Genomic DNA, 57,058 nt, shown 5'->3' with positions numbered 1-57,058 from the left:
TTGTGATTAGGAGGAAAAGATTCGGATCAGGTTGGAATATTCGCGCTGCATCTGTCCACTCGATTCCGTTATCAGGAAGAAAGGGTACGGATCAGGTTGGAATAGTCCTCCTTGATGTCGTGACTCTCCTCCTTCAGCTGCTCGATCTTGCGGCAGGCATGAAGAACGGTAGTGTGGTCACGACCACCAAAGGCATCACCTATCTCCGGCAAACTGTGGTTGGTCAGCTCCTTGGCCAGTGCCATCGCCAGTTGGCGCGGACGGGCAACAGAGCGGGAACGACGCTTGGAGAGAAGATCCGCCAGCTTGATCTTGTAGTACTCCGCCACCGTCTTCTGGATGTTGTCGATGGTGACCAGCTTCTCCTGCAGTGCCAACAGGTCGCGCAGCGCTTCGCGCACGAAATCAATATTGATGGCACGGCCGGTGAAGTTGGCGTTGGCGATCACCCGGTTGAGGGCGCCTTCCAGTTCACGGACGTTGGATCGCAGACGTTTGGCAATGAAGAAGGCCACTTCGTCCGGCAGATGGATCTGGTTCTCGTCTGCCTTGCGCATCAGGATCGCGACACGGGTCTCCAGCTCCGGCGGTTCGATCGCCACGGTCAGGCCCCAGCCGAAGCGGGACTTGAGGCGATCCTCGACACCGTTGATCTCCTTCGGATAGCGATCCGAGGTCAGGATGATCTGCTGGTTACCTTCCAGCAAGGCATTGAAGGTATGGAAGAACTCCTCCTGGGAGCGCTCCTTGTTGGCGAAGAACTGGATGTCATCGATGAGCAGGGCATCGACGCTGCGGTAGTAACGCTTGAACTCTTCAATGGCGTTGTTTTGCAGCGCTTTCACCATGTCCTGAACAAACCGCTCGGAGTGCATATAGATGACTTTGGCATCTTTTTTACTCTCCTTGATGGCATTGCCAACGGCGTGCAGCAGGTGGGTTTTACCAAGGCCGGTGCCGCCATAGAGGAACAGCGGGTTGTAAGCACCACCCGGATTGTCCGCTACCTGACGGGCAGCCGCACGCGCCAACTGGTTGGACTTACCCTCGACGAAATTCTCGAAGGTATAGTTCACGTTGGTGTTGCTCTTGTGGTTCGGCTCGGGCTTGGCTTCAGCCTTGCTTTCCCAGCTCTTCTGCAAGTTATTCACAGGCGCGGCACCCTGTACCGGCGCTCTGGCGACAGCAACAGGATGGGGACGATTGCCTATATCAAAACGCAGGGCGGGGCCGTCGACCCCGCAGAGTTCGTTGATGATGCCGTTAACCCGGATGAGATACTTGTCTCGTACCCAGTCCAGAACAAAGCGATTCGGTGCATACAGGGTCAGAGTATTGTCACTCAACTCCGCTTGAAGCGGCCGGATCCACATGCTGAATTCTGCCGAGGGCAACTCATCTTGCAGCCGGTTAAGGCACTGCTGCCATAGCGAAGCAGTCACTCTAAACTCCTGTCGATTGATTAACTAAAGACCGGCTATTCTACGTTTTTAGCCGCCGGATCTCCAGCCATCGCCCGGTGGATCCAGCAAATAAGATCCTTGACTTTCAAGGATCCAGCGCCTTTGGATCGGATTTCATCCCCAAAGTTACCCACAGCTTGATCCACCGTCCGGATTGGTCGATCCCGTGCTTCTCTCCTGTTATTTCATATAACCAAATGTCATTTATTTTTTAAATTTTATTCCAATAACATCAGGGCCAAACCAGTTATTACAACTACAAATACAAGACATTGAGAGAGAGAAACACCATGAAAACATCCATCAAACTGATTTCCGGCGCAGCCATCCTGCTCGCCACCCTGTCCGGTCAGGCCATCGCCCAGGAGACCATCAAGGTCGGCATGTCTGGCAAATATTTCCCGTTCACCTTCGTCAAGCAGGACAAGCTGCAGGGCTTTGAAGTGGATATGTGGAACCAGATCGGCGAGCGTACCGGCTACAAGGTCGAATTCGTGACTGCCAGCTTCTCCGGCCTGTTCGGCATGCTGGAAACTGGCCGCATCGATACTATCTCCAACCAGATCACCATCACCGACGAGCGCAAGGCTAAGTACGACTTCTCCCAGCCTTACGTCTATGACGGCGCCCAGATCGTAGTACGCAAGGGCAACAGCACCATTCATGGCATCAAGGATCTGGAAGGCAAGAAGGTGGCCGTGAACCTGGGTTCCAACTTCGAAGAGCTGCTGCGCAAGAACGACCCGAACAAGAAGATCGATATCCGCACCTATGACTCCGCCTTCGAGCAGGATGTCGCCCTGGGTCGCATCGACGCCTTCGTGATGGACCGCGTCTCCACCGCCCAGCTGATCAAGGAGTCCAAGCTGCCGCTGCAACAGGCTGGCGCACCGTTCGAGACTATCGAGAACGCCCTGCCCTTCCTGAAGACCCCGGAGAAGCAGGCGCTGCTGAAGAAGGTCGACGAGGCCCTGACTGCCATGCGCAAGGATGGCTCCCTGCGTCAGATCTCCGAGAAATGGTTCGCTTCCGACATCACCGACAAATAAATGATGGAATTTGACCTCGAATACACGCTGGGGCTGTTTCCCATCCTGCTCAAATATCTGGGCACCACGATGGAGATGGCCCTGTGGGGATTCGCGTTGGCACTCGTACTCTCGCTGGCACTGGCGATAGTACGGGTCTTTCGCATCCCCGTGATCCACTGGCTGGCGATGCTCTATATCTCGTTCTTTCGGGGTACACCGCTGCTCGTCCAGCTGTTTCTGCTCTATTACGGGCTGCCACAACTGTTCCACGTATTTTCCGGGATGGATGCCTTTACCGCCGCCATCATAGGTCTGACCCTCCACTTTGCCGCCTACATGGCCGAGTCGATCAGAGCGTCGATCCTGGGTATCCACAAGAGCCAGATGGAGGCGGCGCTCAGTATCGGCATGAGCCGTTATCAGGCGATGCAGCGGATCATCCTGCCGCAGGCGGCCCGTATCGCCACCCCGTCGCTGATGAACTACTTCATCGACATGATCAAAAGCACCTCGCTGGCGTTCACCCTGGGAGTGGCCGAGATCATGGGCAAAGCGCAGATGGAAGCCTCCTCCTCCTTCAAGTTCTTCGAGAGCTTTATGGCGGTGGCGCTGATCTACTGGGTAGTGGTGATCTTCTTTACCCGCTTGCAGCATCTGCTGGAAATTCGTCTTAACCGTGCCTATTAAAGGAGGGCTCTCATGATCAAGCTAACCGGCCTCTCCAAGGCATATCACGGCAATCAGGTGCTCAACGGCATCGATCTGGAGGTCAAAAAGGGGGAAATTGTCGTCATCATCGGCCCCTCCGGCACCGGCAAGTCGACCCTGTTGCGCTGCCTGAACCTGCTGGAGACCCCGGATGCGGGCACCCTGGCCATCGACGATCTCAAGCTGAATCTGGCCAAGGCCAGCGAACAGCAGGCGATCGAGCTGCGCAAGCGGGCCTCCTTCGTGTTCCAGAACTACGCCCTGTTTGCCAACAAGACGGCGCTCGACAACATCGCCGAAGGGCTGATCACCGTCTGGAAGCAGCCAAAAGCGGAGGCCCGCGCCACAGCGCTCGGCATCCTCAAGGACATTGGCCTCGCCGACAAGCAGGATGCCTATCCGGCCTCCCTCTCCGGCGGCCAGCAGCAGCGGGTCGGCATTGGCCGCGCCATGGCGGCACACTCCAAGGTGATCCTGTTTGACGAGCCCACCTCGGCCCTCGATCCCGAGTGGGTCGACGAGGTTTTGGGACTGATGAAAGAGTTGGCCCGCCAGCACCAGACCATGGTGGTGGTGACTCATGAGATTGAATTTGCTCGTGATGTTGCCGATCGGGTGATCTTCATGGAAGGAGGACGGATCGTCGAGCAGGGCCCGCCGGATCAGATATTGGTCGATCCCAAGGATCCCCGTACCCGGGAGTTCTTGCGGAAAGTCCTTAAATAGCTCTCTCTTTGGCGGCCTGGCCGCCTTTTTTATTGAGGGATCCCTTGTTTAACCCCGGGTTGCCAGTATAATCCGGAGCCCTTGATCCTCTGGATCCTCACGCTCGGCAGTGGCCTTTTCAAGACCACGGCAGGATGAGAGGGAACGGCGGATTGACTAAAAGCCGAACTCTGTTTAGAATTCGGCCTCTTTTGCTAGTCGTCACACGCTATAGCTGGCGCGTCGGCTAAGTGTGACAATCAAAACTGTACAGAAATACGGAATCGAATCATGAAACGTACTTTTCAACCGTCCAACCTGAAGCGCAAGCGCTCTCACGGTTTCCGCGCCCGCATGGCAACTGCCAACGGTCGTAAAGTTCTGGCCGCTCGTCGTGCCAAGGGTCGTGCCCGCCTGGTAGTCTAATGCCTACCCAGCACACCTTCTCTCGGGAGTTACGTCTGTTAACTCCCGAACACTTCAAACGCGTTTTCGCCGAGCCTGTCCGGGCCGCCTCTCCGCAGATTACCCTTCTCGCTTCTCCCAATTCGCTCGAACACCCTCGTCTTGGTCTCGCTGTGCCCAAAAAAGCACTCAAGCGTGCCGTTTGGCGTAATCGTGTCAAACGGGTGGTTCGGGAAAGTTTCCGCCTCAAACAACATCAGCTGCCCGCTATCGACATCGTGGTGATCGCCAAGGCCGGTGTGAAAGAGATGGATAACGAGGAACTGTTCAAGTTACTGGAAAAGCTATGGCGCACCCTGTCACGCCGTTGCAATGGGTAGCTATCAAACTGATACGCCTGTATCAGCTAATCATTAGCCCTCTGCTCGGGCCGCGCTGCCGTTTTACCCCAACTTGTTCCCAATTTGCGATAGAAGCCATCCGACTTCACGGTTTCATAAAAGGCGTTTGGTTAGCCAGCAAACGTCTATTAAAATGCCATCCCTTATCCGAGGGTGGTTATGACCCGGTTCCGCAACCAAAGCGAAGAAACTGAAAACTATGGAATCACAACGCAATCTACTCCTGATCGGTTTGCTGTTCGTGAGCTTTCTGCTCTGGCAACAGTGGGAGTCCGACAAGGCTCCGAAGCCGGCCCCGACTACCGTGGCCCAAACCGAACATTTCGTACCTGAAGCCGGTCAGACCGGTGATATTCCTCAGGTTTCCGAGCAAGCCAATGCGACTGCCGCACGCAAGCTGATCACCGTCTCCTCTGACGTGCTCAAGCTGACCCTGGATACCCAGGGTGGCGACATCGTGTCTGCCGAACTGCTGTCTCACAAACTGGAAGAGGGCAAGGACCAACCGTTCGTGCTGCTGACCAGCAAGCCTGAGCACCTCTATATCGCCCAGAGCGGTCTGGTGGGTCGCAATGGTCCGGACAGTCAGGCCGAAGGTCGTCCTACCTATGAAGCCGCCCAGACCAGCTATCAGCTGGCCGATGGTCAGGATCAAGTCGTCGTTCCGATGACCTGGACCGACAGCAAGGGCGTGGTCTTCACCAAGGAGTTCATCCTCAAGCGTGGCGACTATGCCGTTGGCGTTGATTACAAGATCGACAACAAATCTGCCGAGCCGGTTCAGGTGCAGTTCTATGGTCAGCTGAAGCAGACCGTAGCCACACCGAAGGATCAGGAAGGTCATGCCATGGTAGCCAGCGCTTACCGTGGTGGTGCCTTCTCCACTGAAGATACCCGCTACAAGAAGTACACCTTCGACGAGATGAAGGATGCCGACCTGAACAAGACCACCAAGGGTGGTTGGGTCGCCATGCTGCAACACTACTTCGTTTCTGCCTGGGCTCCGAATGCCAACGATACCAACAGCTTCTACAGCCGCGTGATCCCTGGCAAAGGCCAGGCCATCATCGGTTACAAGGCGCCGATGGTTGACGTGGCTGCCGGTCAACAGGCCGAAGTGACCAGCAAACTGTGGGTTGGCCCCAAGCTGCAAGACCAGATGGCCAAGGTGGCTAACCATCTCGACCTGACCGTCGACTACGGCTGGCTGTGGTTCATCGCCCAACCGCTGCACTGGCTGCTGACCGTGTTCCACGGTTTCGTCCAGAACTGGGGTCTGGCCATCATCATGCTGACCCTGCTGGTACGCGGCATCATGTTCCCGCTGACCAAGGCCCAGTACACCTCCATGGCCAAGATGCGCATGCTGCAACCCAAGATTGCGGCCCTGCGCGAGCGCTTCGGCGATGACCGCCAGAAGATGTCTCAGGGCATGATGGAGCTGTACAAGAAGGAGAAGGTCAACCCGCTGGGTGGCTGCCTGCCGATCCTGGTTCAGATGCCGATCTTCATCGCCCTTTACTGGGCACTGATGGAGTCCGTTGAACTGCGTCACGCGCCGTTTGCCCTGTGGATCACTGACCTGTCAGTCAAGGACCCCTTCTTCGTGCTGCCAATCCTCATGGGTGCCTCCATGTGGTATCTGCAGAAGATGAGCCCGACCACCGTAACCGACCCGATGCAGCAGAAAGTGATGCAGTTCATGCCGATCATCTTCACTTTCATGTTCCTCTGGTTCCCGGCTGGCCTGACTCTCTACTGGCTGGTGAGCAACGTCATCTCCATCATCCAGCAGACCATCATCTATCGTCAGCTGGAGAAGAAAGGACTGCATTCACGCAGCTAATCTTCCCGTGATGACAAAAGAGGCGGCCTTCGGGCCGCCTTTTTTATTACAATGTCTCCCACTACGTTTTCCTATCAGCGAACAAACGAGCCAAGCAAGATGACAACAGATACGATCGTGGCCCAGGCCACCGCGCCAGGCCGTGGTGGCGTCGGCATAGTCCGGGTCTCCGGCCCCGCCGCCGAACAGGTCGCCGAGATAGTGCTCGGCAAGCTCCCTCGGGTGCGCTACGCCGAATATCTGCCGTTCAAGGATGAGCAAGGCCAGGTACTGGATCAGGGCATCGCCCTGCTGTTCAAAGCCCCCAACAGCTTCACCGGCGAGGATGTGCTGGAGCTGCAGGGCCACGGCGGCCCCGTCATCATGGACATGCTGATCCGCCGCATTCTGAAAATCGATGGCATCCGCACTGCCCGCCCCGGCGAGTTCAGCGAGCGCGCCTTCATCAACGACAAGCTGGATCTGGCCCAGGCCGAAGCTATCGCTGACCTTATCGAAGCCTCCAGCGAACAGGCCGCCCGCAGCGCCATGCACTCCCTGCAGGGGCAGTTCTCCAGCAAAATCCAGCAACTGGTGGAGAGCCTGATCCGGCTGCGCATCTATGTGGAAGCGGCCATCGACTTCCCGGACGAGGAGATCGACTTCCTCTCCGACGGCAAGGTGGCGGGCGACCTCTACAGCATCATGTCCGAGCTGGACGACGTGCGCGGGGAAGCCAAACAGGGCGCCCTGCTGCGGGAAGGGATGAAGGTGGTGATCGCCGGTCGTCCCAACGCCGGCAAATCGAGCCTGCTAAATGCCCTGGCGGGCCGTGAGTCGGCCATCGTCACCGAGATTGCCGGTACCACCCGCGACGTGCTGCGCGAGCATATCCATCTCGATGGCATGCCGCTGCACATCATCGACACCGCCGGTCTGCGCGACACTCAGGACAAGGTGGAGCAGATCGGTATCGAGCGCGCCTGGGCCGAGATCGAACAGGCCGATCGGGTGCTGTTTATGGTGGATGGCACCACCACGGATGCGGTTGACCCGCGAGAGATCTGGCCGGAATTTGTTGATCGGTTGCCAAAAAACATCGGCCTCACCGTCATTCGCAACAAGGCCGACCTGACCGGCGAGGATCTGGCACCGAGCCAGGAGCTGGGCCACGCCGTCTACCGTATCTCCGCCAAGACCGAGCTGGGGCTGCCTGCCCTGCGCGAGCACCTGAAAGCCTGCATGGGCTTCCAGGGCAACACCGAAGGGGGCTTTATGGCCCGCCGCCGCCATCTGGATGCGCTGGAGCGCGCCGCCGAGCGCCTGCTGGTGGCCAAAGAGCAACTGGAAGTGTTCGTGGCTGGCGAGCTGGTGGCCGAAGAGTTGCGCCTCGCACAGGAGTCCCTCTCCGAGATCACCGGTGAATTCAGCTCCGACGATCTGCTGGGCCGTATCTTCTCCAGCTTCTGCATCGGCAAGTAACTCTCCGCACAGCAGGCAACAAAAAGCCCGGGTTCATCCCGGGCTTTTTGTTGTGCGTTTTTTGTCCGCCAACCTAGAGGCGACGCAGGCACCACATGAAGTAAGCGCCCCCTAACAGGGTGGAGACCAGTCCGACCGGCACCTCCTGCGGGAAGAGGATCTGCTGGCCGACCCAGTCCGCCGATACCATCAACAGGGCACCGGAAGCGGCGGCCCCAAGCAGGTGCCAGCGAGCCCGCACCAGACCCATCAGCTTGGCCATATGTGGCGCCAGAAGACCGACGAATGAGAGCGGCCCGACCACCAGGGTGGCGCTGGCAGTGAGCACAGCCACCAGCAGCAGGATGGCGAGCTGGGCACGGTTGAGGCGAATACCGAGTGCAGTGGCTACCGCCGCCCCCATCGGCATCAGATCGAGCCAGCGGCTCACCAACAGGCAACCAGCCAGCATTAACAGCGCCAGCCCCACCAACCCATAGGCCACCGGCAGGGTGACGTAGTAGGTGGAGCCGGACATCCAGGAGAGCAGTTGCTGCACCCGCAGGTCACCGTTGGCCAGCGCGATGGCCTGCAGCGGTTCAAACAGTGCCGTGATGGCAATACCTGAGAGCAGGATCCGCTCCGGCTGGAAGCCGTGCTTGCGATTGACCACCACCAGCAGCAACAGGCAGCCGAAGGCACCGAGCAGGCCACCGGCCAGCATCAGCGGCAAAGGCAACGCGGGCAGCAGCAGCGCCGTGGCAATCACCCCCATAAAGGTGCCGCCGCTCACCCCCAGCAGCTCCGGGCTCGCCATAGGATTGTTGCTGACCCGCTGCAACAGGGTGCCCGCCAGCGCCAGCAGCACGCCAGCCGCCCCCGCCGCCAGAGAGCGCGGCAGCCGCCACTCCAGCTGGGCCTGCCAGCGGAGCCAGCTCGGCCAACTCCAGCCCGTCATTCCCTGCCCAACCAGCAGGGAGGCGACCACGGCCAGCAGCAACCCGACCAGCAACAGGCCGATAAGGCGAGCCGGTGCCGGATGGCGGGCCACCAGCAGGGCGGCGTTAGCCTTAGGCGTACCCGACTTGATGCCAAGGCGCGGGATCAGCCAGAGCAGCAGCGGCGCCCCCAGCAGGGCGGTCATGGCGCCGGTGGGGATCAAGACTGGCCAGAAGCGGCTCAGGCTCTGCAGTAGCAGATCGGTCGCTGCCAGCAGCAGGGCGCCGAGGATCGGTGCCCACAACAGCTGCTGGCCGAGCTGGCGGATCCCGAGCAGCCGCACCATGGCGGGTGCGGCCAGCCCGATAAAGCCGATCAGCCCCACCACGCTCACCACGCAAGCGGTGACAAACACCGCCAGTCCAAGTCCGGCAAAACGCAGATGCTGAAGGGAGACCCCCAGACTGCGGGCGCTGGCATCATCCAGCTCCAGCACTGCCAGCGGGCGTACCAGCACAACGGCCAGCGCAGCGGCTACCAGCAGGCGGGGTAACAGGTAACTCACCCCGCTCCAGCTGTTCTGCACTAGCGAGCCACTGCCCCACACCAGCAAGCCTTTCAGCTCCTCCTGAAAGAACAGCAAGAGCCCCATGCTGATGGCCGCCAGATAGAGGTTGATCACCAGCCCGGCAAAGACGATGACCACCGGATTGAGCTGGCGACGCCAGGCCAGAGCAAACACCAGTGCCATCGCGAGGCTGCCACCGGCCATGGCGATCCACTCCCGCCCCAACAGCAACCAGGAGGGGGCAAACAGGGTCACCATCATCAGCGCCAGCTGGGCGCCGGAGGCAACCCCAAGAGTGGTGGGTGACGCGAGTGGATTGCGCAGCACCTGCTGCATCAGGGTACCTGCCAGCCCGAGCGCCGCCCCAGCCAGCAGGGTGACCACCAAACGGGGCAGCCAGCTGAAATGCACCACTGCTTGGCTGACGTCATCCAGATTGGGGGCGAAGATACTCTGCCACCAGATCGCACCGGGCAGCTGGCGAGCCAGCTCCCAATACGCGAGCGAGAGGGTCAACCCCAGCAGGATCGAGACCGGTCGCAGCAGCGGCGATGTGAGCAGTCGCTTCATCGGCTCGCCCCCATACGCTCGGCATCTTGCAGCAATGCATCACTGAGCAGACCGGCGAAACGGCGAGCGGCAAGTACGCCGCCAAAACTCCAGACCGCAGGCAGATGCAGCACAGGTGCCTGCCGAACCAGCGGCAGATGCTGCCACAGCCCAGGCTCCTGCAGCCGTTCACTCACCCCTACCGGGATGGGATCGACCACCACCAGCCGCGCGGTTGGCAAGGTCATAAACTGCTCGATGCTGACCACCGAGAAACCCCAGTCATTGGTCTGCTCCTGCCAGCCATTGCGCAGCCCAAGCCGCGTCATCACCGCATCGAACAGGCTGTGGCGACCAAACACCCGCACATGGCGCTCATCGATAAACTGCACCACCAGCAGGGGCGACAGATCCGCAGGCAATCTGGCCTGCATACTGGCGAGATCCCGATCCAGCCCGGCCAGCAGCCGTTCGCCCTCGGCGGTTTTGCCCACCATACGGGCGAGGGTCAGGGTCACCTCGTGCAACCGCTGCCACAGATCGGTTTGCCCATCATAGAGGGCGATGGTGCTCACCGGCGCGATGCGGGAAAGAGTTGGCGCCAGCGGGGCCGCCAGCGGCGAGATGAGGATGCGATCGGGTTTGAGCTCCGTCAGCAGCTCACGGTTGGGCTGGGTGCGCAGGCCGATATCCACCACCCCGGCGGGTAGCCGTGGCTCGCCAACCCATGCCTGATAGGGGCCAACATCCCCCACCGCCAGCGGCGTCACCCCGAGCGCCAGCAGGGTTTCGGCTATGGTCCAGTCGACAGTGGCGATACGGGGTAGCGATGCAGAGGCGATCGGGGATGTGTCGGCCTGCGCCGCTAGTGGCAGCAGCAGGCTAATAAGGCAGGGTGCCATCTTCTTCAATAAACGGTTCAAGAGAGCCCCCCGGTCAGACGATGGCGATGGGATGAGCATGAGCCGGGTGGCGAATGACCTCCATCGGAATGCCATAGATAGCGTGCAGGGTCTCGCTGGTCATGAGCCCCTCAGGTTCACCGTGGGTAAGCAGGCGGCCGGAGTGGAGCGCCACCAGCCGATCACAGAAGCGGGAGGCCATATTGATGTCGTGAATGACGATGATGACCCCAAGGTTTAGCTGACGGCTCAACTGCTTGACGAGCGTCAGCACCTCCACCTGATGGGCCACATCCAGCGCGGCCAGCGGCTCGTCCAGCAGGATAAAACGGCTCTCCTGGGCCAGCAGCATCGCCAGCCAGACCCGCCCCCGCTCGCCGCCGGAGAGGGTATCCACCAGCCGATCGGCAAAGCGTTCGGTATGGGTAAGGGCGATGGCCCGATCGACCTGGCGGTGATCCTCCGCCCCCATCCGGCCCAGCAGGCCGCGCCAGGGATAGCGGCCCATCTCCACCAGCTCCCGCCCGAGCAGATTCTCAGCGCTCGGCAGATGCTGGGGCAGATAGGCCACCTGACGGGCGAACTCCCGGTTGCCCCATTCGGGTAGCGGCTTGCCATCGAACAGGATCTCTCCATCACTCAAGGGTTGCTGGCGTGCCAGCAGCTTGAGCAGGGTCGATTTGCCCGAACCATTGTGGCCGATGAGGCCATAGACCTGTCCCTGCTCAAAACGCAGGTCGGTGGGGTGCAGCAGCGTGCGGTCATTGACCGTGAAGCTGGCTGATTTCATCTCGAACATAAGCAATTCCTGTGCTGGCTTGCCGCCAGTCTCATCGGTGCCGGTATCAAGCCGGCACCTCGCAATCCAGATGGGCGATCGCATCGCGGCTCACTGCGGCGCGGCGCGCCCCGGTCAGCTCAGTGAGCTGGCCCTGGCGCATCTCCAGCAGGCGATCTGCCAGCGGGAAGTAGTGATCGTCGTGACTGATGGCAATCACTGTCTTGCCCATCTCCTTGAGGCGCGGCAACAGCACCTGATAGAAGATGCGGCGGAACTGGGGATCCTGATCCGCAGCCCACTCGTCAAACAGCATCACCTCGCGCTGCTCGGCCAGCGCCAGCAGCAGGGCGACCCGCTTGCGCTGCCCTTGGGAGAGATCGATATCGGCGATAAAGCCATCCTTGATGGTGAGCTTGCTGCCCATCTGCAACCGCTCCAGCCACTCGGCCACCAGCTCATCCTTGGGTTCCGGCCCCAGCAGGTGCTGGAACAGGTGATAGTCGGTGAAGATGGCGGAGAAGAGCGCCAGATAGCCGTTGCGATCGGTGACGGGTTCACCATCCAACAGGATGCGGCCCGATACCGGTTGATAGAGGCCGATCAGCAGCATGGCCAGGGTCGACTTGCCGGAGCCATTGCCACCGATGATGAAGATCTGCTCCCCCTTTTCGATGACCAGATCGATGGGGCCGACGGCAAAACCGCCCTCCCCCTGATAGTGAAAGCTCACCTGCTCCAACTCGATACGCTGCCAGGGGCGGATGGCGGGCGGCAGCGGGAAGTCCGCATCCGGCTCGGCCAGATTGAGGGCGGCTATCTTGTCGAACGCCACCTGAGCGGCAAGCAGGGTCGGCAGGGCGCCAATCCCCTGCAACAGCGGGGTGCGCAGGAACAGCAGGGTCAGGGCGAAGGTGGCGGCCACATTGGTGTTGGCCCAGCCAAGGCCGTTGGCCAGAAAGAAGACCAGACCGATGGCCCCCAGCATCATGATATTCGACCAGTTCACCGCGCTCAGGTGATAGGTGTCGGCGCGAATGATCTGCTGGCGGTAGTCACGGGCATTTTGCTCATAGAGCTGGTGGTAAACGAAGTGAGCCCGCTCGAGGTTGAGCGCCAGCTCCTTGCTGCCGGCGATGATGGCCTGATAGTTCTGATAGAGCCGATCTTCGGCCTGACGCATGTGGGAGAGATGGCGATAAACACGGTTCACCAGCAACCAGCCCACCACCATGGTGACGGTGACCCAGAGCGCGGTCACCCCGAGCAGGGCCGGAGAGAGCCAGCCGAGATAGAGGGCAGAACCCAGCGTGAGCACCAGCCCCTGCACCAGCTCAGGCAGGCGCACGAAGGCGATGGTGATCTGGCCGATATCGCTGGAGAGGGAGGCCAGCAGCGGCCCCTGACCAATCTGGCGGATGCGGGCGACATCGGTATCCAGCAGTTGCTTGAGCAGACGGCCGCGCAACCGGTAGACAAAATGGTGACCGAGAGTGGTCAGGGCCAGCTGAGATCCGAGTGTGATCACCAGCAGCAACACAATCAGGCCGACCAGCTGACCGAGGATCGGCAGCGGATCACCTATAGATTCGATAAGAGACAGATTGATAAAGGCAATGACGCCAATCCCGCTGACTGCACTGAGCAGACTGAGCAGGGTAATGGCGATGAAGGGCCAACGATATTGGCGATAAACCAGAGAAAAGAGTTCCATAACGGACCGGTATTCCAGAGAGATCAGAACAACTGCGGGTGAAAAGAAGGGCGGGAATCTGGTTCCCACCCGACTTCGATTACCAGCGGTAGTTGATGCTGCCCACTACGCTGCGCGGCTCGCCGTAGTAGCAGTAGTAGTCACAACTGGCCACGTAGGTTTCACCCAGCAGGTTGTTGACGTTGAGCTGGGCACGCCAGTTCTTGGCAAAGTCATACCCGATCATCGCATCCCAGACGGTATGGGCCGGCACCTCGGCAGAGCCGTAGATGGGGGTATAGTCCGCATTCACGGCGCCAATACCCACGCTGGAACCGGTATAACGTACACCGGTACCCAGCTCCAGACCCGAAGCCACCCCTTGCTGCACCTTGTAGTTGCCCCAGAAGGAGGCTTGGTGGCGAGGGATCAGGCTGGCACGGCGATCGCCACTGCCGGTGTCGTTGGTTTTGGCATCTGTGTAGGTATAAGCAGCGGTCAGACGCAGCGCATCTGTCACCTGCACGCTCCCTTCCAGCTCAACCCCCTGAGAGGTCACTTCACCCGCCTGGGTCTGCTGGCCGGAACCGGTAGAGACCAGCGAGTTGGTCTGAGCCAGATCGAACAGCGCCAGATTGATGTAACCGTCGAGGAAGGCAGGCGCATACTTCACGCCGGTCTCGTAGAGCTTGCCCTTGAGCGGCTTGTAGGAACTCTTGGTGTTGGGATCGATCCCCGGCAGCACCTCGAACGACTCGGCATAGGCAAAGTAGGGAGAGAGGCCGTTGTCAGCCAGATACATCAGGCTGCCCGAGAGGGATAGCTCGTGATCGTACTGGCGCTCGTCCTTGCTGGTATTGGTGTTGTGGGTCTCCACATAGTCAAAACGGCCACCGGCAGTCAACAACCAGCGATCGTCCCAGCGGATCTGGTGCTGGGCATAGAGGCCGCTCTGGCCCTTGCTGCTCTTCTGGTGAGTAGCAGTCGACTCATCAAAACCGGGGAAGCCGCTGTAATCCGGGTTCATGGTATTGATGGAGCCCATACCGTAGTTGTCGGCCTCGACCCCTTCATTGACATGACGCTGCAGATCAACTCCCAGCAACAAGGTCTGCTCGGTGCTGTCGGTGTTCCAGTAGCCCACCATCTGGTTATCCATGGTGGCACTCTTGGTATTGCCATCACGGTAAACCAGGCCACGACTGGCAGTTGTGCCTTCATAGGTCGGGAAGATATAGGTCTGGCGCAGCAGCAGATCGTTGTAGTTGAAGCGTACGTTCTGCTTGAACTCCCAGGTCTGGTTGAGCTGGTGGGCCAGCTCGTAACCGGTGGAGATCTGGGTATTGCGGTTGCGATCGTAATCCGGCTGGCTCAGGTTGGTGGAGGGATCAATCTGGCCACCTGACGTATTCAGGGTGCCATAGACCGGGAAGAAGCCGTTGGTCGGGACCCCTTCGTCGTGCAGAAAACTGGCCAGCAGGGTCAGGCTGGTACGATCCGAAAGATCGAAGGTGACGCTCGGCGCCAGATAAACCCGATCGTTGTAGGTGCCGGTAAGCACGCCATCACGCTCTTTATAAAGAGCAACCATGCGGTAGCGGCTGTTGTCGGAGAGCGCGTCAGAGACGTCCACCCCGACCTGACGATGATCCCGGCTGCCAAGCTGCAGATCCACCTGCCCTTGCGGCGTGGCGGTCGGCCGCTTGCTGATGGCATTGATCACCCCACCCGGAGGTGCCTCACCGTAAAGGATCGAGGCTGGCCCCTTCAGCACTTCCACACTCTCCAGACCGAACGGTTCCGGCGTCCAGACGTAGTAGCCGGTGCCAAACAACCGGTTGCCATCCAGATAAGAGGCGGCATCGAAGCCACGCACCTTGAACCAGTCAGTGTTGTTGTCTGAGCCATAGAGGCCGGTCAATACGCCGGAACGGTAGCGAATCGCTTCATCCAGCTGCAACACGGCGTGCTGATCCAGTTCCTCGCGATTAACCACGGAGACGGCGCGAGGGGTCTCGGCCATCGGCACTTCCACCTTCATGGCCGTACCTGTCACCACCATGGTTTCGCTGGCTTTGGGCAGCTCAGCGGTGGTTTGTTCGGCCATCAGCGGCAGGGAGACGAGCAAACCGGAGAGCGAAAGCACGCCGAAGGCGCCCTTCTTGCCGGGTCCTGTAGTGTATTTTTGCGCAATCATATAAAGTCTCGTTTATCAATGAGTTATGTTGTTTTAATTGTTATTTTTGGTCGTTTGTCACGACATCACCCTGTTCCATGGGCGAATAAAGCAGCGCAATCCTACTACAGGAGCCGTGATCGAATCGATTCAATAATTGCTAATCATTTGCATCTACATTGTTATCTGACTGCATCGTTGGCAGAATTCCGCGGGAGATGGGAGCCATCAGGAGAGCTATGAGCGGAGAAGAAAATGGAGAGGAATATAAAGAAGCAGAAAAAAGATCGGCAGGATGGATCCGGTGGCATTATCTGACTGGATCCATTATCCCCAAGCTTTATCCATATTTATCCACACCCTTTGGCGGTAGAATCCGGCTTTCCGTTTCTTTGTCTGAAATCAGGATCCATTCCATGGCCAAACTCAATCTCGTCGTCGGCTCCATGCTGGGCGCCGCCGAATATGTCGCAGACCACGTCGCCAACCTGCTGGAACAGGCTGGCCACCAGACCCGGATCCACAACCCGGCCAAGCTGGCAGAGGTGCTGGATGATGCGGGATCCATCCTGCTGGTGGTCACTTCCACCCATGGTGCCGGGGATGTGCCCGATAACCTGCAACCCTTCGCCAAGGATCTTGCCGAGCAGAATCCGGATCTTAATTCATTGAAATATGGCGTGATCGCCCTTGGCGACAGCAGTTATGACACCTTTTGCCAAGGTGGCAAGACGCTGGATCGGCTGCTGGCCGAGTGCGGTGCCAGCCGGATCGGCGAGCGGCTCGACATCGATGTGACCCAACACGAGATCCCCGAAGATGCCGCAGAAGTGTGGATCCGCGACTGGATGACGATGATCGCCTGATCAGCGTACGGGAGATCCTGAAGAAAAGCTTGATCTCCCCCACTTATCCCCAGATCGACTATCCACCATGTTATTAACAGATTGATCCGGGGGAGTTGTTCTACAAGGTTACCCACAACGCCCAGGGGTAATGTGCATAACTACGGTGTAAAGCTCTGCAAAACCTATAGTTATCCATGTATTAGATCCAGACCGACAGACCTCTGTGTATAAAAGTCCTGGTTATCCCCTCGTTCACCGGGCCAGGATCCAAGCTTTTCCACAAGCTAGGATCGTCCTTAAATTAATGATCTTTATGATCAAAAAGTGCTTATCAACAGAAAGGGCGGATCCTAATAAGAGATCCAGTAAAAGATCGATCTAAAGATCCTTAAGATCTAATTAGTGGATCCTCCCTTCATACTGAACGTTAAGTAGACGTTCCCCTCAGGACGCGAAACAGATAGAATGTTCCGCCCTTTAGCCTAGGCAAATAAAGATCTTCAGGCGTGCAGATCAAGGTGATCCCAATGCAATACCATGAACAATTTGATGTGATCGTCGTCGGTGGCGGTCATGCCGGAACCGAAGCAGCAACAGCGGCAGCCCGTATGGGCATGAACACCCTGTTGCTGACCCACAATATCGATACGCTGGGACACATGTCCTGTAATCCGGCGATCGGCGGGATCGGCAAGGGACACCTGGTCAGGGAAGTTGACGCACTCGGCGGGATCATGGCGCGTGCCATCGATCTTGGCGGGATCCAGTTCCGCACCCTCAACTCCTCCAAGGGCCCGGCAGTACGAGCCACTCGTGCCCAGGCGGATCGCCTGCTCTACAAGGCTGTCGTTCGCCAGATGCTGGAGAACTACCCGAACCTGAAGATCTTCCAGCAGGCTTGTGACGATCTGATCATGGATGGGGATCGTGTTGCCGGTGTGGTCACCCAGAGCGGGATCCGCATCAGCGGCAAGACTGTGGTGCTGACGGTCGGTACCTTCCTGAATGGTTTGATCCACATCGGGATGGAAAACTACAAGGGCGGTCGTGCCGGGGATCCTCCCTCGATCGCTCTGGCCCAGCGCCTGCGTGAACTGCCGCTGCGCATCGATCGTCTCAAGACTGGCACCCCGCCGCGCATCGATGCTCGCAGCGTCGATTTCTCTGTGATGCAGGCCCAGCACGGCGACGATCCGCGCCCCGTCTTCTCGTTTATCGGCGATGCCAGCCAGCATCCCCGTCAGGTGCCCTGCTACGTCACCCACACCAACGAGCGTACCCACGAGGTGATCCGCAATAACCTGGATCGCAGCCCCATGTATGCCGGGGTGATCGAGGGGATCGGCCCGCGCTACTGCCCGTCGATCGAAGACAAGATCACCCGTTTCGCCGACAAGACGGCGCACCAGATCTTCGTCGAGCCGGAAGGCCTGACCACCCACGAACTCTATCCGAACGGGATCTCTACCAGCCTGCCGTTTGACGTGCAGGTGCAGATCGTCCGTTCTGTGCGCGGCTTCGAGAACGCCCACATCACCCGCCCCGGCTATGCCATCGAATATGATTTCTTCGATCCGCGGGATCTTAAGGCCAACATGGAGAGCAAGTGCATTCCAAACTTGTTCTTTGCTGGCCAGATCAACGGTACGACCGGTTATGAAGAGGCGGCGGCACAAGGCCTGATGGCCGGTCTGAACGCCGCGCTGCGTGCCCAGGACAAGGATCCCTGGAACCCGCGTCGGGATCAGGCCTACATGGGCGTGATGATGGACGATCTCTCCACCCTGGGGACCCGCGAGCCTTACCGCATGTTCACCAGCCGCGCCGAATACCGCCTGCTGCTGCGGGAAGACAACGCCGATATCCGTCTGACCGCCATCGGTCGCGAGCTGGGTCTGGTGGATGACGAGCGCTGGGGCAAATTCAACGCCAAGATGGAACAGGTCGAGCTGGAGCGTCAGCGCATGCGTTCAACCTGGATCCACCCGCAACATCCGTCACTGGAAGCGGTCAACGCCCTGGTCAACACCCCGCTGACCCGCGAACAGAGTCTGGAAGAGCTGCTGCGTCGTCCCGAGGTGACCTATGATGCGCTGATGGCCATCGAGGGTGTCGGCCCTTCCGTGACCGATCCTGCTGCGGCCGAACAGGTTGAGATCCAGATCAAGTACGCCGGTTACATCGAGCGTCAGCACGATGAAGTGGAAAAGCAGCTGCGCAACGAGAACACCCTGCTGCCGCTGGATCTGGACTATCGCGAGGTGAACGGCCTCTCCAACGAGGTGAAAGCCAAGCTGAACGATGCCAAGCCGCAGACCATTGGTCAGGCTTCCCGCATCTCCGGCATCACCCCGGCGGCCATCTCCATCCTGCTGGTTCACCTGAAAAAACACGGCCTGCTGCGTAAAACCGCCTGAGGAATCCCATGTTGGAAAGATTGAACGGCCTGCTCAAGCAGGCCGAAATTGTTATCACCGATACCCAAAAGAGCCAACTGGTGCAGTTGGTCGAGTTGCTGCACAAGTGGAACAAGGCTTACAATCTCACCTCGGTGCGAGATCCGGACGCCATGCTGGTCAAGCATATCCTCGATAGCCTGGTGGTAAGCCCCCACTTGCACGGTGAGCGCTTCATCGACGTGGGGACCGGTCCCGGCCTGCCGGGATTGCCGCTGGCGATCATCAATCCGGACAAGCAGTTCGTTCTGCTAGACAGTCTGGGCAAACGGATCAACTTCATCCGCCAGGTCATTCTGGAGCTGGGGTTGACCAATGTGACGCCGATCAAATCCCGGGTGGAAGAGTATCAACCCGAAGTCGGGTTTGATGGTGTACTCAGCAGAGCGTTCGCTTCGCTAGAGGACATGCTGAGCTGGTGTCACCACCTGCCGTCAGAACAGGGCAGCTTCCTCGCGCTCAAGGGACAATATCCCGCAGAGGAGCTGGCCCAGTTGCCTGCCAATATCCGTCTGGTAGCCTGTCATGAGCTGCGGGTGCCGGAGCTGGAAGGCGAACGTCATCTGCTGGAATTCAAACATATCCAGCCCGAATAGGGTCGCAGTTTCATTTAGGGGATCGTGTGGGAAAAGTCATCGCCATAGCCAACCAGAAGGGTGGAGTAGGTAAAACCACCACCTGTGTGAATCTGGCCGCCTCCATGGCTGCCACCCGGCGCAAGGTGCTGGTGATCGATCTGGATCCGCAGGGCAATGCCACCATGGGCAGCGGTGTCGACAAGTATGACGTCGAGCGCACCGCCTATGAGCTGCTGATCGAGGATGCCCCCATCAGCGAAGTGATCATCCCCGAAACCACCGGGGGGTATCACCTGATCGCCGCCAACGCCGACGTGACCGCGGCCGAAATCCGTCTGATGGAATTTTTCGCCCGCGAAATCCGCCTGCGCAATGCGCTGGCTTCGGTGCGGGACAAATACGACTACGTCTTCATCGACTGCCCGCCCTCTCTCAACATGCTGACCGTGAACGCCATGGCCGCCGCCGACTCCGTGTTGGTGCCCATGCAATGCGAATATTACGCGCTGGAGGGGCTCACCGCCCTGGTCGACACCATCAGCAAGCTGGCCGCCGTGGTCAATCCGGAGCTCAAGATCGAAGGGGTGCTGCGCACCATGTTCGATCACCGCAACCGGCTGGCCAATGATGTGTCCGATCAGCTAAAACAGCACTTTGGTGACAAAGTCTACCGCACCATCATTCCCCGCAACGTTAGACTGGCTGAAGCCCCGAGTTTCGGTGCCCCGGCCATGCACTATGACAAATCATCGGTGGGCGCCAAGGCCTACCTGGCACTGGCTGGCGAGATCCTGCGCCGCCAGGAGCAGGAACGTCAGGCGACCATCGCAGACCGAGAGAGCATATGACTCCGAAAAAACGTGGACTGGGCAAGGGGCTGGATGCCCTGCTCAGTACCAGCACGGCTGCCCGCCAGAAACAGGTGATGAGCGATCAACGTACTGAAGAGGCCATGGCCCCCACCAATCAGGGCGAGCTGCGCAAGCTGCCGGTGGAGTGGTTGCAGTCCGGCAAGTACCAGCCCCGCAAGGATATGTCCCAGGATGCACTGGAAGAGCTTGCCAACTCCATCCGCGCTCAGGGGGTGATCCAGCCCATCGTGGTACGCCCTCTCGGCGAACAATCCTTCGAAATAATTGCCGGTGAGCGGCGCTGGCGCGCGTCCCAGCTGGCGCGGCTCGAGGTGGTGCCCTGCATCGTCAAGGATGTACCCGACGAGGCTGCCGTTGCCATCGCGCTGATTGAGAACATCCAGCGGGAAGACCTCAATGCCATCGAAGAGGCGGTCGCTTTACAAAGACTACTGACCGAATTCGAACTCACCCACCAGCAGGTGGCCGAGGCGGTGGGCAAGTCCCGCACCACGGTGACCAACCTGCTGCGTCTCAACCAGCTCAACGACGACGTGAAGCGTTTCGTCGAGCATGGCGACCTCGACATGGGTCATGCCCGAGCCCTGCTGGCCCTGAGCGGTCAGGCTCAGTCCGAACTGGCCAAGCTGGTTGCCCAGAAAGGGCTGACTGTACGCGATACCGAGAAGCTGGTGCAAAAAGCGCTTGAACCGGCAAAAGCCAGGGTCGAACCGGCCCGTGATCCGCAGATCGGCTACCTGGAGCGCCAACTGGCAGAAAAAATTGGCAATCAGGTGCAACTTCAGCCTGGCAAGCGGGATAGCGGAAAGTTAGTAATAAGTTACGAGAATTTATCCGATTTGGACCGTATATTGGGCTATTTTGGCGTGTCAGAATCGTGATTCTTACGCTTTTTGTAGTAATAAAACATCCATTCCTTTTGATATGGCCATAACCTTGATTTGCCGCGGAAAGCCGCAAAAATTAAGGATTTTTGTCATATTGCAATAGCGGCCCTCAAGGGTATAATTTGACCGGCTTTAAGAGCTGTTAACATGGGGTCTTCGGATCCCGATTTTTTACAGTTCTGTAATGTTCAGGGGTAGGTTGGTGAAGCAGAAAATAGCCTTGGAAGGTTTTACGCTAGCCTGGGTTATGCTCGTTTGTCAGCTCATCCTGATCCTGGCGATGAGTGCTGTCTGGTTTTATCAGATTAGTGCCAGCGCCGGTTATTCCGCCCTTTACGGAGGGGGGATGTACTGGGTTCCTCAAGCCTTGTTTACTGTCTGGGTGCTGCGCCGCAAGGTGACAACCGAGAGTGTGGGCCTGGTTTTGCGGGACTTTTATGGTGGGGCTGGGATTAAGCTCGTTTCGACAGCAGGTCTGTTTGCTCTGTTGTTTGGTGCGAAAGTCGAGGTCGTTACCGTCTCGTTTTTCGCCACTTATATCCTCGCCCTCGTTGTACAGTGGATAGTCTCATTCACGCTTAACAACCACTATTAGGAAAACTCATGTCTGCAACCGGAGAAGTCCTGACTCCTCAGGGATATATCTCCCACCACCTGACCCACCTTCAAGTCGGGTCCGGGTTCTGGACGGTGAATATCGACTCAATGGTATTCTCCGTCGTGCTAGGCGCCCTGTTTATCCTGCTGTTCCGCAAAGTAGCCGTTAACGCTACCAGCGGGGTGCCGGGTAAGCTGCAGTGCTTTGTGGAGATGCTGGTCGAGTTTGTGAATGGTAACGTCAAAGACATCTTTCATGGTCGCAACAAGGTCATCGCACCTTTGGGGTTGACTGTGTTTGTCTGGATCTTCCTGATGAACCTGATGGATCTGATCCCCGTTGACTTTATCCCTCACGCTGCACAATTGATGGGTATTCCCTATCTGCGTGTGGTTCCCTCTGCTGACGTTAACATCACCATGTCCATGGCTTTGGGCGTGTTCTTCTTGATCCTGTATTACAGCATCAAGGTCAAGGGTATCGGCGGGTTTGTGAAGGAGCTGACGCTTCAGCCTTTCAACCACCCGGCGGCCATCCCGGTTAACCTCATCCTGGAAACTGTTACGCTGGTATCCAAACCGGTCTCTCTGGGTCTTCGACTGTTCGGCAACATGTATGCTGGCGAACTGATCTTTATCCTGATTGCGGGTTTGCTACCCTGGTGGTCACAGTGGATCCTGTCCGTGCCTTGGGCAATTTTCCACATCTTGATCATCACTTTGCAGGCATTCATCTTCATGGTTCTGACCATCGTCTATCTGTCGATGGCACAGGAAGACCATGGTTGATGCGACTCAAATAATCCTTTTTATACAATCAATTACATCTAAATAAATGGAGATCCTCATGGAAAACTTGAACATGGACCTGCTGTACATCGCTGCTGCAATGATGATGGGTCTGGCTGCTATCGGCGCTTCCATCGGTATCGGTATTCTGGGTGGCAAGTTCCTGGAAGGTGCTGCTCGTCAACCTGATCTGATCCCTGTTCTGCGTACCCAGTTCTTCATCGTAATGGGTCTGGTGGATGCGATCCCGATGATCGCCGTTGGTCTGGGTCTGTATGTGATGTTTGCGGTTGCTGGCTAAGTCGTTACGACATCTCCAGGCATAACCCATTAACTAACTAAAGAGGACATCGGCTGTGAATATCAACGCCACCCTCCTCGGCCAAGCAATTGCTTTTTTCTTCTTCGTTGTGTTTTGCATGAAGTATGTATGGCCGCCGCTGATGGCTGCCATCGAAGCCCGTCAGAAAGCTATTGCTGACGGTCTCTCTTCTGCCGAACGAGCCAAGAAAGATCTGGATTTGGCCAAGGCCAACGCCGTCGATCAGCTGAAAGAAGCCAAGCTGCAGGCTGCTGAAATCATTGAACAGGCCAACAAACGCAAGGCCCAGATCATTGATGAGGCAACTGTCGGTGCTCAGGCTGAGCGGGAAAAAATCCTGGCTCAAGGCCGTGCCGAGATTGAAGCTGAACGTCATCGTGCCAAAGAGGAACTGCGCAAGCAGGTTGCTGCTCTTGCCATTGCGGGTGCAGAGAAGATCCTGGCGCGCCAAATCGACCAGGCTGCCAACAGCGACATCGTCGACAAACTGGTAGCTGAACTGTAACGGGAACGGGGCTATGTCTGAACTGACTACAATCGCTCGCCCCTACGCCAAGGCTGCTTTCGAGTTTGCCGTTGAGCACAAGGCGGTTGATCAGTGGCTGGGGATGCTCAGCTTCGCTGCGGAAGTAGTGAAGAACGAGACCATCCACTCCCTGGTTAACGGCTCTGTGGCTGCCGACGAGCTGGCAAAACTGTTTGTCAGCATCTGCGGGGAGCAACTCGACGAGCATGGCCAGAACCTGATCCGGGTAATGGCAGAGAATGGTCGCTTGGGTGTGCTGCCGGCGGTCGTTGCCGAATTTGTGGTGTTCAAGTCTGAACTGGACAAAGAAGTTCAGGCTGACGTTATTTCGGCGATTGCACTGACCGACCAGCAGAAAGCCAATATTCAGGCTTCTCTGGAACAACGTCTCGCGCGCAAAGTGAAGCTGAATTGCAGCATCGACGCGTCCTTGATGGCCGGGGTGCTCATCAAGGCCGGTGATCTGGTTATCGACGGAACTGTCCGCGGCAAGCTGGATCGCATGGCTGACGCGCTGCAATCTTGATTGGGGTATTAGAGCATGCAACTGAATTCCACTGAAATCGCCGAGCTGATCAAGCAGCGCATTGCGCAGTTTGATGTAAAGAGCGAAGCGCGTAACGAAGGTACCATCGTCTCCGTGAGTGACGGTATCATTCGTATCCACGGCCTGGCCGATGCCATGCAGGGTGAGATGATCGAGCTGCCGGGCAACCGCTACGCTCTGGCATTGAACCTGGAGCGTGACTCCGTTGGTGCCGTAGTGATGGGTCCCTATGCCGATCTGGCCGAAGGGATGAAAGTAAAAGGTACTGGCCGCATTCTGGAAGTGCCGGTCGGTCGTGGTCTGCTGGGCCGGGTGGTCAACACCCTGGGTCAGCCTATCGACGGTAAAGGTCCGGTCGAGCACGATGGCTTCTCTCCGGTAGAAGTGATTGCCCCGGGCGTTATCGAGCGTAAGTCTGTTGACCAGCCTGTCCAGACCGGTCTGAAAGCCATCGACTCCATGATCCCTATCGGTCGTGGCCAGCGTGAGCTGATCATCGGTGACCGCCAGGTAGGTAAAACTGCCATTGCGATCGACACCATCATCAACCAGAAAGACTCCGGCATTAAGTGTGTCTACGTTGCGATTGGCCAGAAGGCCTCCACCATCGCCAACGTGGTGCGCAAGCTGGAAGAGCACGGTGCCCTGGCCAACACCATAGTAGTGGTTGCCTCTGCTTCCGAAGCGGCTGCCCTGCAATACCTGGCTCCGTATTCAGGTTGCTCCATGGGTGAGTACTTCCGTGACCGCGGTGAAGATGCCCTGATCATTTATGATGACCTGTCCAAGCAGGCCGTTGCATATCGTCAGATCTCCCTGCTGCTGCGCCGTCCGCCAGGACGTGAAGCATTCCCGGGCGACGTATTCTATCTGCACTCCCGTCTGCTGGAGCGTGCAGCTCGCGTCAACGCCGAGTACGTAGAGAAGTTCACCAAGGGTGAAGTGAAGGGCAAAACCGGTTCTCTGACCGCGCTGCCGATCATCGAAACCCAGGCGGGCGACGTATCCGCGTTCGTTCCGACCAACGTGATCTCCATCACCGATGGTCAGATCTTCCTGACTTCCCAGTCTTTCAACGCCGGTATTCGTCCTGCGGTTGATCCGGGTATCTCCGTATCCCGTGTGGGTGGTGCCGCCCAGACCAAGATCGTCAAGAAGCTGTCCGGTGGTATCCGTACCGCGCTGGCCCAGTATCGCGAACTTGCTGCCTTTGCCCAGTTCTCTTCCGACCTGGACGATGCAACTCGCAAGCAGCTGGACCACGGTCAGAAAGTGACCGAACTGATGAAACAGAAGCAGTACTCTCCGATGAGCGTGGCTCACCAGTCTCTGGTGCTGTTCGCCGCGGAAAAAGGCTATCTCTCTGATGTCGAGTTGAGCAAGATCCTCGACTTCGAAGCCGCTCTGCTCTCTTTCGCCGATACCCAGCATGCTGAGCTGATGGCTGAAATCAATGCCAAGGCTGACTACAACGACGCGATCGTTGGCAAGCTGACTGCGTTGCTGGATGACTTCAAGGCAACCCAGACCTGGTAAGCGAGTGTGGCAGCACAAGCTGCCACCTGATGGAGAGAAGAGATGGCCGGCGCAAAAGAGATACGTAACAAGATCGGGAGTGTTAAAAACACTCAAAAGATCACCAGCGCTATGGAAATGGTGGCAGCAAGCAAAATGCGCCGTGCGCAGGATCGCATGTCTGCCAGCCGTCCGTACGCTGAAACCATGCGCAAGGTGATCGGCCATATCGCTCAGGGGAACCTGGAATACAAGCACCCCTACCTCATCGAACGTGAGGTCAAGCGAGTGGGTTACATCGTCGTCTCCACCGACCGTGGCCTGTGTGGTGGTCTGAACATCAACCTGTTCAAGGCTGCCCTCAATGATATGAAGCAATGGAGCGCGAAAGGTGCCAAGGTTGACCTGGCTCTGATCGGCAACAAAGCCTCCAACTTCTTTGAACGGCACGGCGCCAAGGTGAAAGCTCACGTCGCAGGACTGGGCGATAACCCGAGCGTCAATGACCTGATTGGTTCAGTCAAGGTCATGCTGAAGGCTTACGACAACGGTGAGATTGACAAGCTGTATCTGGTGTACAACAAGTTCGTCAACACCATGGTGCAGCAACCACGGGTCGATCAACTGCTGCCTTTGCCCGTAACTGAAGACAGCAAGCTCGCCAAGAAACACCACTGGGATTACCTCTATGAGCCGGATCCCAAGAAGCTGCTGGATACCCTGCTGGTTCGCTATGTCGAATCTCAGGTCTACCAGGGTGTAGTGGAAAACTTGGCCAGTGAACAGGCAGCCCGAATGGTTGCCATGCAAGCCGCGACTGACAACGCCGGTAACCTGATTAACGATCTGCAACTGGTATACAACAAGGCCCGTCAGGCCAGTATTACCCAGGAGCTGACAGAGATCGTATCCGGTGCTGCTGCGGTGTAAGGCAAGGGTTATCAAAGGTTTAGAGGATTTGACATGAGTAACGGTTTCATCGTCCAAATCATCGGCGCTGTAGTGGACATCGAGTTCCCGCAGAATGCCGTGCCCCAGGTGTACGATGCACTGAAGGTCGTTAGCGAAGGTCAAGGCCAGGGTCTGGTGCTGGAAGTTCAGCAACAGATCGGTGGCGGCGTCGTTCGTTGCATCACCATGGGTTCCTCCGACGGTCTGCGTCGTGGGTTGGAAGTAATGAATAGCGGTAAATCCATCCAGGTTCCGGTCGGTACTGCGACACTGGGTCGGATCATGAACGTACTGGGCGAGCCAATCGACGAGAAAGGCCCGATCGGTGAAGAAGAGAGCTGGTCAATCCACCGTGAAGCCCCCAGCTACGAAGATCAGTCCAACAGCACCGAGCTGCTGGAGACCGGCATCAAGGTTATCGACCTGGTATGTCCGTTCGCCAAGGGTGGTAAGGTTGGTCTGTTCGGTGGTGCCGGTGTAGGCAAAACCGTAAACATGATGGAGCTGATCCGTAACATCGCGATCGAACACAGTGGTTACTCTGTATTCGCCGGTGTAGGTGAGCGTACCCGTGAGGGTAACGACTTCTACCACGAGATGATGGAGTCCAACGTACTGGACAAAGTATCTCTGGTTTACGGTCAGATGAACGAGCCGCCCGGAAACCGTCTGCGCGTAGCGTTGACCGGCCTGACCATGGCCGAGAAGTTCCGTGACGAAGGTCGTGACGTGCTGTTCTTCGTGGACAACATCTACCGTTACACCCTGGCCGGTACCGAAGTATCCGCACTGCTGGGCCGTATGCCTTCCGCAGTAGGTTACCAGCCGACCCTGGCCGAGGAGATGGGTGTTCTGCAAGAACGTATCACCTCCACCAAGACCGGTTCCATCACATCCGTACAGGCCGTTTACGTTCCTGCGGATGACTTGACTGACCCGTCTCCGGCGACCACCTTCGCCCACCTGGATGCGACCGTCGTACTGTCCCGTCAGATCGCGGCACTGGGTATCTACCCGGCCGTTGACCCGCTGGACTCTACCTCTCGTCAGCTGGATCCGCTGGTGGTTGGCAAGGAGCACTACGAGACCGCTCGTGGCGTTCAGACCGTACTGCAGCGCTACAAAGAGCTGAAGGACATCATCGCCATCCTGGGTATGGATGAACTGTCAGAAGAAGACAAACTGACCGTAGCCCGTGCCCGTAAGATCGAGCGTTTCCTGTCCCAGCCGTTCTTCGTTGCAGAAGTGTTTACCGGTTCTCCGGGTAAATACGTGCCGTTGAAAGAGACCATCCGTGGTTTCCAGGGCATCCTGAAAGGCGAGTATGACGATCTGCCCGAGCAGGCGTTCTACATGGTTGGCGGTATCGACGAAGTCGTCGAGAAATCCAAGAAACTGTAAGCCTCGACAGGAGGGCCCATGGCAGAGATGATCTCCTTTCACCTGGACGTGGTGAGCGCCGAAGGAAAACTGTTTTCCGGTCGCGTGCAATCCGCTCAGGTATCAGGCTCCGAAGGTGAGTTGGGTCTCCGCCACGGTCATGCTCCGTTGCTGACTGCCATCAAGCCGGGCCTGGTCCGCTTGGTGAAGCAGAATGGAACTGAAGAGGTGCTGTACATCTCCGGCGGTATGCTGGAAGTACAACCTGAATCCGTGACCGTGCTGGCGGACACCGCGATTCGTGCTGACGACTTGGATGAGGCGAAAGCCCAGGAAGCCAAGCGCGCAGCCGAAGAGCGGATCCACAGCTCCCATGGTGATATCGACTACGCCCAGGCCGCCACAGAGCTGGCCAAGGCGATGGCTCAACTGCGAGTCATCGATATCGTCAAAAAGAATTACCGCTAATAACGGTGATGTAAAAAGCGACCTTCGGGTCGCTTTTTTTTTACCCGTTGGATAGACTCCGCCGAGTATTTTTCATGTTCCAAAGGCCAATTTATGTCCCTCAACGTCGTGATCCTGGCTGCGGGTAAAGGTACCCGTATGCGCTCTTCCCTGCCCAAGGTACTGCACCCGGTAGCCAACAAACCCATGGTTTCCCATGTGATCGATACCGCTCGTCATGTCGGTGCCGAGCAGCTGCATCTGGTCTATGGCCACGGTGCCGAGCTGCTGAAAGAGCGGATCGTGGCGGATGATGTGAACTGGGTGCTGCAAGCTCAGCAGCTGGGAACTGGTCATGCCGTCGCCCAGGCCATCCCGTTCTGGAAGGATGAAGACGATGTGCTGGTGCTCTACGGCGATACCCCGCTGATCCAGCCCGAGACCCTGCAGCGCTTGCTCGCCGCCAAGGCTGAAAACGGGATGGCACTGCTGACCGTGGTGCTGGACAACCCCACCGGCTATGGCCGCATCGTCCGTGAAAATGGTCAGGTAGTCGGTATCGTCGAGCAGAAGGATGCCAATGCCGAACAGCTGGCCATTCGTGAGGTGAACACCGGCGTGCTGGTGGCCAATGGGGGCCAGTTGCGTCAATGGTTGTCTCGTCTCGACAACAAAAACGCCCAGGGCGAGTTCTATCTGACCGATGTGATCGCCATGGCTCACGGCGATAATTGCCCGATTGCCGCCGTTCATCCGGAGCGTGCCGCCGAGGTGGAAGGGGCCAATAATCGGGTGCAATTGGCTCAGCTTGAGCGCAGCTATCAGCAGATGCAGGCCGAGAAACTGATGATTGCAGGTGCAACCATGATCGACCCCGCACGCTTTGATTTGCGTGGGGTTTTGGAAATTGGTGAAGAGGTTGTTATTGATGCAAACGTCATCATTGAGGGCAAGGTGACTCTCGGCAATCACGTTCGTATCGGAGCCGGTTGCGTACTGAAAGATTGTGTCATTGGCGATCACACCGAGGTGAAACCCTACTCGGTTATCGAGGGTGCACAGGTGGCAGATCAGTGCTCAGTGGGTCCGTTTACCCGCTTGCGTCCGGGGGCGGTTCTGGAGCAGGATGCGCACGTTGGCAACTTCGTCGAGATGAAGAAGGCCCGTCTGGGGGTTGGTTCCAAGTGCGGTCATCTGACCTATCTGGGTGATGCCGAGATCGGAGCCGGGGTGAATATCGGTGCCGGTACCATCACCTGCAACTACGACGGGGTCAACAAATTCCAGACCATCATCGAGGACGATGTGTTCGTCGGTTCTGATACCCAACTGGTAGCGCCTGTTCGCATCGGCAAGGGGGCCACCCTGGGTGCCGGCTCTACTATTACCAAGGACGTGGGTGAAAATGAACTCGTGATTACCCGGGTACCCCAGCGTCACATCAAGAACTGGGCTCGTCCGGTCAAGAAAACTGATAAGTGATATCAGTATGAAGGCGACCCATGAACAAGCGAATCATCAAGCTCGCAGACGCGAGCCACCGTCTGTTTTCCCGCTTTGTCGATCTGGTGGGAATTTCAGTCTCAATGGTGCTGCTCGCACGGCACTTTGGCTTGTTTCATGGGTTGGACGAGATGTCTCTGGTCACGCTGGGCATGGTGGTCTTCTTTCTGGTCTCCCAGAATACCGGGCTCTATTGCAGCCGGGTTCGTAAACATCTGGCGCAGTCTCTGCTGCGCCTCATCTTCTCCTGGTTGGTAACTGCTACCCTGCTCTACCTGCTGGTCTATCTGGTTCCCATCTTTAAACCCTACCACCCCTTCCCGCTGGAGCTGGCGGTGCTCTGGCTTGCCATGGCCTGCCTCATTTCCACCGGCTATCGGGTGTTGTACCGACTGGTGACCCTCTGGTTCAGCGATGCCTCCTGCTGTCGGCGTGTGGCCATCATTGGCGTAACTCCGGCCGGACTGGCGCTGGAAAAATCCCTGTGGGAGAGCCCGCGTCACGATATTCAGATGCTCGGATTTTTCGATGCCCGTAGCGAAGAGCGCTTCGGTTACCCGACTCGCAGTCCTCTGTTGGGTGATGTCGACGAGCTGCTCGAGCTGGCACGCAAAGGGCTGGTCGACGAAATCTATCTGGCGCTGCCTCTGACCGCCCGGGAGCGTATCAATCACTACCTCTACGAACTCTCCGACACCACGGTTAATACCTATCTGGTTCCCGATTTCTATGAGTACGGCCTGACCGTATCCCACATCGATCGGGTGGGCGATATCTATACCTTCAGCTTTTTCGATTCCCCGTTTGAAGGTGGCGCCGCCCTGCTCAAACGCATTGAAGATCTGGTGCTGGGTTCACTCATCCTGCTGCTCATCTCTCCGGTTATGGCGCTGGTGGCTCTCGGGGTGCGTCTCTCTTCCCCTGGACCCGTGCTCTTCAAGCAGGATCGCTACGGCCTGGGGGGGAAACGGATCCAGGTCTGGAAATTCCGCTCCATGCGCGTCATGGAGAATGATGCCGTGGTGACTCAGGCAACCAGAGGCGATCCCAGAGTGACGCCATTCGGTGCGTTTTTGCGTCGCACCTCGCTGGATGAGCTGCCGCAGTTTTTCAATGTGATTCAGGGCACCATGTCGATCGTGGGGCCACGTCCCCATGCCGTGGCGCACAACGAGCAGTACCGCTCACTGGTGGAGCGGTACATGCTGCGCCACAAGGTCAAACCGGGGATTACCGGGCTGGCCCAGATAAATGGATTTCGTGGTGAAACCGACACCCTCGACAAGATGGAGATGCGGGTCAAGTTCGATCTCAAGTACATCCAGTACTGGTCGCTCGGACTGGATTTCAAAGTCATTTTCCTGACTGTATTCAAGGGGTTTGTCGGTGCATCCGCTTACTAGCCTCGTTTGCGTCGGACTGCTGCTCTCCCCCTCTCTTTCAGTCCGTGCCGAGGTCACTCCCGTATCCCATCAGGGGCCGCTGGGTCTGGAGGTCCAGACCGAGATGGAGAGTCGTTATGGTCACGACAGCAACCTGCTGTGGCTGCGTGACAGTGGTCAGGCGATTGGCTCCGATTTCATCGGAATCACCCCGGAATTTCGCATGGTGGGCAAACGCGGCCTGGATCGCTATCAGTTCAGCTATCTGGGTGATTATCGTCGCTATGGCAGCAGCCATGCGGATGACTATGCCGATCACCAGTTCCAGTTTGACGGCAGCTGGCGCTTCTCCCTGCGCAACGCCTTCAAACTGATGTACCAGTATCGGCTGGGCCATGAGGCGCGTGGCGAGGGGCTGACCGAAGGCTTTATGTTGCAGGGAGATGCCTCTCCTTGTCCCAGCGACGCTGATAAGAAAGGTCGTGCGCTCTGTGGTGATGCCACATTCGGCAGATTTCAGATAAATGAGCCGTTGCGCTTCAAACGCAGCGAAGTGGGTGGCCGCTACAGTTACGGTGCACCCGATGCCAGAGGCAAGCTGGAACTGGCGCTCTCCCACAAGGATCTGGGCTATCTCGACAAGCACCTCTACCAGCATGACTTTGAACGCTATATGGCCGAGCAGGAGTGGCAGGAGAACACCGCCATTGTCGAGCTGTTCGATCAGGTGAGCCATGTCAGCCGTTTTCGTTACACCCTGCAGACCAATCTGCGACGCTATCCGGCCAATCCGCGCAAGGATTCCGACGAATTTTTCCTCATCACCGGGGTGATGAGCCAGCTGACCGGCAAGACCCGGATCGATGCCAATATCGGCGGGATCTACAAGCGTTTCGTCAACGATCCGCAGGCAGAGAGTTTCAAAGGGCTGAACTGGGATCTACGTCTGGAGTGGCAACCGCTCGATTACAGCAAGCTCGCGCTGCTCTCCAGCCGGACCATTCGTGATCCGGGTGGTGACGGCGGCTATGTCAGCAGCCAGCTATATGGCGCCGAGTGGCAGCACCACTGGTCACCCGGAGTGGCGACCACGCTCTCTTATCACGATATCCGGGATGATTATCACCAGTCGGTGGTCTGTGGTAACGACAACCGCCACCGTCAGGACGACATCCATCGCTGGGGCATGGGCATCAGCTACGACATTCGTCCCTCCGTCAATCTGGGGCTCCACTACCAGCAGGCCGACTCCGGCTCCAGCTTTGCCGGGCAGCCCATCGACATCGGCGGCAATTGCTATGGCCGTGCCCTCGGTTACGACAAACAACAGCTTTCTCTTTCACTCAAGGTAGCCATTTAACATGAACAAAAGCGTGATGGTGCTTCTGCTTGGCTGGTTGTTCAGCCTGTCGGTCTGGGCTGGCCAGAGCCCGCAAGGCAACGATTCCGCCTACCGGCTGGCGCCGGGGGACGAGGTCGAAATCCGGGTGTATGGCGAGCCGGATCTGTCGATGAAGTTCAAGGTCGATACCAGTGGCCACGTCAATTACCCCTATCTGGGTCAGGTGTTGCTGATGGGCCATACCACCGCTGAGGTGGCCGAGCTGCTGACCAGAGGGCTCAAGCACGGCGTGCTGCTCGATCCCATGGTGACGGTCAACGTGACCACTTTCCGCCAGGTGTTTGTTGCTGGCGAGGTGGCTCACCCGGGGGGCTACGAATACCAGCCCGGCCTGACGGTGGAGAAGGCCGTCGCGCTGGCGGGTGGTTTCACCGATCGCGCCGCCAGACGGGATATCAGCCTGCGCCTCAATGGCTGCGATCAGTTGCTGGAAGAGGTGAGCCTGCAACGGCAGCTCAATCCCGGCGACATCATCATCATCGAACAAAGTTTCTTCTGATCCAGGACGCTCTTCATGACTTCATTGTTGGTTGAAAATGGCCGTGCGCTAGAGAGCCGCCTCGATTTCAGCGGCCCCTGGCGGGTGCTCAAGGCAAACTGGTGGAAGGTGGTATTGTTTGCCGCCGTGGTGACCCTGGCGGCAGCCCCCTTTATCCTCAGCATGCCGCCCTACTATCAATCCAGTGCGACCCTGCTGCTGAAGGCAGATGCCAACAGCGCTTCCCCTATCGAGCCCGTCTATCGGGTCGATACCAGCCGCCGCGAGTACTACAACACCCAGTTCGAGCTGCTCAAGTCACGCCGGGTGGCCGAGAAGGTGGTTACTCATCTGGGCTTGGCCGAGTTGCCGGAATTCAACGGGCAGCCCAATCCGGACAGCTGGCTGAGCCGCATCAAGGGGCTCTGGAGTGCCGGACATCAGGAGGATGCCTCCTCACGCCACCAGCATGCGCTGGAGTATCTGGCCAGACACCTGACCGTCTCGCCGGTGCGCGATACCCAGCTGGTCAGCATAGGGTTCGAATCCCGCTCTCCCGAGCTGGCCGCCAGCGTCGCCAATGAGGTGGCCCAGACTTACATCGATCTCAATGTGGAGGAGCGGGTCGATGCCAACACCACGGCATCGCACTGGAACCAGAGTCGGCTGGTGGAGATAAAGGCCAGTCTGGAGAAGCAGGAGAAGCAGCTCGGCGATTTCCTTGCCCGCAATGATCTGCTGACGTTTCGCGGCGTAGATGGTCTGCAAACCGAAGAGCTCGGCATCATCACCAACAAGTACGCGGATGCCCGCGAGCGGCGGCTGGCGGCGCAGGCCGAATTCCAGTCCATTCAGGAGTACGGCCGCAATCCGGCGGCGCTGGCTTCCCTGCCTGAGGTCTCCAACCACCCCCAGATGCAGGATCTGCGCATCGCCCTCATCAAGGCCCAGCAGGAGCTCTCCGAGCTGGCCAAGCGTTATGGCCCCAAGCATGACCGTATTCTGCAGGCCGAAGCACGCATCAAGGCGCTCAATACCCAGTCAAACCAGCTGATGCGGGAGATTGCCGACGGTATCGAGGATCGCTACCTGAGCAGCCAGCGCAAGGAGCAGGAGTACCTTGCCCAGCTTGACGAGAAGAAGCGGGAGTTCTCCTCGCTGGCAGTCAAGAAGGATGAGTACAACAACCTGAAGAACAATATCGACAAGACCCGTCAGCTCTATAACGAGCTGTTCCGCCGTCAGGAAGAGACCCGCCTGAACGCTCAGCTGCACGAGTCGAATGCCATCCTCTACGACGCGGCATCGGTGCCCTTGCTGCCTGCCAAACCAAACAAGATGCTGTTTCTGCTGATGGTGGTGATCATGGCGGGCATGGTTGCCGTGCTGGTAGTCATCACTGCCGGAGCGCTGCGCAATACCCTGGATCGTCTGAGCCAGCTGGTCTCCCAGCTCGGTGGTCGGGTGCTTGGTGAAATCCCGCGGCTGGCGGCCCTGCAGGATCAGAGTGCTCTGCTGCGGGTGGGGGCGGTCAATCCCAGAGTAGGTGCCAGTGCCGATGACCTCTACGCCATCATGCGGCTGGAGCCGGGTCAGCTGCAGCGCATCATGATCACCTCGACCCGTGCTGGTGAGGGCAAGTCGACGCTGGCGGCTCTCTGTGCCGCCAGCTTTGCCCGTCATGAGCGAGTGCTGCTGGTGGATGGGGATCTGCGCCGGGGCTCCCTCGGTCGCCAGTTGCTGGGGCAGGCAGCCAGACCGGGGTTGGCCGAGCTGCTCGCAGGCGAAGCCGATTTGGCTGCCTGTCTGGTGCCAAAAGAGGGATTGACCCTGCTGCCGGCTGGCCAGCCGGTCTCCTCCCCGCTGGCACTGCTTGGCTCGCCACGCTGGAGCGAACTGCTGGCAACTCTGGCCGGGCAGTTTGACCGCATCATAGTGGACACCCCTGCGCTGGAGGTCGGCAAGGATGCCCTGCTGCTGGGGCAGCCGCTGGATGGTGCCATTCATGTGATCCAGTCCGGCCAGCTGCCGGCCAGTCGGGTGCTGAGCGTGCTGGCACAGCTGCGGGATGCCAGAGTGGCGGTGTTGGGGACAGTGCTGACCCAGGTCGCCGAGCGCGATCTGGAAGGGGCGGAGAACCTGAGATTCTGTGGTGCACCCACCCGGGGCGCGCTATGAAACTGCTACGCAGCATCACCACCATAGGGGGTGCTTCCGTGCTATCCCAGCTGATCGGGGCGTTCTCGGTCTGGTCACTGTCGCACAAGTTCGACATGGCTGCGGTCGGGCTCTATGCCCTCAGCTACAGTCTGGTGCTGATCGGTGCCCAGCTTGCCACCTTTGCCTCGCAACTGCTGTTGCCCAAGCTGGAGGAGACCGAGCTGCCCGGCAACCTGATCTTTTCCCTGTTGCAGGTCTGGCTGCTCCCCATCCCCTATGTGCTGGTGGTGGTCTGCTTTTTCTCGCTGTCGCTCTGGCCGCTCTACCTGCTGACCGTGACCCACGGGCTGATCCTCATCGCCGAGAATCTGGCCCTGCGGGCCGGCCACTACCAGCGGCTTGGTCTGCAGCGTATCTCGGCCTCCGCCGTGGTGCTGCTCTGTCTGCTGTTGGCCCCTGACATGGCGCACTTCTATCAGTTATGGGCCTGTCTGCTGCTGGTGGTGATCGGGGGCTGGTTGTGGTCTGCCTTTACCTGGCACAGTGCCATGCTGAGGGAGGCTGCCCCGCGCCACCTGCTGCACTTCTTCTCCCGCCATAAAGCGCATCTGGCTGGTGTCGGCAGTGCCGAAGTGCTGGCGATGGTGACGGCCAATCTGCCGACCGTGCTGATCAACTTCTGGTTTTCCCCTCTGGTGGCGGGCTACTTTGCCGTGGTCAACCGCTTCTGTCTGGCACCCGTGGTGATTGTCGGCAACGCCATCCGCCACTCCATCTTCTCGCGATGGTCGGAGGATTTTCGCCAGCGCCGTTTCAACGGGGAGGAGTTTCGCAAGGTGAAGCGGCTGCTGCTGGCGATGGGCAGTGCGGCCACCCTCGGGATCCTCATCTGCTATCCGCTGGTGATGAAGTGGTTCTTCAATGCGGAGTGGATCGCCTCCATCGATACCTCCCGCTACATGTTGCCCTATGTCTTTACTGCGGTGGCCATCTGCCCGCTGACCGTAATCGAGCTGGTGTTCGGCTCGCCCCGCTACTTTTTGCAGATCCAGCTTGAGCAGCTGCTGGTCGTAGTGATTGCCTTCGTGCTGTTGCCCTGGTTGCAGCAGGAGTACGAGCTCTGCGTGCTGGCCTTCTCTCTGCTGACTGCGGTGCGCTACGGCTTCGTCTTTTTGCGGGTCAACCGCCGGGCTGCCGAGTTGCAGGGGCGGATGGAGCTGCCCTCGTGAACAGTGCCCTCATCATGCAGGCCAATCTGCTGCTGTCGCTGGTGATCTGCGGCCTGGCCCAGTACGTCACCGGTATTACGGCCTTCCTCTGGCTGCCCTTCCTGCTGGCGATTGCCACCTTGATGTTGCTGCCGCTGCAGACGCGTTACAGCCCGTTGCGGCTCGACTATCAGGAGAAGGTGCTGCTGCTGCTCTACTGTGGCTTGCTGGTGCTGGCGCTGCTGGGCACCCTGCTTCAGCAGGGGGGCATGGTGACTATCATCGGTTTCAAGAACGAGCTGGCGCTCTCTCTGCTGCTTCCCTGCCTGTTGCTCGGCTTTTGCCGCGAGTCACAGATTTACCGCATCATGAAGCTGGTGGAGTGGGTCTTCTACCTGCAGATCCCGGTGGTGCTGTTTCAGGTGCTGGTGGTGGTGCCGAAGCGGGTGGCAATGCGCGGCGAGTTTGAGAAGTGGGACTCGGTGGTCGGTACTTTCGGGGGGGATCCCATGGGTGGCGGCAATACCGGTGCACTCGGCTTCTTCTGCCTGCTGGTTATGCTGATCAAGCTCTCCGAGTTTCGCCACGGCCTCATTTCGCGTCGTTCGGTCGCTTTTCACATTCTTGCCGCCTTTGCCATTTGCGTGCTGGCCGAGGTGAAGTTCGTCATCCTGTTGTCCCCCTTGCTGCTGGCCTGGGTCTGGCTCTCGCCAAGCTATGTCAGGGGGATGAAGAGCTATGACCTCAAGCGTCTGTTGCTGATTGCGCTGGCGATGACTGCACTGGTGGCCGTGGCCGTTCTGGTGCTGGCTGCCTCCTACTCATCCGCGTTCGAGGGGGCCGGGCAACAGGGGGCCATTGCGCTGTTTATCGACTCCCTCGGCTATATCTTCGATCCCAACCACATCAACCCGGAAACCGGCGAGCTGGGGCGGGTGACGACTCTCTTTTTCTGGGCCAGCAACGGTGATCACCACGGTCTCAGCAATCTGCTGTTTGGTTATGGCCTCAACACCACCAACCATGGCAGCACCCTGCCCGGTTTTCTCAACCCCATGTTCAACGTGCTGCTCGACTCCACCTCCCTCAGCGTGTTGCTGTGGGAGGTGGGGCTGATGGGCACCCTGATCTTCATCGCGCTGATCGTTCTGCTGCTCTGGTGCTGCCGTCCCCGCCCGTTGCTGGATCGCCAGCTGCTGAGCGCGGCAGATGTGCGTCTGCTCAGCTACCAACCCGCTTTCATCGCGTTCGGGATCGCCTGCCTGCTGAGCTTGCCTTACAGCCAGCTGCTGATGCTGATCCCGGTGCAGCAGTTCCTCTTCTATTTCGTGCTGGGTGCCGCCCTGGTGATCCGTTCTTCGGTTCGGCAGGCCACCAGCTCTTGTGAGGTGTCATGACTCCATCCCCCCTTATCTCCGTCATCATCAAGACCTACAACGAGGAGGCAGGGATTGCCGACACCATAGCCAGCATCAGGAGCGCTCTGGCTGACTACTCCCACCAGATTATCGTGGCGGACAGTCTCTCGACCGACCGTACCCAGTCGATCGCCTGCCAGCTGGGAGTGACTGTGGTGAGCCTGACCAACCCGGCCGATCGCTGTTGTGGTGTGGGGCCACAGCTTGGCTACCTCTTCAGCGAAGGGGAGTTCCTGCTGCTGCTTGATGGCGACATGAAGCTGGAGCCGGAGTTTGTGCCGGCCGCTATTGCGCACATGCACTCCCACCCCGAATGCGGTGGCGTGGCCGGGCGGGCCGAGATGGATGATGCCCGCAGCTATGAGTTCAAGTCGCGCAAGCAGCGCATCAACCAGATCTATCCGCTGGGCGAGTCGCGCTGGCTGTGTGGTGGCGGCCTGTTTCGACGCAGCGCCATCGAGCAGATCGGCTATCTCACCAATCGCAACCTGCATGGTTACGAAGAGGCGGAGCTGGGTATCCGGTTGCGTCAGGCGGGCTATCGGCTGGAGCGGCTCGATGCCCCCTTCTTCTTTCACACCTCCCATACCATGGACTCCCTTGCCCTGATCCGTTACCGCTGGCGCATGGGGTATCTGTTTGCCAGCGGCGAGCTGGTGCGCTCGGCGTGGGGGCAGCCCTATTTTCGCGAGGTGCTGTCGGTGATCCGCTCCGAGCTGTTGTTCGGGCTCTACCTGCTGGCACTCCTGTTCTGCGTGCTGCTTTTCGTAGCCGGGCTGCCGTTCTGGTTGCCGCTGCTGGCGCTGGCACCGCTGGGTGGCTTCATCGCTCTCAAGTGGTTGAAGAACCGCTCCCTGCAAGATGCCCTGCGCAGTGTCATGAACCTCTCCATCTATGCAGCCGGGCTGGTGCGAGGCCTGCTGTTGCCCCAGCGCTCCCCGCGCGAGGCGCCCGCCCATCGTCTGATCCAGGAGTCATTGCCGTGAAGGTGCTCTTTGCCAACAAGTTCTTTTTCATGAAGGGAGGTGCTGAGACCGTCCTCTTTCAGGAGCGGGAGATGGTGCTTCAGGCGGGTCATCAGGTGATCGACTTTGCCATGCAGCATCCGGAGAACCGCCCCTCGCCCCAGAGCAGCTACTTTCCGGCAAACGTCGATTATCACCAGCGGCACGGGCTCTTCGATCGGCTGAAGATCGCCGCTCGCTTCATTCACAATCAGGAGGCCTGTGATCGGCTGGCGGAGCTTATCCGTGCCGAGCGGCCCGATATCGTTCACTTTCACAACATCTACCACCAACTCACCCCGGCAATCATCCGGGTGGCCAAATCCCTGGGCTGCAAGACGGTGCTGACAGCGCATGACTACAAGGTGGCTTGTCCCAACTACAGCATGCTGGTCGATGGCGAGCCGTTCGATCTGACCCGGATCGAGGGTTCCTGGCTCAAGCTGTTTCGCCATCAGTGGCAGGAGGGTTCGTGGGGCAAGAGCCTGCTGCTCTCTGCCGAGGCGGCCTGGCAACAGTGGCGCCGCAACTATGAGCAAGTCGATGCATTGGTGGCGCCGAGCGCCTTCATGGCCGGGATGCTTCGCACCCGGCTGCCCGCTTCCCGCATCGAGGTGATCCTCAATGGTATCGATGTCGAGTCGAGCCGTGAAAGCGGAGAGGATCGGGGGTACTTTCTGTTCCTCGGCCGCCTGATGGCCGAGAAAGGGGTCGAGACGCTTGCCCGTGCCCATCAGCGCATGACGCGGCCGGCGGGCCTCAAAATTGTGGGCGGTGGCCCGCTGCTGGCGCACCTCGGGCAGCATTATCCCAATGCCGAACTGCTGGGGTTCAAGCAGGGGGAAGAGTTGCTCGATCTGCTGCGTCACGCCAAGGCCGTGGTGGTGCCGTCCGAGTGGTACGAGAACTGCTCCATGTCGGTGCTGGAGGCGATGGCCTATGGCAAACCGGTGATCGGGGCTCGAATTGGCGGGATTCCTGAGCAGATCCGCGACGGTCTCGATGGCCTGCTGTTCGAGGCGGGCAATGCCGACGAGCTGGCCCGCTGCATGGACAGGGTGGTGGCCGAGCCGGAGCAGACGGCTGCCATGGGGCGTTCGGCCCGTCAGCGGCTGATCGACCGCTACTCCCTCGCCAGCCACCAGCAAGCCCTGCTGGCGCTCTACCAGTCGTTGCTTGAGGAGCAGAGATGAGTTTCTGGCACGAGTTAAAAGCCGAACTGGCGCTCAATCCGAGCAAGACGGCGCGCCTGTTCCTGCTCTGCTACCGGCTGGCACAGGGAGACCGCTTTATGAGGCTGCCCGGCTTGTTGCTGCTCAAGGGATTCAAGCTGCTGTGTGGCCTCGATATCTCGCCAAGAGCCCGGCTGGGTTGGGGTCTGCGCCTCTATCACCCGCAGAATATCGTCATCGGTGACGGCGTGCAGATGGGGCGTGACTGCACCCTGCGCCACAACTGCACCCTGGGTAACAAGCCAGATCGTGAGAGCGGTCAGCTTCTCTCGCCCACCGTGGGGGACGGGGTCGAGTTCGGCACCGGCGCCATCGTTATCGGGGCAATCGCCATTGGTGATCATGCCTGTGTCGGTGCCGGCGCCGTCGTTACTCGTTCCGTCCCGGCTCGCGCCGTTGTTGCGGGCAATCCCGCCAGAATCATTCGAGAAGATCATGAAGCAGATTAGTGTGACCGTGCTCGGTACCCGGGGGATCCCCCATGTACTGGGCGGTGTCGAAACCCATTGTCAGTCCCTCTATCCGGAGTTGCACCGCCAGTTCGAAGTGGCGGCGACCGTGCTGGCTCGCGCCCCCTATGTGGATTACCGACGCGGCGAGTTTGAAGGGGTGGCACTGAAGGCGTTGCCTGCCCCCAAAAAGAAGTCGCTGGAGGCAATTCTCCACTCTCTGCTCGCAGCTTTTTACTGCCGCAGCCATGCCTGCGATCTGGTGCATGTCCATGCCATCGGCCCGGGGCTGGTGGTGCCGCTGCTGAGGTTGCTTGGCAAGCGGGTGGTTTTTACCCATCACGGCCCAGACTATGATCGCCAGAAGTGGGGGGCGCTGGCCAAGTGGGTGTTGCGTCTTGGCGAGCGCTGGGCGGTACGTTATGCCAGCGAGGTGATCGTTATCTCCGAAGTGATCAACGAGGCGATCCGCCGCCAGTACGATCGCCAGGACGCCCACCTCATCTACAACGGGGTGAAACGGGTCGAGTTGCCGGCAGCGGACAAGAGGGAACTGACGCTGGCCCGTTTCGGACTGACCGCTGGCAGCTATCTGGTGGCGGTGGGCCGCTTCGTCGAGGAGAAGGGGCTGCACGATCTCATCGCAGCCTATCGCCAGCTCGATACCGAGCTGCCGCTGGTACTGGTGGGGGACACGGATCACCCTACCCCCTACAGCGAGCGCTTGCAGCGGATAGCGGATGAAACGCCGGGGGTGATCCGTACCGGTTTCCTCAATGGCGAGGCGCTGATCAGCGTCTTTTCACAGGCGGCCCTGTTTGCCATGCCCTCTTATCACGAGGGGTTGCCGATAGCCCTGCTGGAGGCGCTCTCCTTCTCCCTGCCGGTGGTGGTGAGCGACATTCCTGCCAATCTGGCGGTGGCGCTGCAACAGGAGTGCTATTTCCCGGTCGGCGATGTGAGTGGGCTGGCAGAGCGACTCAACGCCCAGCTGACTCGCGGCAAGGTCGATTACAGCGACTATCTGCAGCGGTATGACTGGCAGCGGATCGCCGGCCAGACCATGGAGGTCTACCGAAAGGCTTTGGACCTGCCCGCAGGAGAAAACCAATGAGCCAATTACCGCAGAAAACGCAGGGGGCGATCGACCGCTTCTACCGTGCTCTCTCCCCCGAGGTGGCCGAGAGCCTGAGTGAAACCCAGCGCGACGGTATCGAGCAGGCGCTGCGGCTGATGAGTGATGGCAAGTCGCACGCCATCAACGTCAACAGCGCCTTCGGCATCGGTCGCTGGCGCTGCTATCTGGTGGTGCTGATGGGACGGGATCGCCGTCACCGCGGGCGGGAGAGCGGCTTTCGCTTTCACCTCAAGGTGCTGCTGACCACCCTGCTGTTGCTGCTGGGGATCTGCGGCATGGTGCTGCTGCTCTATCTGGTGAAGTCGGCCCTTGGCATCGACATTTTCAAGCACTTCTCGTTCGGGGTGTGGGACCTGTTCAAAAAGAGCGTGCTGATGTGATAAAAGAGGGCTCCTGCGGGAGCCCTCTTGCGTTACTGGATGTCTATCCCGGCCAGACGATACCAGCCACTCTCTTCCAGACCGGCAATGCCGAGCTGCAAAGCGGGCTGCTTGTCCTGACCGATGAAGGCCAGCTCCAGATAGTAGTGACCGCGTGCCATCCGGCCCGGCAGGGTCAGGCTGTCGCGAGTGGTAGCCTTGCTGCCCGGGATCCAGCGGGTCATGTCGTTGCGGGTCACCAGCATGGCGCCGACCTGGCCTTCCTCGTTGACCAGCCGGTAGGTGAGCGGCCAGTTGCGATAGGCCGGCGCTACCCCGTCGTTGTGCCAGTCGCCGTTGAGGGTAAGGGTAGCCCCCGGCTTCATGGTTCCCTTGAGGGTCAGCTGGTCCAGCACGATGCGATAGCCCATCTTGCGCAGAGCATTGTCGACGATGGGTCGATATTGGGGCGGAACCGGATCCGACTTGAGATTGATGGTGGAGGCGTGTTGGGCCAGCGCCCAGTCAAAGGTGGCCTTGACCTCCTCCATGGTGTACTGCTGCTGGCCTGGCCACTCGCTCAGCTTGCCGCACACCTCGAAACTGACCGGCGCCCGCTGCCAGCTGGAATCGAAGTTCGCCACATCAGCGCGGGCGCTCGCCAGTCGTTCCGGGTAGGCATTGCGCATGTGGCTCCAGTTTTGGGAGAAGTGGTGCCAGTCGCCGAGGCAGTCTGCCCGCCAGCCAGCTCCCTTGCCCACGGCATACTCGAACATGGGCAGGTTGTTGATCAGCATCAGCTTGGGGGTTCGCGGAAAAGCTGCCATCTGCAGATCAACATAGGGTTTGAGCTGCTCGCTGCTGTAGCGCTGCTCCAGCGTCGGGCCGGGGAAGTTGCTCATGTGCCACTCTCCCCATGAACCTATCATGCCGATGTCGACATGACTCAGCGCCGGGTTGCCATCGTAATGAGCGCCCAGCGCCTGAAACAGCCGGGTGGCCAGGGCGAGGAACTGCGGGTCGCTGTAGTCGGGCACAAAGGTCTGGTGGTTGTTCACCCACTCTCCCCGAATCCCCTTGTTGATGAGCCACTCCGGGATCTTGCTGCCAGAGAAGGGCTCATCAAGGGTCATGACCCTGAGGGCAATCGACTGTTTCGGGGTGGCGTGCTGTGCCTGATCGATGGCCCTGTCGATCAGGGCAAAGTTGTATTCGCCCTCCCGTGGCTCCAGCTCGCTCCAGTAGAAACGGAAGTAGTCGACCGTGCTGACCGGATGTTCGGCCAGAGAGAGGGGATGACCCCAGCTGTTGTGAAACTCTTCGATACCGACGCCGGGATTGTGCAAGAGGTCTTCGACCGGTTCGGGATGAATGGTGAGGGTACCGGCCAGAGCTCCCTGAGCCCATAGCAAGCCGGAATAGAGCAGGATCCTGCCCGGATGCATTTTCATGTGATCGTCCGCCTGTGGAACATGGTTGCATGCTAGGAAATTGGCGGACAAAGGCCCAGCCGGTTCCGCTTTTTTCGAGAAGAACCGACTGAAGCCTTTGTTGTCTAGGTCAGAGATTGACGGAGGTTGTGCCCTCAGTCGTCATTGTCATGTCCGGCTGGGCGGGACTCGACACTCTGTTGCCCCATCACCTGATACCAGTCGAGCTTGCGGGTCAGCATCATGATCAGCGCCAGGGTGGCGAACAGCAGCAGGGCGCCGAGCAGCAGGGCGATCTCTTCGGCCTGCAGCAGGCTGTAGAGGATGGCATAGACCAGCCCGAGCAGCGCTGCGAAGCCGATCCCCTGCTTCGGGCCACTCAGCACATGACTGAGGTAGAAGCCGTTGAGCAGCACGCTGGCCAGCGCGGCCACCAGATAGGCCCAGCCAAAGCCGAGGTGCTCGGTCAGGGCCAGCAGCACCAGATAGAAGATAGCCAGCCCCATGCCTACCAGCGCGTACTGGATCGGGTGAACCCTCAGCCCCTTGAGCAGCTCGAACATAAAGAAGCTGATAAAGGTGAGGCCGATGAAGAGCAGGGCATATTTGGCCGCCCGTTCGTTGAGCTGATAGTGATCCACCGGCTGCACCAGACTGACGCTGAAGGTGGAGAGATTGCTATCGCCCCCGTTCATCATCCGGTTGAAGCGGGTCTCCATGTCGCTGGCGAACCAGCTGGTTTGCCAGTTGGCCTCAAACCCTTGTGGGCTCAGGGTGCGACTGCCCGGCAGAAAGTCGCCGATAAAGTTGGGGTGGGGCCAGTTGCCCGCCAGCTGCAGGGTGCTCTCCTTGCCCAGCGGGACTATGTCGAGGGCGTTCATCCCCTGTAGATTGAGCTCCAGATGGAAGGTGCCATCCTGCTGCGGCAGGCTGTCGATCGGGGCATGGATACCCGCGAGCGCATCACCGAGGCGGGCGCCGGGGGCAAACGGGATCCGCTGTGTGCCGAGTTGCAGTTCGGGGACGCTGTTGATACCGCGGGCATCGGAGAGTACCAGACTCAGGTAGGGTTTGCCTGCCACCAGCTCATCATCCCCGGCGAGCGGCGCGCTCTCTTGTAGTTGAGCTGCTGTCGGCAAACGGCCGGAGAGGGAGAGCCGGGTCTGATAGACCTGCGCCTGATAGATGCCGAGCTTGCGCGGGGTCACCTCCATGATGGCCTGCACGTCCAGCTGTTCCGGCAGCAGGTAGCGATAGGTCTGCTCCTGACGGACGAAGCGCTTGCCATCCTGCTCGACCGTCACCGAACGGGTATAGGGCTGCACGATAACCGGCCCCATCAGCCGTTGCGGGCCACTGCTGCTGGCCATGATGCTCTGGATAGCCTGATTGCGGTAAATCTGCCGCTCCCGGTTCAGCTCCATGATGGATTGCACCGGTACCATCAGCAGCAGGCTGAGCAACAGCAGCAGAAAGATCTTGTGGGTGAATATCTGTTTGACCATGACACGTCTCCTTGTTGGATGGAGTGAGTCTGTCAGTCCGGTGTGAAGTGGTGATGGGTCTGTGTGAAGTGGTGGTGAAGGGGGATAAAAAAACCGGCATTGCGCCGGTTTCTGGAGGAATTACAGGGTCTTCAGCTTCCCGGGCAATGCGGCCAGCACCTCTTCTTTCGCCTTGAGCGAGGCGAACTGCTTGCCGGGCTTTTGCACCACGGTATGGACAAAGATCAGCTGTTTGCCCGGTTTGCTGGCCCAGCCGACGAACCAGCCGATCTGCTGATCGCGGTTGAGGCTGCCATCCAGCTTCTTCGGGTAGCCCATGCCGGTCTTGCCGTGGATCTGCCAGCCGTCGATCTCGCTCACCTTGAGGATATTGGCGGTGTACTGCAGGGTCTGCGCCGAGACCGGAAGCTTGCCGCTCAGCATCTTGCCGAGGAAGCGGGCCTGCTCCTCCGGACTGATGGCGAGGCTGGAGCTGAGCCAGGCCTGGGTCAGGCCGTCATGTTTGCCCGGATTACCGGAGAGATCCCGGTTGCCGTAGTCGAAGCGGTCGACATATTGCTGGAAGCGCTCCATCCCCAGCCATTCGGTGAGCTGCTGGGAAAACCAGACCACCGAGTAGGTTTCCCAGCGGCGCGGGGTGGTGGTTTCACGCCAGGCGGGCAGCCAGCCGTCATAGCTCGGTTTGTAGGGCAGCGCCGGATGCTCTTCATCCACCAGATAGCCACTGTCGTAACCCATCAGCGCCAGCGGGATCTTGAAGGTGGACGCGGGCGGCAGCTGGCTGGAGCAGTCCCCTTCGCTGGAGAGGGTCTGGCCGTTGCCGTCGGCATAGAGAAAGCAGCCGCTGGCGGCGGAGGCAGGCAGGTCTGCGAGCAGACCGGCAGCCAGCAGGCTGGAGAGAAGCAGGCGGGACATAGCATTTCCTTGAGCAAATGGATGAGAGAAAGCGGCAGTCTAATGCCGCTTTGTGTGGGGAATGTGAAGTTGCGGGGGGACTAGGCGAATGGCAGCCAGAGTTCCGCCAGCGCGCCTCCTTCCGGCCGGTTGCTCAGGGTCAGACGGCCGCCATGCTGGTGGGCTACCTCATGGGTGAAGCTAAGCCCCAGACCACTGCTCTTGCCCTTGTCCGGTCGTGGCAGGGAGTAGAAGCGCTCGAAAATGCGCGGCAATGCGTAGTCGGGAATGCCGGGGCCGCAGTCGGTAACCCGAAAACAGTAGCCCTCCTCCTGCTGGCTGCCGCTCAGGGTGACCTGCCTGTTGGCGGGAGAGAAGTCGATAGCGTTATCCAGCAGGTTGCCGATGGCCTGCTCCACCAGCAGCGGATCCCACTTCTGTTTCGGCGCGCTGGCCAGCTCGGCCACCAACTCGACCTGACGGCGCTGGGCGATGATCTGGCGAGCATCGAGGGTGCGCTTGCCCAGTTTCGCTGGCTCCACCGACTGGCGATCCAGCCCCTGCCCCGACTCCAGCCGCGCCAGTTGCAGCATTCGCTCGATCAGCTGCTGCATGCGCGCGGTTTCCAGATTGATGTTGCCGATAAACCGTTTGGCAACTTCGGGGGGTGGCGTTTCGGCCAAAATCTCCCCTGCCCCGCGAATGGCCGCCAGCGGGCTCTTCAGCTCGTGGGTCAGGCTGTGCACATAGGCTTCGATGTAGCTTTTGCCATCGAGCTGGTGGCGCATGGTTTCCAGCGAGCGGCCGAGCCGATCCAGCTCGACGGTGTGCAACTGCGGCAGCGGTGCCGCCTCCCCCTTGCTGACCGAGTCGGCATAGTGCACCAGCTTGCCGATGGCGCGGTTGAGCCACCACACCAGCAGGCTGCCGATCAGCAGCGAGATGAGCAGCATCTGGCCGCCGGCCCGCAGCAGCTCCTGTTCCCCCCGCTCGATGGCTGGCATCAGGGTGCGGTTGGGTTTGGCGACGGTGAGGGAGCCGATGATCTCGGCCCCTTCCCGCAGCGGTGCAGCCACATACATGGTCGAGCTGGCGGCATCGTCGGGATCGGTGCGGGTGCTGCGGGCGCCATACTGGCCACGCAGAGTGCGGTAGACATCGTTCCAGCGGGAATAATCCTTGCCCAGATCCGTGCCGTCGGAGTCGTAAATCACCATCCCCTGCCGATCCGTCACATAGATGCGGTACTCCGCCTGCTGCTTGAGGTGGCCGTCGATCATCGCATTGATGGGATTCTGGTTGAGGCGGGCGAAGGCGCTGGCCAACCGCCCGTTCATCATATTGCCCTCTTGCAGGTCATCGAGCGCGAGCGGCGCCAGCAGCTGGGTCATGTCGACCAGAGTATCCTCGGTGGCGCTGCGCACCCCGGGTTTTATCTCCTCGACGAAGATCTCCAGTACAAACCAGGCGGCCAGCGCGAAGATCAGCAGCAGGCCGCACAGCAGTTGCAACCCGAGTCTCATGCCAGCTCCAGGCTGTAGCCCAGCCCGCGGTGGGTGAGGATCAGGTTGGCTTCTGGATCATGTTCGCGCAGCTTGGCGCGGATGGTCTTGATGTGGGTATCGACGGTGCGATCAAGACTCTCCTCCGCATCCTGCCACACCAGATCCATCAGCTGCTGGCGGGAGTAGACCCGCCCCGGCGCCTGCATCAGGGTCTTGAGCAGTAGATATTCGTAGCGGGTGAGGGCCAGCGGTTGGCCGCGAAAGTGAATGCGGGCCCGCTGCTCATCCAGTACCAGCAGGGTGCTGGGCTGGGGGGCGACCGGCTGGCTGCGGCGCAGGATGACCCGCACCCTGGCACACACTTCCCGTGGCGAGAAGGGTTTGGCCACATAGTCGTCGGCACCGATCTCCAGCCCGATCAGTCGGTCTATCTCCTCGCTGCGGGCGGTGAGGAACATCAGGGGGATATCGGTCAGCGCCCTCACCTGCTTGCAGAGTTCGAAGCCGCTGATGTCGGGCAGCCCCACATCGAGGATCAGGAAGTCGGGTCGCGTCTGTTCCAGTCGTGTCAGCAACTGCTGGCCCAGCATGAACCACTCCACCTCGAACCCGTCGGTCTGCAGGGCGTAAATCAGGGTGTCGGCGATGCTGGCCTCATCCTCCACCAGCCAGATGACTCTCTTTTGCATGGCATCCTCGTCGCAAATTGGCACCCCATTCTGGCATCGAACCAAATCGGATCCTATTTGCTGTTTTATTTTTCCGAAAAAGGGGCTAATATTTCGATGTTCTTTCGAATCGAAACTTAAAAATGACCAAACGTAATACTCAACAACGCCGCCACACCATAGTGACCCTGGTACAAGAGCAGGGTGAAGTGAGCGTCGACGCCCTTGCCAAACACTTTTCTACCTCCGAAGTGACCATCCGTAAAGATCTGGCGGTACTGGAGACCGGCGGTCTGCTGCTGCGCCGTTACGGTGGTGCCGTTCCCTTGCCAAACGAGATGGTGGTCGAGGTCAACCCTGAACAAGTTTCGAACCGAAAGTTAGCTATTGCCCGTTCGGCGGCCGAGCGGCTGCGTGATCACAACCGCGTCATCATCGACAGCGGCAGCACCACCAGCGCCATGATCCCCATGCTGGGCAACAAGCGCGGCCTCATAGTGATGACCAACTCCCTCAATGTGGCCGGTGCCCTGCGCGAGCTGGAAAATGAGCCTACCCTGTTAATGACCGGTGGCACTTGGGACCCTCACTCCGAATCCTTCCAGGGGCAGGTGGCGGAACAGGTGTTGCGCTCCTACGACTTCGACCAGCTCTTTATCGGTGCCGACGGCATCGACCCGGAGCGTGGCACCACCACCTTCAACGAGCTGGTGGGCCTGTCGCGGGTCATGGCCGAGGTATCGCGGGAGGTCATTGTGATGGTCGAATCGGAAAAGATCGGCCGCAAGATCCCCAATCTCGAACTTCCCTGGTCGAGCATCCATACCCTGGTGACCGACGAGGGGCTGGCCAGCGAGGCCAGAGAACAGATTCAAGCCCAGGGGGTGACGCTTATCTGCGCCCCGGTCACTTGCTGACACGAGCTCTGAACCATCCAACTGACTTTACGATTTGCATCTCAAGGAGAAGTGTATGTGTGGCATCGTCGGGGCTGTTGCCCAACGTGATGTGGCTGAAATTCTGGTAGAGGGCCTGCGCCGTCTGGAGTACCGCGGTTATGACTCAGCCGGTGTGGCCGTGTTCAGCGCCAACCAGCCGTTGCAGCGGGTTCGCCGTCTGGGCAAGGTGGCCGAGCTGGCCAAGGCGCTCGACGAGCAGTCCGTCCATGGTGGTACCGGCATCGCCCATACCCGCTGGGCCACTCACGGCGAGCCTTCCGAGCGCAATGCCCATCCCCACGTCTCCGAGCATATCGTGGTGGTGCACAACGGCATCATCGAGAACCACGAAGAGCTGCGGGAAGAATTGAAGGCGCTGGGTTATGTGTTCAGCTCCGACACCGATACCGAGGTGATTGCCCATCTGGTCCATCACGAGCTGAAGAGCGCCGGCAGCCTGCTGGCCGCCATGCAGACTGCGGTGAAGCAGCTGCGCGGTGCCTACGGTACCGTGGTGATGGACAGCCGCGACGACAGCCGCGTGGTGGTGGCCCGTTCCGGTTCACCGCTGGTGATCGGCCGCGGTATCGGCGAGAACTTTATCGCCTCCGACCAGATGGCGCTGCTGCCGGTGACCCGTCGCTTCATCTTCCTGGAAGAGGGTGATGTGGCCGAAGTGACCCGTCGCGATGTGCATATCTTCGATACCAACGGTAACGCCGTGGTGCGTGAAGAGCAGGAGTCCGAACTCTCCCACGATGCCGGTGACAAGGGCGAATACCGTCATTACATGCTCAAAGAGATCCACGAGCAACCCAAAGCGATCACCAACACCCTGGAAGGGCGTCTGGGCAGCGATCACGTGGTGGTCGAATCGTTCGGCAACGGCGCTCGCGCCATCTTTGACAAGGTCGAGCACGTGCAGATCGTCGCCTGCGGCACCTCCTATCACTCCGGCATGGTGGCTCGCTACTGGTTCGAAGAGATCGCTGGCGTCTCCTGCGATGTGGAGATCGCCTCCGAGTTCCGCTATCGCAAATCGGTAGTGCGCCCCAACAGCCTGCTGGTGACCCTCTCCCAGAGTGGCGAGACTGCCGATACCCTGGCGGCGCTGCGTCTGGCCAAGGAATCCGGCTACATGAGCTCGCTGGCTATCTGCAACGTGCCGGGCTCCTCGCTGGTGCGTGAATCGGATCTGGCCTTTATGACTCGCGCGGGGGCAGAAATTGGAGTGGCCTCCACCAAGGCGTTCACCACCCAGCTGGCTGGCCTGTTGATGCTGGTGGCCTCGGTCGGTCACTGCCGTGGCCACCTGAGCGCCGCCGCCGAAGCCGAACTGGTCAAGGCGCTGCAAGCCCTGCCGCTGCGTATTAAAGAGAGCCTGGCACTGGCCAAGGATATCGAAACCCTGGCCGAAGAGTTTGCCGACAAGCAGCACAGCCTGTTCCTCGGCCGTGGCAGCCAGTACCCCATCGCCATGGAGGGGGCGCTCAAGCTCAAAGAGATCTCCTACATCCACGCCGAAGCTTACGCCGCTGGCGAACTGAAGCACGGCCCGCTGGCGCTGATCGATGCCGAAATGCCCATTATTGTGGTGGCGCCGAACAACGATCTGCTGGAGAAGCTCAAGTCCAACGTGGAAGAGGTGCGCGCCCGTGGCGGTATCCTCTACGTGTTCGCCGATGCCGATACCGGCTTCAAGAGCGACGAGACCATGCGGGTCATGAACCTCAACCATGTGGAAGAGGTGATCGCCCCCATTGTCTATACCGTGCCGCTGCAGCTGCTCTCCTATCACGTTGCCCTGATCAAGGGCACCGACGTCGACCAGCCGCGCAACCTGGCAAAATCGGTGACCGTCGAGTAAGTCACTTTCTTAAATGATAAAGAGCCGCAATTGCGGCTCTTTTTGTTTCGGCTGAGGGGTTACGACAGCCGCAGGTTGGTGATGGTGACCTCGTCGAGGGAGGGCACAATGATGCCGCTGGTGATCCCTTTGGCGATGGCTTGACTGCGGTTCTTCGAGTCGGTCTTGTTGGTCACCTGGGTCAGGTGAAAGTTGACCGTCCGCTCACTGATGCCGAGGATGGTGGCGATCTCCCAGGAGGTCTTGCCCTCGCTTGCCCAGAACAGGCACTCCTTCTCCCGATCCGACAGTTCGGTCAGGTACTTCATCAGGTCAGGCCGGCTTTTGATCAGTTGCAGCGCGGAGTTGAAGATGTAGCTGGCGCAGAATGACAGCAAGGGAACGTTTTCAAACATCAGATCAGAGTTGGACTTCTCCTTGGTGATGAATGAGAGGATACCGTGCTCCCCCTGCGGGGTGTGGAGCGGGAAGGATACGCCGTTGCGCACCCCGAAATCGGCAGCCAGGTTCATCACGTCGCGGCTGGCGCTGGGTAGCCAGGGCGAGTCGCAGTCGAGTTTGTTCCAGAAGATAGGCTGGGTCTGTTTCAGCCCCAGATAGACCACCGGATCCTGGGTCAGATACTGGTTTTCGCTGTAGGCGTCAAACCAGCTGGTCGGACAGTTGTTGAACAGTGCCACGTGGGATTTCTGCATGCTGATGGGGAAAATAATCAACAGCCGGAAGTAATCAAAGCCCATTTGATGACTGAAGCGTTCCAGTTGTTGCTGGATATCGCTGGTTTTTGTTGCCTTGGTGAACTTGTCGATATGTTCCCAGATCGCATCGTTGAGCATGACTTTCTCCTTTTTCGATCTCTATCACACTGATCGAAAAGATTTTTTCTCGTTATTTATATTTGTGCGGTGGCTATTGGCGCCACTTATTCCGTGCGTGTCTAAAAATTATCCTGTTTTTGTGCATAAAGGCCAAGAAAATCCTCTCGTTGCCAGTCCGCCCCGCATTTGAGATAATGATAATAGTTATCATTAGTAAGATGTATTTCAATGAACAAATTATGGGGTGTGGCCCTGCTGCCACTGTCAGTCCACTTTGCTGCCATCGGGGATGAGCTGGTTGCTCCCGCCCTCAAGAACAGCATAGCTGCCGGGAAAGCCTCCCAGCAGCGGGTGGAAAAAGCCGCCGATGCCGCCGTTGCCGCACGACTGGAGCTGCAAAATGCCCAGCTGCAACTGCGCGACCTCGAAGCCTACAACCGCTACATGCAATCTCTGGTGGCCGATCAGCAAAATGAGCTGGGTAAATTGAGTCAGCAGCTGGAAGCGGTGCAAGAGACCCGTCAGGGCTTGATCCCGCTGATGTTGCAGATGCAGGCAGATCTGGAACTGCTGGTGCAAAACGACATCCCGCTGCGCAAGGAAGATCGTTTGGCGCGGGTTGAACAGTTGAAAGCGACCCTGGCCCGCGCAGACGTTAGCGAGGCAGAGAAATTCCGTCAGCTGCTGCAGGCCTATCAGATCGAAGCCGAGTACGGCAGCCGGATGGACAGCTATTCCGCCGAGCTGGAGCTGGATGGTGCTCCTCGTCGGGTCGATGTGCTGGCGCTGGGTCGGGTCTCCCTGCTGGCAATGACGGCCGATCGCAGTCAGGCATGGCGCTGGTCTGCCGAGGCGAAGCAGTGGCAAGCCCTCGATAGCCAGTGGCTCTCCCCTATCGCCGAGGCAATGGATGTGGCCGCCGACAAGAAAGTTCCCCAGTTGCTCAATGTCCCCCTCTCTGTCAGCCGCAGTCAGGAGGCCCAATCATGAGAGTCACCATGAAGTGGTTCCCCCTCCTTATTGCCCTCTTCTGCGGTACCAACGCCGCTGTCGCCGATGAGTGGCAGCAGCAGGAACAGGCTCGTGAACAGCAGGCTCAGCAAGATCTGGCGACCGTTGCCAAGGAGCTCGGCACTGCCCGTGCCAGACTGGCCGAGGCCCAGCGCCTGAGCAAGGAGCTGGCTGGCAAGTTCGCCAGCAACGAGAAGCAGCTGGTCGAGCTTAACGCCCAGTGGGAGCAAGCCTCCGGCGACATGAACGAGATCTTCGCGGTCACCCGTCAGGGCGCCAGCGATGCGGTCAAGCTGCTGAGCGAATCCGCCGTCGAGGGCCAGTACCCGGAGCGTCTCGCCCCGCTGAAAGCCATGGCACAGGATAAACAGGTGCCGGATCGTGCCGCTCTCGCCCTGCTGCCCGCCACGCTGCTGCAGGAGATCCGCGAATCTGGCCGGATTGCCCAGTTCAACGGCAAGGTGCTCGATGCCCAGGGGGCTGCCAGCGAGCAGTCGCTGACCCGGGTTGGCAGTTTTGCCCTGCTGGGGAGCGAAGGCTTCCTGCAACCGACCGCCGAAGGCTTGAGCCCGGTACTGGGTCTGCCCGGTAGTGTGCTCTCTGCCGTTGCGGCTTATCAGGGTCAGGAAGGGGAAGCGCTGCCGCTGGATCCTTCTCATGGCACTCTGCTGGCGATGCTGGCACAGGCACCCACCTTCTGGCAGCAGGTACAGCAAGGTGGTCAGGTCGGCGCCATTATCGTGCTGCTGGCCGCTATCGGTTTGGGAATTGCTGCGGTACGGCTGTGGAGTCTCTCCCGCGAACTTACTCTGGTGCGCCGCCAGCTCAAGAGCGGCGAGTATCACGCCGACAACGCCCTCGGCCGGGTGCTGACGGTAGCAGACAAACACCCCGAGCTGAGCATGGAGACCCTCGAGCTGCGTCTTGATGAGGCGATCCTGCAGGAGACTCCTCGTATGGAGCGCGGTATCGGCATGGTCAAGGTAATCGCGGCCATCGCCCCCATGCTGGGTCTGCTCGGTACCGTAACCGGGATGATCGGCACCTTCCAGGCCATCACCCAGTTTGGTACCGGCGATCCCAAGATCATGGCGGGCGGCATCTCCATGGCGCTGGTCACCACGGTACAGGGTCTGGTTGCGGCCATTCCGCTGATCCTGGCCCACAGCCTGCTGCAATCGCGCTTCACCGAGCTCTCCAATGTGCTGGAGCAGCAAGTAGCCGGCATTCTGGCTGAGCGCGCCGAGAGCAATAATGGCGGGATGGAGCGAGCAGCATGATGCTCGACATCTGGCAACAGCTGCAGAGTTTCATGGGCCGTGGCGGCCCTGTGCTCTGGGTCATTCTGGCCCTGCTAGTGCTGATGTGGATTTTGATGATCGAGCGGCTGCTCTACCTCAATCTGGGTTTTGGCCCCTTGCAGCAACAGCTGCTCGGCCGCTGGCAGGCCCGCAGCGAGCGCCACAGTTGGCACGCCCGGGCGATCCGCAGCCGCTGGCTGGCGCAGGCAGAGCTGGAACTGAACCGTCATCTGATCTTCATCCGCACCCTGGTGGTGCTCTGTCCCATGCTGGGGTTGCTGGGCACAGTGACCGGCATGATCGGCGTATTCGATGCGTTGGCTGCGGCCAACCGCTTTAACCCGGAGAGCATGGCGGGCGGGATCTCCCGCGCCACTATCCCCACCATGGCGGGCATGGTGGTGGCGCTCTCCGGCGTGTTGTTACTCAGTCGGCTCGAGAGTCAGGCCAAGCGTGCGCTGGCCAAGACCCGGGACGGCCTGCGAGAAGAGAAGGTAATGCAATGAGACGGCAATCCAAACGCCAGCGTGACGAAGTGCAGATCGACATGACTCCCATGCTGGATATCGTGTTCATCATGCTGATCTTCTTTATTGTCACCACCTCCTTCGTGCGCGAAGCCGGGCTCGAGGTGCACAGACCCCAGGCCAGTCAGGCCAAGGCGCAGAAATCCTCCAGCATCATGCTGGCGATCGGGGCTCAGGGTCAGATCTTCCTCGACCGCAAGCAGATCGATGTGGAGCGGGTACAGGCCACCATCGCCCGTCTGCTGGCGGAGCAGCCCGATGCCAGCCTGGTGATCCAGGCCGACGAGCGGGTACCCCATGGCAAGGTGGTGCGGGTGATGGATGAGGCCAAGGCGGCGGGTATCGCCAATATCGCCGTGGCGGTGGCGCCGAAATGAAATACAAGCTGATGAGCCTGGGGCTGGGGATTGCCCTCAGTCTGGGCATCCTGCTGTTTATGGCCACGCTGGTTGAACCGCTCCGGGGCGAGAAGGTGGCGAGCGAACAGAAGCCCATCGTCATCAATATGCAGAACGAGGTGACCGAGGTGCAGGTACGCGAGCGTCCAGTGCCGCAGGAGCCCGAGCCTCTGCCAGAGCCTCCCGCGGCATTGGCCTCGACACCGCTGCCGATGCCTGCCGCGGCCCCCTTGGCGGCCGTTGAGCCGAGTCTGGATCTGGTTTCAAGCCTCAGCGCGGTGCAGGTCTATGCCCCCGGAGTGGCGACCAGTACCGCACCGGTATTGAGTGGCAACTACCACGGCCAGCAGCAGGGAGCGGGTATCGGCGCAGGTGACATGCTGATGCCGCTGCAACGGATCGAGCCGGTCTACCCCTATCGTGCCCAGCAGTCAGGGATCGAAGGATTCGTCACCCTGCGCTTTAGCGTGAATGCCGAAGGTGGCGTGCAGGATGTGGAAGTGGTCGAGGCCAAGCCCAAGCGTCAGTTCGAGCGGGCGGCCATTCAGGCGATCAACAAGTGGCGCTATCAGCCGAGACCGGGCGCCACCGACAAGCTGGTGCAAGTCATCACGCTCAAATTCAAACTGGAGTCATAACTATGTTGCGGATCTGGATCTGTCTGCTGGCCCTGGTTGGCCAAGCCTGTCTGGCGATGGAGGTCAGCCCTCACTTCTCCCGTCAGCTTGAACCCGTGATGAGGCTCTATCAGTCTGGTCAGTGGCAACAGGCCCAGAGCAAGGCATCCGGCCTCAAGCCAAATAGCGATGCCGAGCGTGCCTGGCTGGCGCAGTTGCAAGCCTCGCTGGCGGCCAATCTGCAACAGACCGCCCAAGCGAGCCGCTACGTCGAACAGGCCCTTTCCTATAAAGAGTGGCCCGAGCAACAACAGCTTCAGCTGCTGCGACTGCGCGGCGATATTCAGGCCCAGCAATCCAACTGGTCTGGTGCCATCGCCAGCTACAAGGCGGCACTGGCGCTCAAGCATGACGATGCACTGCGCCTGCGTCTGGCTGGCCTCTATTACCACAACAAACAGTACGGTGACGCCGCCAGCCAGAGCGAACAGTTGTTGAAGAAGGGTTGGCAGAAACAGGCCGCCATCATTCGTCTCTCCGCCCTCACCGCCCAGCAACGTTATGGCGTGGCGGCCGATCAGGCGGCCGAGCTGATCCGTCATGAGCCGACAGAGAGTAAGTGGTGGCAACAGGCGGTATCGCTCAACCTCTCCGCCAAACGTGGGGATCAGGCGTTGGCGCTGCTGCAGACTGCCATCGACAGAAAACTGATGGATGACGCGTCAGCCCGCAACCAGCTGATCCGCCTCTATGCCTGGCAAGGGCTGCCTTATCGTGGTGCCCGTCTGCTGGAGGCGGCCATGGCCAAGGGACAGATGAAGCAAAGTGCTGAAAACCGCCAACTGCTGGCCCAATTGTGGGAAGGTGCCCGGGAGTGGTCACAAGCAGTTGATAGCTGGCAGCAGCTGGCCAGCCTACATGGTCAGCCCAAAGCTGCCATGCGCGCCGCCGAACTGCTGCTGCAACAGGGCAAGACAGATGCCGCCATGACCCAGCTCGCCGCCATCAAGTCGGTAAAAGGCGAGCAAGGCAATCGTGCCAAAGCATTGCTGGTGCAGGCACACCTTAATAAGGAGCAGTATGCCCAGGCGCTGAAACTGGCCCGAGAGCTGCAGCAGCAGGATAACTGGCAGCAGAAGGCAACCAGCTGGGTCAACTATATCCGGGCACAAAGCGAAGAGTTGAGCAAAAAAGCAGCGTAAAAGAGGTGCCAATGGGCTGTTTTGGGGTGTTCAGTTCGCTTTTTCAGCAAAAGAACGCATTTTTGCAAAAAGCCCTTGTCATCCCGGCGCGGCTCCCTATAATGCGCCCCTACCAGCACGGCGGAACACGCCGGACTGATGAGCCAGCTTCCTAGCGAAGTGGGCGCCGAAAGAAAAGCGAAAACAACTGCTTGACTTTCGAGGTGAGAAGCGTAATATGCGCCTCCTCAACGCGACAAGCGTGACGTTCTTTAACAATTTGAATCAAGCAATCTGTGTGGGCACTCACAGCATCGAACATCAAAAACAATTTTTGATTTTCAAT

At 59.2% G+C, this 57,058-nt stretch carries 54 protein-coding genes; 42 read left to right on the top strand and 12 right to left on the bottom strand.

Going from position 1 to position 57,058, the window contains the following annotated elements; all coding sequences use genetic code 11:
* Positions 1-71: 71 nt before the first annotated feature.
* Positions 72-1,442, bottom strand: a complete 1,371-nt coding sequence (dnaA, locus tag G5229_RS17440) for a chromosomal replication initiator protein DnaA (protein ID WP_005339307.1) — start codon at positions 1,440-1,442, stop codon at positions 72-74.
* Between the two features lie 311 nt (positions 1,443-1,753).
* On the opposite strand from dnaA, the gene G5229_RS17435 reads away from it, so the two are divergent.
* The 8 genes from G5229_RS17435 to mnmE all read left to right on the top strand — a co-directional run bounded on the left by G5229_RS17435 (position 1,754) and on the right by mnmE (position 8,020).
* Complete coding sequence (locus G5229_RS17435; RefSeq protein ID WP_005339308.1) at positions 1,754-2,512, top strand: amino acid ABC transporter substrate-binding protein; 759 nt, start codon at positions 1,754-1,756, stop codon at positions 2,510-2,512.
* Positions 2,513-3,181, top strand: a complete 669-nt coding sequence (locus G5229_RS17430; RefSeq protein WP_421209808.1) for an amino acid ABC transporter permease — start codon at positions 2,513-2,515, stop codon at positions 3,179-3,181.
* Between the two features lie 12 nt (positions 3,182-3,193).
* A complete protein-coding gene (locus tag G5229_RS17425) occupies positions 3,194-3,928 on the top strand; it encodes an amino acid ABC transporter ATP-binding protein (protein ID WP_040068428.1) in 735 nt (244 codons plus the stop codon).
* Between the two features lie 270 nt (positions 3,929-4,198).
* Positions 4,199-4,333 carry a 50S ribosomal protein L34 gene (gene rpmH / locus G5229_RS17420; protein ID WP_005307156.1) on the top strand — a complete coding sequence of 45 codons (135 nt, stop codon included), beginning with the start codon at positions 4,199-4,201 and terminating at the stop codon, positions 4,331-4,333.
* Positions 4,333-4,692 carry a ribonuclease P protein component gene (gene rnpA, locus G5229_RS17415; protein ID WP_005342318.1) on the top strand — a complete coding sequence of 120 codons (360 nt, stop codon included), beginning with the start codon at positions 4,333-4,335 and terminating at the stop codon, positions 4,690-4,692. Before rpmH ends, rnpA begins: the two co-directional genes overlap by 1 nt.
* Positions 4,659-4,907, top strand: a complete 249-nt coding sequence (yidD, locus tag G5229_RS17410) for a membrane protein insertion efficiency factor YidD (RefSeq protein ID WP_075116235.1) — start codon at positions 4,659-4,661, stop codon at positions 4,905-4,907. Before rnpA ends, yidD begins: the two co-directional genes overlap by 34 nt.
* A gap of 5 nt (positions 4,908-4,912) precedes the next feature.
* Entirely contained in the window at positions 4,913-6,559 is a 1,647-nt protein-coding gene (gene yidC / locus G5229_RS17405; protein WP_350235434.1) for a membrane protein insertase YidC, read from the top strand.
* Between the two features lie 99 nt (positions 6,560-6,658).
* Positions 6,659-8,020 (top strand): tRNA uridine-5-carboxymethylaminomethyl(34) synthesis GTPase MnmE, encoded by a 1,362-nt coding sequence (gene mnmE / locus G5229_RS17400; RefSeq protein WP_421209806.1) that lies wholly within the window; start codon positions 6,659-6,661, stop codon positions 8,018-8,020.
* 73 nt (positions 8,021-8,093) lie between these two features.
* Here the strand turns inward: mnmE and fhuB are convergent, their stop codons facing one another.
* The 5 genes from fhuB to G5229_RS17375 all read right to left on the bottom strand — a co-directional run bounded on the left by fhuB (position 8,094) and on the right by G5229_RS17375 (position 15,625).
* A complete protein-coding gene (fhuB, locus tag G5229_RS17395; RefSeq protein WP_421209804.1) occupies positions 8,094-10,076 on the bottom strand; it encodes a Fe(3+)-hydroxamate ABC transporter permease FhuB in 1,983 nt (660 codons plus the stop codon).
* Entirely contained in the window at positions 10,073-10,957 is an 885-nt protein-coding gene (locus tag G5229_RS17390; RefSeq protein WP_421209860.1) for an ABC transporter substrate-binding protein, read from the bottom strand. The genes fhuB and G5229_RS17390 overlap by 4 nt, the downstream gene beginning before the upstream one ends.
* A gap of 34 nt (positions 10,958-10,991) precedes the next feature.
* Complete coding sequence (locus G5229_RS17385; RefSeq protein WP_421209802.1) at positions 10,992-11,756, bottom strand: ATP-binding cassette domain-containing protein; 765 nt, start codon at positions 11,754-11,756, stop codon at positions 10,992-10,994.
* Positions 11,757-11,802: 46 nt separating this feature from the next.
* A complete protein-coding gene (locus tag G5229_RS17380) occupies positions 11,803-13,449 on the bottom strand; it encodes a multidrug ABC transporter permease/ATP-binding protein (RefSeq protein ID WP_421209800.1) in 1,647 nt (548 codons plus the stop codon).
* 79 nt (positions 13,450-13,528) lie between these two features.
* The gene (locus G5229_RS17375; RefSeq protein WP_421209798.1) at positions 13,529-15,625 is read right to left on the bottom strand and encodes a TonB-dependent siderophore receptor; all 2,097 of its coding nucleotides are present in this window, start codon (positions 15,623-15,625) and stop codon (positions 13,529-13,531) included.
* A gap of 395 nt (positions 15,626-16,020) precedes the next feature.
* Between G5229_RS17375 and mioC the strand changes: the two genes are divergently transcribed.
* The 26 genes from mioC (at position 16,021) to G5229_RS17245 (ending at position 42,073) form a co-directional block, all read left to right on the top strand.
* Positions 16,021-16,470 carry an FMN-binding protein MioC gene (gene mioC, locus G5229_RS17370; RefSeq protein WP_181363335.1) on the top strand — a complete coding sequence of 150 codons (450 nt, stop codon included), beginning with the start codon at positions 16,021-16,023 and terminating at the stop codon, positions 16,468-16,470.
* Positions 16,471-16,979: 509 nt separating this feature from the next.
* Positions 16,980-18,869, top strand: coding sequence for a tRNA uridine-5-carboxymethylaminomethyl(34) synthesis enzyme MnmG (mnmG, locus tag G5229_RS17365; protein ID WP_042656905.1), 1,890 nt, complete (start codon positions 16,980-16,982; stop codon positions 18,867-18,869).
* Positions 18,870-18,877: 8 nt separating this feature from the next.
* Positions 18,878-19,504 (top strand): 16S rRNA (guanine(527)-N(7))-methyltransferase RsmG, encoded by a 627-nt coding sequence (gene rsmG / locus G5229_RS17360; protein WP_216952496.1) that lies wholly within the window; start codon positions 18,878-18,880, stop codon positions 19,502-19,504.
* A gap of 26 nt (positions 19,505-19,530) precedes the next feature.
* On the top strand, positions 19,531-20,334 hold the full coding sequence (locus tag G5229_RS17355) for a ParA family protein (protein WP_005357226.1): 804 nt from the start codon (positions 19,531-19,533) through the stop codon (positions 20,332-20,334).
* On the top strand, positions 20,331-21,239 hold the full coding sequence (locus tag G5229_RS17350; RefSeq protein WP_005342343.1) for a ParB/RepB/Spo0J family partition protein: 909 nt from the start codon (positions 20,331-20,333) through the stop codon (positions 21,237-21,239). Before G5229_RS17355 ends, G5229_RS17350 begins: the two co-directional genes overlap by 4 nt.
* Before the next feature lie 190 nt (positions 21,240-21,429).
* Positions 21,430-21,840 carry an ATP synthase subunit I gene (locus G5229_RS17345; RefSeq protein ID WP_216952492.1) on the top strand — a complete coding sequence of 137 codons (411 nt, stop codon included), beginning with the start codon at positions 21,430-21,432 and terminating at the stop codon, positions 21,838-21,840.
* Between the two features lie 8 nt (positions 21,841-21,848).
* Entirely contained in the window at positions 21,849-22,631 is a 783-nt protein-coding gene (gene atpB / locus G5229_RS17340; RefSeq protein ID WP_216952488.1) for a F0F1 ATP synthase subunit A, read from the top strand.
* Between the two features lie 58 nt (positions 22,632-22,689).
* Positions 22,690-22,932 (top strand): F0F1 ATP synthase subunit C, encoded by a 243-nt coding sequence (gene atpE, locus G5229_RS17335; RefSeq protein ID WP_005307205.1) that lies wholly within the window; start codon positions 22,690-22,692, stop codon positions 22,930-22,932.
* 55 nt (positions 22,933-22,987) lie between these two features.
* Positions 22,988-23,458, top strand: a complete 471-nt coding sequence (gene atpF / locus G5229_RS17330) for a F0F1 ATP synthase subunit B (protein ID WP_204480536.1) — start codon at positions 22,988-22,990, stop codon at positions 23,456-23,458.
* Between the two features lie 13 nt (positions 23,459-23,471).
* On the top strand, positions 23,472-24,005 hold the full coding sequence (gene atpH, locus G5229_RS17325; RefSeq protein WP_204480539.1) for a F0F1 ATP synthase subunit delta: 534 nt from the start codon (positions 23,472-23,474) through the stop codon (positions 24,003-24,005).
* 15 nt (positions 24,006-24,020) lie between these two features.
* On the top strand, positions 24,021-25,562 hold the full coding sequence (gene atpA, locus G5229_RS17320) for a F0F1 ATP synthase subunit alpha (RefSeq protein ID WP_421209795.1): 1,542 nt from the start codon (positions 24,021-24,023) through the stop codon (positions 25,560-25,562).
* Positions 25,563-25,604: 42 nt separating this feature from the next.
* Positions 25,605-26,471: a F0F1 ATP synthase subunit gamma gene (atpG, locus tag G5229_RS17315; RefSeq protein WP_041210471.1), complete on the top strand. Its 867-nt coding sequence runs from the start codon at positions 25,605-25,607 to the stop codon at positions 26,469-26,471.
* A 33-nt stretch (positions 26,472-26,504) separates the two neighbouring features.
* On the top strand, positions 26,505-27,893 hold the full coding sequence (gene atpD, locus G5229_RS17310; protein ID WP_026455856.1) for a F0F1 ATP synthase subunit beta: 1,389 nt from the start codon (positions 26,505-26,507) through the stop codon (positions 27,891-27,893).
* A gap of 18 nt (positions 27,894-27,911) precedes the next feature.
* Complete coding sequence (locus G5229_RS17305) at positions 27,912-28,340, top strand: F0F1 ATP synthase subunit epsilon (protein WP_005339345.1); 429 nt, start codon at positions 27,912-27,914, stop codon at positions 28,338-28,340.
* 93 nt (positions 28,341-28,433) lie between these two features.
* Positions 28,434-29,801 carry a bifunctional UDP-N-acetylglucosamine diphosphorylase/glucosamine-1-phosphate N-acetyltransferase GlmU gene (gene glmU / locus G5229_RS17300; protein ID WP_421206823.1) on the top strand — a complete coding sequence of 456 codons (1,368 nt, stop codon included), beginning with the start codon at positions 28,434-28,436 and terminating at the stop codon, positions 29,799-29,801.
* A gap of 20 nt (positions 29,802-29,821) precedes the next feature.
* Positions 29,822-31,225, top strand: a complete 1,404-nt coding sequence (locus G5229_RS17295) for an undecaprenyl-phosphate glucose phosphotransferase (RefSeq protein WP_266135144.1) — start codon at positions 29,822-29,824, stop codon at positions 31,223-31,225.
* Entirely contained in the window at positions 31,209-32,564 is a 1,356-nt protein-coding gene (locus G5229_RS17290) for an outer membrane beta-barrel protein (RefSeq protein ID WP_266135143.1), read from the top strand. The genes G5229_RS17295 and G5229_RS17290 overlap by 17 nt, the downstream gene beginning before the upstream one ends.
* Position 32,565: 1 nt before the next feature.
* A complete protein-coding gene (locus tag G5229_RS17285) occupies positions 32,566-33,105 on the top strand; it encodes a polysaccharide biosynthesis/export family protein (RefSeq protein WP_266135142.1) in 540 nt (179 codons plus the stop codon).
* Between the two features lie 15 nt (positions 33,106-33,120).
* Positions 33,121-35,262 (top strand): GumC family protein, encoded by a 2,142-nt coding sequence (locus G5229_RS17280; RefSeq protein WP_421206825.1) that lies wholly within the window; start codon positions 33,121-33,123, stop codon positions 35,260-35,262.
* On the top strand, positions 35,259-36,473 hold the full coding sequence (locus G5229_RS17275) for a lipopolysaccharide biosynthesis protein (protein WP_421206827.1): 1,215 nt from the start codon (positions 35,259-35,261) through the stop codon (positions 36,471-36,473). The genes G5229_RS17280 and G5229_RS17275 overlap by 4 nt, the downstream gene beginning before the upstream one ends.
* The gene (locus G5229_RS17270; protein ID WP_421209794.1) at positions 36,470-37,849 is read left to right on the top strand and encodes a capsular biosynthesis protein; all 1,380 of its coding nucleotides are present in this window, start codon (positions 36,470-36,472) and stop codon (positions 37,847-37,849) included. The genes G5229_RS17275 and G5229_RS17270 overlap by 4 nt, the downstream gene beginning before the upstream one ends.
* Positions 37,846-38,856 carry a glycosyltransferase family 2 protein gene (locus G5229_RS17265; RefSeq protein ID WP_421209793.1) on the top strand — a complete coding sequence of 337 codons (1,011 nt, stop codon included), beginning with the start codon at positions 37,846-37,848 and terminating at the stop codon, positions 38,854-38,856. The genes G5229_RS17270 and G5229_RS17265 overlap by 4 nt, the downstream gene beginning before the upstream one ends.
* Positions 38,853-40,067, top strand: coding sequence for a glycosyltransferase family 4 protein (locus G5229_RS17260; RefSeq protein WP_421209791.1), 1,215 nt, complete (start codon positions 38,853-38,855; stop codon positions 40,065-40,067). Before G5229_RS17265 ends, G5229_RS17260 begins: the two co-directional genes overlap by 4 nt.
* A complete protein-coding gene (locus G5229_RS17255) occupies positions 40,064-40,555 on the top strand; it encodes a serine acetyltransferase (protein WP_266135136.1) in 492 nt (163 codons plus the stop codon). The genes G5229_RS17260 and G5229_RS17255 overlap by 4 nt, the downstream gene beginning before the upstream one ends.
* Positions 40,542-41,669 (top strand): glycosyltransferase family 4 protein, encoded by a 1,128-nt coding sequence (locus G5229_RS17250; protein ID WP_421209790.1) that lies wholly within the window; start codon positions 40,542-40,544, stop codon positions 41,667-41,669. The genes G5229_RS17255 and G5229_RS17250 overlap by 14 nt, the downstream gene beginning before the upstream one ends.
* A complete protein-coding gene (locus tag G5229_RS17245; protein ID WP_124242573.1) occupies positions 41,666-42,073 on the top strand; it encodes a hypothetical protein in 408 nt (135 codons plus the stop codon). The genes G5229_RS17250 and G5229_RS17245 overlap by 4 nt, the downstream gene beginning before the upstream one ends.
* A 32-nt stretch (positions 42,074-42,105) precedes the next feature.
* Here G5229_RS17245 and G5229_RS17240 read toward each other — a convergent pair whose 3' ends face one another.
* The 5 genes from G5229_RS17240 to blrA form a co-directional block, all read right to left on the bottom strand.
* Positions 42,106-43,503 (bottom strand): DUF4832 domain-containing protein, encoded by a 1,398-nt coding sequence (locus G5229_RS17240; RefSeq protein WP_421209788.1) that lies wholly within the window; start codon positions 43,501-43,503, stop codon positions 42,106-42,108.
* Between the two features lie 134 nt (positions 43,504-43,637).
* Complete coding sequence (gene creD / locus G5229_RS17235; protein WP_216952462.1) at positions 43,638-44,987, bottom strand: cell envelope integrity protein CreD; 1,350 nt, start codon at positions 44,985-44,987, stop codon at positions 43,638-43,640.
* A 120-nt stretch (positions 44,988-45,107) separates the two neighbouring features.
* Positions 45,108-45,902, bottom strand: coding sequence for an OXA-12 family class D beta-lactamase (gene blaOXA / locus G5229_RS17230; protein WP_421209785.1), 795 nt, complete (start codon positions 45,900-45,902; stop codon positions 45,108-45,110).
* A gap of 80 nt (positions 45,903-45,982) precedes the next feature.
* A complete protein-coding gene (blrB, locus tag G5229_RS17225) occupies positions 45,983-47,404 on the bottom strand; it encodes a beta-lactam sensor histidine kinase BlrB (RefSeq protein WP_421209783.1) in 1,422 nt (473 codons plus the stop codon).
* The gene (blrA, locus tag G5229_RS17220; RefSeq protein ID WP_157161682.1) at positions 47,401-48,075 is read right to left on the bottom strand and encodes a beta-lactam response regulator transcription factor BlrA; all 675 of its coding nucleotides are present in this window, start codon (positions 48,073-48,075) and stop codon (positions 47,401-47,403) included. Before blrA ends, blrB begins: the two co-directional genes overlap by 4 nt.
* 122 nt (positions 48,076-48,197) lie before the next feature.
* Here blrA and G5229_RS17215 point away from each other — a divergent pair, with 122 nt between their 5' ends.
* Together G5229_RS17215 and glmS are read left to right on the top strand one after the other, a co-directional pair.
* A complete protein-coding gene (locus G5229_RS17215) occupies positions 48,198-48,971 on the top strand; it encodes a DeoR/GlpR family DNA-binding transcription regulator (RefSeq protein ID WP_421209781.1) in 774 nt (257 codons plus the stop codon).
* A 55-nt stretch (positions 48,972-49,026) separates the two neighbouring features.
* Positions 49,027-50,859, top strand: coding sequence for a glutamine--fructose-6-phosphate transaminase (isomerizing) (gene glmS, locus G5229_RS17210; RefSeq protein ID WP_005355853.1), 1,833 nt, complete (start codon positions 49,027-49,029; stop codon positions 50,857-50,859).
* Positions 50,860-50,918: 59 nt separating this feature from the next.
* Here glmS and G5229_RS17205 read toward each other — a convergent pair whose 3' ends face one another.
* Complete coding sequence (locus G5229_RS17205) at positions 50,919-51,695, bottom strand: helix-turn-helix transcriptional regulator (RefSeq protein WP_216952456.1); 777 nt, start codon at positions 51,693-51,695, stop codon at positions 50,919-50,921.
* 210 nt (positions 51,696-51,905) lie between these two features.
* On the opposite strand from G5229_RS17205, the gene G5229_RS17200 reads away from it, so the two are divergent.
* Genes G5229_RS17200 through G5229_RS17175 form a run of 6 tightly spaced genes read left to right on the top strand, consistent with a single transcriptional unit; the run spans position 51,906 to position 56,733 of the window.
* Positions 51,906-52,667 (top strand): DUF3450 domain-containing protein, encoded by a 762-nt coding sequence (locus G5229_RS17200; protein WP_216979813.1) that lies wholly within the window; start codon positions 51,906-51,908, stop codon positions 52,665-52,667.
* A complete protein-coding gene (locus G5229_RS17195) occupies positions 52,664-53,968 on the top strand; it encodes a MotA/TolQ/ExbB proton channel family protein (RefSeq protein ID WP_257691535.1) in 1,305 nt (434 codons plus the stop codon). The genes G5229_RS17200 and G5229_RS17195 overlap by 4 nt, the downstream gene beginning before the upstream one ends.
* Positions 53,965-54,495, top strand: a complete 531-nt coding sequence (locus G5229_RS17190; protein WP_005339367.1) for a MotA/TolQ/ExbB proton channel family protein — start codon at positions 53,965-53,967, stop codon at positions 54,493-54,495. The genes G5229_RS17195 and G5229_RS17190 overlap by 4 nt, the downstream gene beginning before the upstream one ends.
* A complete protein-coding gene (locus tag G5229_RS17185) occupies positions 54,492-54,893 on the top strand; it encodes an ExbD/TolR family protein (protein WP_005339369.1) in 402 nt (133 codons plus the stop codon). Before G5229_RS17190 ends, G5229_RS17185 begins: the two co-directional genes overlap by 4 nt.
* The gene (locus G5229_RS17180; protein ID WP_421206842.1) at positions 54,890-55,552 is read left to right on the top strand and encodes a TonB family protein; all 663 of its coding nucleotides are present in this window, start codon (positions 54,890-54,892) and stop codon (positions 55,550-55,552) included. Before G5229_RS17185 ends, G5229_RS17180 begins: the two co-directional genes overlap by 4 nt.
* A gap of 2 nt (positions 55,553-55,554) precedes the next feature.
* The gene (locus tag G5229_RS17175; protein WP_421209779.1) at positions 55,555-56,733 is read left to right on the top strand and encodes a hypothetical protein; all 1,179 of its coding nucleotides are present in this window, start codon (positions 55,555-55,557) and stop codon (positions 56,731-56,733) included.
* The last annotated feature ends 325 nt before the right edge of the window (positions 56,734-57,058 follow it).

Origin of the sequence: Aeromonas sp. 602396, from assembly GCF_049173735.1 — a bacterium.
GTDB classification, from domain to species: domain Bacteria; phylum Pseudomonadota; class Gammaproteobacteria; order Enterobacterales; family Aeromonadaceae; genus Aeromonas; species Aeromonas veronii_A.
The sequence above is the reverse complement of the archived record's forward strand: the minus strand, read 5'-3'. Positions and strand labels throughout refer to the sequence as shown.

Bases quoted from the DNA above. Each gene is read 5' to 3' on its own strand.
- G5229_RS17285 (WP_266135142.1), top strand. From the start codon at position 32,566: ATGAACAAAAGCGTGATGGTGCTTCTGCTTGGCTGGTTGTTCAGCCTG.
- G5229_RS17205 (WP_216952456.1), bottom strand. From the start codon at position 51,695: ATGCTCAACGATGCGATCTGGGAACATATCGACAAGTTCACCAAGGCA.
- G5229_RS17345 (WP_216952492.1), top strand. From the start codon at position 21,430: ATGTTCAGGGGTAGGTTGGTGAAGCAGAAAATAGCCTTGGAAGGTTTT.
- atpB (WP_216952488.1), top strand. From the start codon at position 21,849: ATGTCTGCAACCGGAGAAGTCCTGACTCCTCAGGGATATATCTCCCAC.
- blaOXA (WP_421209785.1), bottom strand. From the start codon at position 45,902: ATGTCCCGCCTGCTTCTCTCCAGCCTGCTGGCTGCCGGTCTGCTCGCA.
- G5229_RS17175 (WP_421209779.1), top strand. From the start codon at position 55,555: ATGTTGCGGATCTGGATCTGTCTGCTGGCCCTGGTTGGCCAAGCCTGT.
- atpD (WP_026455856.1), top strand. From the start codon at position 26,505: ATGAGTAACGGTTTCATCGTCCAAATCATCGGCGCTGTAGTGGACATC.
- G5229_RS17350 (WP_005342343.1), top strand. From the start codon at position 20,331: ATGACTCCGAAAAAACGTGGACTGGGCAAGGGGCTGGATGCCCTGCTC.
- G5229_RS17435 (WP_005339308.1), top strand. From the start codon at position 1,754: ATGAAAACATCCATCAAACTGATTTCCGGCGCAGCCATCCTGCTCGCC.
- G5229_RS17380 (WP_421209800.1), bottom strand. From the start codon at position 13,449: ATGGAACTCTTTTCTCTGGTTTATCGCCAATATCGTTGGCCCTTCATC.
- G5229_RS17295 (WP_266135144.1), top strand. From the start codon at position 29,822: ATGAACAAGCGAATCATCAAGCTCGCAGACGCGAGCCACCGTCTGTTT.
- atpA (WP_421209795.1), top strand. From the start codon at position 24,021: ATGCAACTGAATTCCACTGAAATCGCCGAGCTGATCAAGCAGCGCATT.
- G5229_RS17305 (WP_005339345.1), top strand. From the start codon at position 27,912: ATGGCAGAGATGATCTCCTTTCACCTGGACGTGGTGAGCGCCGAAGGA.
- atpG (WP_041210471.1), top strand. From the start codon at position 25,605: ATGGCCGGCGCAAAAGAGATACGTAACAAGATCGGGAGTGTTAAAAAC.
- G5229_RS17190 (WP_005339367.1), top strand. From the start codon at position 53,965: ATGATGCTCGACATCTGGCAACAGCTGCAGAGTTTCATGGGCCGTGGC.
- rpmH (WP_005307156.1), top strand. From the start codon at position 4,199: ATGAAACGTACTTTTCAACCGTCCAACCTGAAGCGCAAGCGCTCTCAC.
- glmU (WP_421206823.1), top strand. From the start codon at position 28,434: ATGTCCCTCAACGTCGTGATCCTGGCTGCGGGTAAAGGTACCCGTATG.
- G5229_RS17185 (WP_005339369.1), top strand. From the start codon at position 54,492: ATGAGACGGCAATCCAAACGCCAGCGTGACGAAGTGCAGATCGACATG.
- G5229_RS17265 (WP_421209793.1), top strand. From the start codon at position 37,846: ATGACTCCATCCCCCCTTATCTCCGTCATCATCAAGACCTACAACGAG.
- G5229_RS17195 (WP_257691535.1), top strand. From the start codon at position 52,664: ATGAGAGTCACCATGAAGTGGTTCCCCCTCCTTATTGCCCTCTTCTGC.
- G5229_RS17375 (WP_421209798.1), bottom strand. From the start codon at position 15,625: ATGATTGCGCAAAAATACACTACAGGACCCGGCAAGAAGGGCGCCTTC.
- G5229_RS17280 (WP_421206825.1), top strand. From the start codon at position 33,121: ATGACTTCATTGTTGGTTGAAAATGGCCGTGCGCTAGAGAGCCGCCTC.
- rsmG (WP_216952496.1), top strand. From the start codon at position 18,878: ATGTTGGAAAGATTGAACGGCCTGCTCAAGCAGGCCGAAATTGTTATC.
- glmS (WP_005355853.1), top strand. From the start codon at position 49,027: ATGTGTGGCATCGTCGGGGCTGTTGCCCAACGTGATGTGGCTGAAATT.
- atpE (WP_005307205.1), top strand. From the start codon at position 22,690: ATGGAAAACTTGAACATGGACCTGCTGTACATCGCTGCTGCAATGATG.
- G5229_RS17215 (WP_421209781.1), top strand. From the start codon at position 48,198: ATGACCAAACGTAATACTCAACAACGCCGCCACACCATAGTGACCCTG.
- G5229_RS17245 (WP_124242573.1), top strand. From the start codon at position 41,666: ATGAGCCAATTACCGCAGAAAACGCAGGGGGCGATCGACCGCTTCTAC.
- mnmE (WP_421209806.1), top strand. From the start codon at position 6,659: ATGACAACAGATACGATCGTGGCCCAGGCCACCGCGCCAGGCCGTGGT.
- G5229_RS17430 (WP_421209808.1), top strand. From the start codon at position 2,513: ATGATGGAATTTGACCTCGAATACACGCTGGGGCTGTTTCCCATCCTG.
- G5229_RS17385 (WP_421209802.1), bottom strand. From the start codon at position 11,756: ATGTTCGAGATGAAATCAGCCAGCTTCACGGTCAATGACCGCACGCTG.
- G5229_RS17390 (WP_421209860.1), bottom strand. From the start codon at position 10,957: ATGGCACCCTGCCTTATTAGCCTGCTGCTGCCACTAGCGGCGCAGGCC.
- G5229_RS17180 (WP_421206842.1), top strand. From the start codon at position 54,890: ATGAAATACAAGCTGATGAGCCTGGGGCTGGGGATTGCCCTCAGTCTG.
- blrA (WP_157161682.1), bottom strand. From the start codon at position 48,075: ATGCAAAAGAGAGTCATCTGGCTGGTGGAGGATGAGGCCAGCATCGCC.
- G5229_RS17275 (WP_421206827.1), top strand. From the start codon at position 35,259: ATGAAACTGCTACGCAGCATCACCACCATAGGGGGTGCTTCCGTGCTA.
- yidC (WP_350235434.1), top strand. From the start codon at position 4,913: ATGGAATCACAACGCAATCTACTCCTGATCGGTTTGCTGTTCGTGAGC.
- creD (WP_216952462.1), bottom strand. From the start codon at position 44,987: ATGGTCAAACAGATATTCACCCACAAGATCTTTCTGCTGCTGTTGCTC.
- blrB (WP_421209783.1), bottom strand. From the start codon at position 47,404: ATGAGACTCGGGTTGCAACTGCTGTGCGGCCTGCTGCTGATCTTCGCG.
- rnpA (WP_005342318.1), top strand. From the start codon at position 4,333: ATGCCTACCCAGCACACCTTCTCTCGGGAGTTACGTCTGTTAACTCCC.
- G5229_RS17425 (WP_040068428.1), top strand. From the start codon at position 3,194: ATGATCAAGCTAACCGGCCTCTCCAAGGCATATCACGGCAATCAGGTG.
- G5229_RS17240 (WP_421209788.1), bottom strand. From the start codon at position 43,503: ATGAAAATGCATCCGGGCAGGATCCTGCTCTATTCCGGCTTGCTATGG.
- mnmG (WP_042656905.1), top strand. From the start codon at position 16,980: ATGCAATACCATGAACAATTTGATGTGATCGTCGTCGGTGGCGGTCAT.
- yidD (WP_075116235.1), top strand. From the start codon at position 4,659: ATGGCGCACCCTGTCACGCCGTTGCAATGGGTAGCTATCAAACTGATA.
- mioC (WP_181363335.1), top strand. From the start codon at position 16,021: ATGGCCAAACTCAATCTCGTCGTCGGCTCCATGCTGGGCGCCGCCGAA.
- G5229_RS17255 (WP_266135136.1), top strand. From the start codon at position 40,064: ATGAGTTTCTGGCACGAGTTAAAAGCCGAACTGGCGCTCAATCCGAGC.
- atpH (WP_204480539.1), top strand. From the start codon at position 23,472: ATGTCTGAACTGACTACAATCGCTCGCCCCTACGCCAAGGCTGCTTTC.
- G5229_RS17200 (WP_216979813.1), top strand. From the start codon at position 51,906: ATGAACAAATTATGGGGTGTGGCCCTGCTGCCACTGTCAGTCCACTTT.
- G5229_RS17250 (WP_421209790.1), top strand. From the start codon at position 40,542: ATGAAGCAGATTAGTGTGACCGTGCTCGGTACCCGGGGGATCCCCCAT.
- fhuB (WP_421209804.1), bottom strand. From the start codon at position 10,076: ATGAAGCGACTGCTCACATCGCCGCTGCTGCGACCGGTCTCGATCCTG.